The 54,939-nt window shown below is 66.8% G+C and carries 56 protein-coding genes (2 of these 56 only partly in view); 26 read left to right on the forward strand and 30 right to left on the reverse strand.

The genetic code is table 11. The features are described from left to right. The 4 genes from LZD57_RS04060 to LZD57_RS04075 all read right to left on the reverse strand — a co-directional run. Nucleotides 1-895, reverse strand: the 5' portion of a protein-coding gene (locus LZD57_RS04060; protein ID WP_233717830.1) for an isocitrate/isopropylmalate dehydrogenase family protein. 218 nt of this gene lie to the left of the window's left edge; the window shows 895 of its 1,113 coding nt (coding positions 1-895); its start codon is at nucleotides 893-895; the stop codon falls past the left edge of the window. Nucleotides 896-941: 46 nt separating this feature from the next. Next, complete coding sequence (locus LZD57_RS04065; RefSeq protein WP_233717831.1) at nucleotides 942-2,216, reverse strand: TRAP transporter large permease; 1,275 nt, start codon at nucleotides 2,214-2,216, stop codon at nucleotides 942-944. Next, the gene (locus LZD57_RS04070; RefSeq protein WP_233717832.1) at nucleotides 2,213-2,725 is read right to left on the reverse strand and encodes a TRAP transporter small permease; all 513 of its coding nucleotides are present in this window, start codon (nucleotides 2,723-2,725) and stop codon (nucleotides 2,213-2,215) included. The genes LZD57_RS04065 and LZD57_RS04070 overlap by 4 nt, the downstream gene beginning before the upstream one ends. 176 nt (nucleotides 2,726-2,901) lie before the next feature. Beyond that, nucleotides 2,902-3,879, reverse strand: a complete 978-nt coding sequence (locus LZD57_RS04075; protein ID WP_233717833.1) for a TRAP transporter substrate-binding protein — start codon at nucleotides 3,877-3,879, stop codon at nucleotides 2,902-2,904. A 147-nt stretch (nucleotides 3,880-4,026) separates the two neighbouring features. On the opposite strand from LZD57_RS04075, the gene LZD57_RS04080 reads away from it, so the two are divergent. Beyond that, complete coding sequence (locus LZD57_RS04080; protein ID WP_233717834.1) at nucleotides 4,027-4,746, forward strand: GntR family transcriptional regulator; 720 nt, start codon at nucleotides 4,027-4,029, stop codon at nucleotides 4,744-4,746. Nucleotides 4,747-4,870: 124 nt separating this feature from the next. Next, nucleotides 4,871-6,331, forward strand: a complete 1,461-nt coding sequence (locus tag LZD57_RS04085; protein ID WP_233717835.1) for an aldehyde dehydrogenase family protein — start codon at nucleotides 4,871-4,873, stop codon at nucleotides 6,329-6,331. Between the two features lie 83 nt (nucleotides 6,332-6,414). On the opposite strand, the gene LZD57_RS04090 is transcribed toward LZD57_RS04085, so the two are convergent. Continuing rightward, on the reverse strand, nucleotides 6,415-7,242 hold the full coding sequence (locus LZD57_RS04090) for a phosphogluconate dehydrogenase C-terminal domain-containing protein (protein WP_233717836.1): 828 nt from the start codon (nucleotides 7,240-7,242) through the stop codon (nucleotides 6,415-6,417). A gap of 168 nt (nucleotides 7,243-7,410) precedes the next feature. Between LZD57_RS04090 and LZD57_RS04095 the strand changes: the two genes are divergently transcribed. Next, nucleotides 7,411-7,641, forward strand: a complete 231-nt coding sequence (locus LZD57_RS04095) for a DUF4160 domain-containing protein (RefSeq protein WP_233717919.1) — start codon at nucleotides 7,411-7,413, stop codon at nucleotides 7,639-7,641. After that, nucleotides 7,634-8,047: a DUF2442 domain-containing protein gene (locus LZD57_RS04100; RefSeq protein ID WP_233717837.1), complete on the forward strand. Its 414-nt coding sequence runs from the start codon at nucleotides 7,634-7,636 to the stop codon at nucleotides 8,045-8,047. Before LZD57_RS04095 ends, LZD57_RS04100 begins: the two co-directional genes overlap by 8 nt. A 35-nt stretch (nucleotides 8,048-8,082) precedes the next feature. Here LZD57_RS04100 and nanR read toward each other — a convergent pair whose 3' ends face one another. The 10 genes from nanR to LZD57_RS04150 all read right to left on the reverse strand — a co-directional run bounded on the left by nanR (nucleotide 8,083) and on the right by LZD57_RS04150 (nucleotide 19,703). Further along, nucleotides 8,083-8,835: a transcriptional regulator NanR gene (gene nanR / locus LZD57_RS04105; RefSeq protein ID WP_233717838.1), complete on the reverse strand. Its 753-nt coding sequence runs from the start codon at nucleotides 8,833-8,835 to the stop codon at nucleotides 8,083-8,085. Between the two features lie 173 nt (nucleotides 8,836-9,008). Continuing rightward, nucleotides 9,009-10,028, reverse strand: a complete 1,020-nt coding sequence (locus LZD57_RS04110; protein WP_233717839.1) for a Gfo/Idh/MocA family protein — start codon at nucleotides 10,026-10,028, stop codon at nucleotides 9,009-9,011. A gap of 336 nt (nucleotides 10,029-10,364) precedes the next feature. Beyond that, nucleotides 10,365-11,243, reverse strand: coding sequence for an SMP-30/gluconolactonase/LRE family protein (locus LZD57_RS04115; protein WP_233717840.1), 879 nt, complete (start codon nucleotides 11,241-11,243; stop codon nucleotides 10,365-10,367). 11 nt (nucleotides 11,244-11,254) lie between these two features. Continuing rightward, nucleotides 11,255-12,127 carry an SMP-30/gluconolactonase/LRE family protein gene (locus LZD57_RS04120; protein WP_233717841.1) on the reverse strand — a complete coding sequence of 291 codons (873 nt, stop codon included), beginning with the start codon at nucleotides 12,125-12,127 and terminating at the stop codon, nucleotides 11,255-11,257. 16 nt (nucleotides 12,128-12,143) lie between these two features. Further along, entirely contained in the window at nucleotides 12,144-13,076 is a 933-nt protein-coding gene (gene kce / locus LZD57_RS04125) for a 3,5-dioxohexanoate:acetyl-CoA acetone transferase (protein WP_233717842.1), read from the reverse strand. A gap of 17 nt (nucleotides 13,077-13,093) precedes the next feature. After that, nucleotides 13,094-14,053: a 3-hydroxyacyl-CoA dehydrogenase gene (locus tag LZD57_RS04130; RefSeq protein WP_233717843.1), complete on the reverse strand. Its 960-nt coding sequence runs from the start codon at nucleotides 14,051-14,053 to the stop codon at nucleotides 13,094-13,096. Beyond that, on the reverse strand, nucleotides 14,053-14,847 hold the full coding sequence (locus LZD57_RS04135; RefSeq protein ID WP_233717844.1) for an SDR family oxidoreductase: 795 nt from the start codon (nucleotides 14,845-14,847) through the stop codon (nucleotides 14,053-14,055). The genes LZD57_RS04130 and LZD57_RS04135 overlap by 1 nt, the downstream gene beginning before the upstream one ends. A 1-nt stretch (nucleotide 14,848) precedes the next feature. Then, on the reverse strand, nucleotides 14,849-16,885 hold the full coding sequence (locus tag LZD57_RS04140; RefSeq protein ID WP_233717920.1) for an ABC transporter permease: 2,037 nt from the start codon (nucleotides 16,883-16,885) through the stop codon (nucleotides 14,849-14,851). A 71-nt stretch (nucleotides 16,886-16,956) separates the two neighbouring features. After that, on the reverse strand, nucleotides 16,957-18,510 hold the full coding sequence (locus LZD57_RS04145) for a sugar ABC transporter ATP-binding protein (protein ID WP_233717845.1): 1,554 nt from the start codon (nucleotides 18,508-18,510) through the stop codon (nucleotides 16,957-16,959). 77 nt (nucleotides 18,511-18,587) lie between these two features. Next, nucleotides 18,588-19,703, reverse strand: coding sequence for a sugar ABC transporter substrate-binding protein (locus tag LZD57_RS04150; RefSeq protein ID WP_233717846.1), 1,116 nt, complete (start codon nucleotides 19,701-19,703; stop codon nucleotides 18,588-18,590). 166 nt (nucleotides 19,704-19,869) lie between these two features. Between LZD57_RS04150 and LZD57_RS04155 the strand changes: the two genes are divergently transcribed. The 16 genes from LZD57_RS04155 (at nucleotide 19,870) to LZD57_RS04230 (ending at nucleotide 37,521) form a co-directional block, all read left to right on the forward strand. After that, entirely contained in the window at nucleotides 19,870-20,532 is a 663-nt protein-coding gene (locus LZD57_RS04155; RefSeq protein ID WP_233717847.1) for a GntR family transcriptional regulator, read from the forward strand. A 150-nt stretch (nucleotides 20,533-20,682) separates the two neighbouring features. Continuing rightward, nucleotides 20,683-22,314 carry an ABC transporter ATP-binding protein gene (locus tag LZD57_RS04160; protein ID WP_233717848.1) on the forward strand — a complete coding sequence of 544 codons (1,632 nt, stop codon included), beginning with the start codon at nucleotides 20,683-20,685 and terminating at the stop codon, nucleotides 22,312-22,314. 248 nt (nucleotides 22,315-22,562) lie between these two features. Further along, on the forward strand, nucleotides 22,563-23,078 hold the full coding sequence (locus tag LZD57_RS04165; protein WP_233717849.1) for a MarR family winged helix-turn-helix transcriptional regulator: 516 nt from the start codon (nucleotides 22,563-22,565) through the stop codon (nucleotides 23,076-23,078). Next, nucleotides 23,075-23,770, forward strand: a complete 696-nt coding sequence (locus LZD57_RS04170; RefSeq protein ID WP_233717850.1) for an SDR family NAD(P)-dependent oxidoreductase — start codon at nucleotides 23,075-23,077, stop codon at nucleotides 23,768-23,770. The genes LZD57_RS04165 and LZD57_RS04170 overlap by 4 nt, the downstream gene beginning before the upstream one ends. Nucleotides 23,771-23,772: 2 nt before the next feature. After that, nucleotides 23,773-25,104 carry an NAD(P)/FAD-dependent oxidoreductase gene (locus LZD57_RS04175; protein ID WP_233717851.1) on the forward strand — a complete coding sequence of 444 codons (1,332 nt, stop codon included), beginning with the start codon at nucleotides 23,773-23,775 and terminating at the stop codon, nucleotides 25,102-25,104. Between the two features lie 38 nt (nucleotides 25,105-25,142). Further along, a complete protein-coding gene (locus LZD57_RS04180) occupies nucleotides 25,143-26,813 on the forward strand; it encodes a peptide ABC transporter substrate-binding protein (RefSeq protein ID WP_233717852.1) in 1,671 nt (556 codons plus the stop codon). 113 nt (nucleotides 26,814-26,926) lie between these two features. Continuing rightward, nucleotides 26,927-27,877, forward strand: a complete 951-nt coding sequence (locus tag LZD57_RS04185; protein ID WP_233717853.1) for an ABC transporter permease — start codon at nucleotides 26,927-26,929, stop codon at nucleotides 27,875-27,877. An 11-nt stretch (nucleotides 27,878-27,888) separates the two neighbouring features. Then, nucleotides 27,889-28,776 carry an ABC transporter permease gene (locus tag LZD57_RS04190; RefSeq protein WP_233717854.1) on the forward strand — a complete coding sequence of 296 codons (888 nt, stop codon included), beginning with the start codon at nucleotides 27,889-27,891 and terminating at the stop codon, nucleotides 28,774-28,776. A 32-nt stretch (nucleotides 28,777-28,808) separates the two neighbouring features. Further along, entirely contained in the window at nucleotides 28,809-30,131 is a 1,323-nt protein-coding gene (locus tag LZD57_RS04195; protein WP_233717855.1) for an NAD(P)/FAD-dependent oxidoreductase, read from the forward strand. A 96-nt stretch (nucleotides 30,132-30,227) separates the two neighbouring features. Continuing rightward, a complete protein-coding gene (msrA, locus tag LZD57_RS04200) occupies nucleotides 30,228-30,743 on the forward strand; it encodes a peptide-methionine (S)-S-oxide reductase MsrA (protein WP_233717856.1) in 516 nt (171 codons plus the stop codon). A 256-nt stretch (nucleotides 30,744-30,999) separates the two neighbouring features. Beyond that, nucleotides 31,000-32,628: an ABC transporter substrate-binding protein gene (locus tag LZD57_RS04205; RefSeq protein ID WP_233717857.1), complete on the forward strand. Its 1,629-nt coding sequence runs from the start codon at nucleotides 31,000-31,002 to the stop codon at nucleotides 32,626-32,628. 43 nt (nucleotides 32,629-32,671) lie between these two features. Then, a complete protein-coding gene (locus tag LZD57_RS04210; protein ID WP_233717858.1) occupies nucleotides 32,672-33,769 on the forward strand; it encodes an ABC transporter permease in 1,098 nt (365 codons plus the stop codon). Continuing rightward, on the forward strand, nucleotides 33,766-34,695 hold the full coding sequence (locus tag LZD57_RS04215; protein ID WP_233717859.1) for an ABC transporter permease: 930 nt from the start codon (nucleotides 33,766-33,768) through the stop codon (nucleotides 34,693-34,695). Before LZD57_RS04210 ends, LZD57_RS04215 begins: the two co-directional genes overlap by 4 nt. After that, nucleotides 34,692-35,540 (forward strand): ABC transporter ATP-binding protein, encoded by an 849-nt coding sequence (locus LZD57_RS04220; protein WP_233717860.1) that lies wholly within the window; start codon nucleotides 34,692-34,694, stop codon nucleotides 35,538-35,540. Before LZD57_RS04215 ends, LZD57_RS04220 begins: the two co-directional genes overlap by 4 nt. Further along, nucleotides 35,537-36,313, forward strand: coding sequence for an ABC transporter ATP-binding protein (locus LZD57_RS04225; protein WP_233717861.1), 777 nt, complete (start codon nucleotides 35,537-35,539; stop codon nucleotides 36,311-36,313). Before LZD57_RS04220 ends, LZD57_RS04225 begins: the two co-directional genes overlap by 4 nt. Nucleotides 36,314-36,447: 134 nt before the next feature. Further along, nucleotides 36,448-37,521 (forward strand): dipeptidase, encoded by a 1,074-nt coding sequence (locus LZD57_RS04230; RefSeq protein ID WP_233717862.1) that lies wholly within the window; start codon nucleotides 36,448-36,450, stop codon nucleotides 37,519-37,521. Nucleotides 37,522-37,590: 69 nt separating this feature from the next. On the opposite strand, the gene LZD57_RS04235 is transcribed toward LZD57_RS04230, so the two are convergent. Further along, on the reverse strand, nucleotides 37,591-38,568 hold the full coding sequence (locus tag LZD57_RS04235) for a WD40 repeat domain-containing protein (RefSeq protein WP_233717863.1): 978 nt from the start codon (nucleotides 38,566-38,568) through the stop codon (nucleotides 37,591-37,593). Continuing rightward, nucleotides 38,568-39,677, reverse strand: a complete 1,110-nt coding sequence (locus tag LZD57_RS04240; RefSeq protein WP_233717864.1) for a CobW family GTP-binding protein — start codon at nucleotides 39,675-39,677, stop codon at nucleotides 38,568-38,570. The genes LZD57_RS04235 and LZD57_RS04240 overlap by 1 nt, the downstream gene beginning before the upstream one ends. Nucleotides 39,678-39,905: 228 nt before the next feature. Between LZD57_RS04240 and LZD57_RS04245 the strand changes: the two genes are divergently transcribed. The 4 genes from LZD57_RS04245 (at nucleotide 39,906) to LZD57_RS04260 (ending at nucleotide 41,857) form a co-directional block, all read left to right on the forward strand. Further along, nucleotides 39,906-40,304 (forward strand): acyl-CoA thioesterase, encoded by a 399-nt coding sequence (locus LZD57_RS04245; protein ID WP_233717865.1) that lies wholly within the window; start codon nucleotides 39,906-39,908, stop codon nucleotides 40,302-40,304. Between the two features lie 9 nt (nucleotides 40,305-40,313). Beyond that, entirely contained in the window at nucleotides 40,314-40,553 is a 240-nt protein-coding gene (locus LZD57_RS04250) for a hypothetical protein (RefSeq protein ID WP_233717866.1), read from the forward strand. Continuing rightward, nucleotides 40,553-41,530, forward strand: coding sequence for an MFS transporter (locus tag LZD57_RS04255; RefSeq protein WP_233717867.1), 978 nt, complete (start codon nucleotides 40,553-40,555; stop codon nucleotides 41,528-41,530). Before LZD57_RS04250 ends, LZD57_RS04255 begins: the two co-directional genes overlap by 1 nt. A gap of 84 nt (nucleotides 41,531-41,614) precedes the next feature. Further along, complete coding sequence (locus LZD57_RS04260; protein WP_233717868.1) at nucleotides 41,615-41,857, forward strand: YrhK family protein; 243 nt, start codon at nucleotides 41,615-41,617, stop codon at nucleotides 41,855-41,857. 130 nt (nucleotides 41,858-41,987) lie between these two features. Here the strand turns inward: LZD57_RS04260 and LZD57_RS04265 are convergent, their stop codons facing one another. Continuing rightward, nucleotides 41,988-42,431, reverse strand: coding sequence for a cupin domain-containing protein (locus tag LZD57_RS04265; RefSeq protein WP_233717869.1), 444 nt, complete (start codon nucleotides 42,429-42,431; stop codon nucleotides 41,988-41,990). After that, entirely contained in the window at nucleotides 42,431-43,201 is a 771-nt protein-coding gene (gene gloB / locus LZD57_RS04270) for a hydroxyacylglutathione hydrolase (RefSeq protein WP_233717870.1), read from the reverse strand. The genes LZD57_RS04265 and gloB overlap by 1 nt, the downstream gene beginning before the upstream one ends. A gap of 160 nt (nucleotides 43,202-43,361) precedes the next feature. Between gloB and LZD57_RS04275 the strand changes: the two genes are divergently transcribed. Both LZD57_RS04275 and LZD57_RS04280 read left to right on the forward strand, forming a co-directional pair. Beyond that, nucleotides 43,362-44,171, forward strand: a complete 810-nt coding sequence (locus LZD57_RS04275; protein WP_233717871.1) for a class I SAM-dependent methyltransferase — start codon at nucleotides 43,362-43,364, stop codon at nucleotides 44,169-44,171. A 128-nt stretch (nucleotides 44,172-44,299) separates the two neighbouring features. Further along, nucleotides 44,300-45,292, forward strand: coding sequence for a sensor histidine kinase (locus LZD57_RS04280; RefSeq protein ID WP_233717872.1), 993 nt, complete (start codon nucleotides 44,300-44,302; stop codon nucleotides 45,290-45,292). Between the two features lie 101 nt (nucleotides 45,293-45,393). Here the strand turns inward: LZD57_RS04280 and LZD57_RS04285 are convergent, their stop codons facing one another. From LZD57_RS04285 to rpsH, 11 genes are all read right to left on the reverse strand, one after another. Further along, complete coding sequence (locus tag LZD57_RS04285; RefSeq protein ID WP_233717873.1) at nucleotides 45,394-47,253, reverse strand: autotransporter family protein; 1,860 nt, start codon at nucleotides 47,251-47,253, stop codon at nucleotides 45,394-45,396. A 525-nt stretch (nucleotides 47,254-47,778) separates the two neighbouring features. Further along, the gene (metW, locus tag LZD57_RS04290; RefSeq protein ID WP_233717874.1) at nucleotides 47,779-48,396 is read right to left on the reverse strand and encodes a methionine biosynthesis protein MetW; all 618 of its coding nucleotides are present in this window, start codon (nucleotides 48,394-48,396) and stop codon (nucleotides 47,779-47,781) included. Nucleotides 48,397-48,446: 50 nt separating this feature from the next. Next, nucleotides 48,447-49,622 (reverse strand): homoserine O-acetyltransferase MetX, encoded by a 1,176-nt coding sequence (gene metX / locus LZD57_RS04295; RefSeq protein ID WP_233717921.1) that lies wholly within the window; start codon nucleotides 49,620-49,622, stop codon nucleotides 48,447-48,449. Nucleotides 49,623-49,854: 232 nt separating this feature from the next. Next, on the reverse strand, nucleotides 49,855-50,502 hold the full coding sequence (locus tag LZD57_RS04300) for an adenylate kinase (RefSeq protein WP_233717875.1): 648 nt from the start codon (nucleotides 50,500-50,502) through the stop codon (nucleotides 49,855-49,857). Beyond that, entirely contained in the window at nucleotides 50,499-51,842 is a 1,344-nt protein-coding gene (secY, locus tag LZD57_RS04305; protein ID WP_233717876.1) for a preprotein translocase subunit SecY, read from the reverse strand. The genes LZD57_RS04300 and secY overlap by 4 nt, the downstream gene beginning before the upstream one ends. 222 nt (nucleotides 51,843-52,064) lie before the next feature. Next, the gene (rplO, locus tag LZD57_RS04310; RefSeq protein ID WP_233717877.1) at nucleotides 52,065-52,553 is read right to left on the reverse strand and encodes a 50S ribosomal protein L15; all 489 of its coding nucleotides are present in this window, start codon (nucleotides 52,551-52,553) and stop codon (nucleotides 52,065-52,067) included. A gap of 109 nt (nucleotides 52,554-52,662) precedes the next feature. Further along, entirely contained in the window at nucleotides 52,663-52,866 is a 204-nt protein-coding gene (rpmD, locus tag LZD57_RS04315; protein WP_233717878.1) for a 50S ribosomal protein L30, read from the reverse strand. Nucleotides 52,867-52,906: 40 nt separating this feature from the next. Then, nucleotides 52,907-53,491 carry a 30S ribosomal protein S5 gene (rpsE, locus tag LZD57_RS04320; protein WP_233717879.1) on the reverse strand — a complete coding sequence of 195 codons (585 nt, stop codon included), beginning with the start codon at nucleotides 53,489-53,491 and terminating at the stop codon, nucleotides 52,907-52,909. A 108-nt stretch (nucleotides 53,492-53,599) separates the two neighbouring features. Continuing rightward, nucleotides 53,600-53,962, reverse strand: a complete 363-nt coding sequence (gene rplR, locus LZD57_RS04325; protein WP_233717880.1) for a 50S ribosomal protein L18 — start codon at nucleotides 53,960-53,962, stop codon at nucleotides 53,600-53,602. Nucleotides 53,963-53,971: 9 nt separating this feature from the next. After that, complete coding sequence (gene rplF / locus LZD57_RS04330) at nucleotides 53,972-54,505, reverse strand: 50S ribosomal protein L6 (RefSeq protein WP_233717881.1); 534 nt, start codon at nucleotides 54,503-54,505, stop codon at nucleotides 53,972-53,974. A gap of 139 nt (nucleotides 54,506-54,644) precedes the next feature. Further along, nucleotides 54,645-54,939 carry the 3' portion of a 30S ribosomal protein S8 gene (gene rpsH, locus LZD57_RS04335; protein ID WP_233717882.1) on the reverse strand. 104 nt of this gene lie beyond the right edge of the window, so 295 of the gene's 399 nt are visible here — the last part of the coding sequence; the start codon falls outside the window, past its right edge; its stop codon occupies nucleotides 54,645-54,647.

A 54,939-nucleotide genomic window follows, 5' to 3' on the forward strand; every position in this document is an offset into this window, starting at 1 on the left:
GGCCCGCAATGTCCGGCGCCGAGCCGTGGGCGCCCTGGAAGAGCGCATGGTCGTCGCCGATCTCGCCGGAGGGCGAGATGCCCATGCCGCCGACGGTCGCCGCGCCGAGGTCGGAGATGATGTCGCCGAACATGTTCTCCGCGACGATGACGTCGTAGAAATCGGGCTTCTTCAGCAGGTGGACGGTGATCGCATCGGCATAGGCATAGTCGATGTCGATGCCGGGAAACTCCCGGTGGACCTCGTCGCAGACCGAGCGGAAGAAGGCGTAGCTGCGCAGGATGTTGGCCTTGTCGCAGACGGTCACGCGGCGCTTGCCGTCGCGCAGCGCGCCGCCCCGCTTGCCAGAGAGTTCGAAGGCGAAGCGCGCGACCCGTTCCGTGCCCTTGCGGGTGACGACGAGGCTGTCGGAGGCGAACTCGCCGCGCAGCAGGACCCCCGCGCCGCGGCTGGCATAAAGGCCCTCGGTGTTTTCGCGCACGATGACGTAGTCGATGCCCCCGCCCGCCATCGTCGCGTCGTGGTCACGCAGCGGCGAGCGGACGCCCTTCAGGAGCTTGATAGGCCGGACGTTGGCGTAGAGGTCGAGCTGGAAGCGGAGCTGCAGATGCAGTTCGTTGCCGACTTCCGTCCCGTCTGGATAGGTCACGCCCGGCAGGCCGGCGGCGCCATGCAGGGCCGCGTCGAGGTCGCGGCAGGCGGCGAGCGTCTCGGCGGGCAGCACCTTGCCCGTCGCCTGGTAGTGACCGACACCGCCCGGCACCATCACGAAGTCGAGGCGGTTACCGCCGCAGGCCTCCTTGAGCACGGCCATCGCCGAGCGCGTCACCTCCGGGCCGATGCCGTCGCCCTCGATGGTCGCAATGCGGTAGCTTGGCTTCGCGGTGTCGTTCATGGTTTCCAGCCTCGTTGCGGGATTTGGCCGAAGGCGCCCGACGGCCTCAGGTGAAGAGGTCGCGCAGGAACAGGGAAATCTCTGGCACGTAGGTGATGAGGAGCAGTGTCCCGAGGACGACGGTGACCGGGATCACCAGCGAGCCGAACATCCGCTGCACCGGGATCTTGGCCACCTGGGCGGCGGCGAAGAGATTGACGCCGAGCGGCGGCGTGATCATGCCGAGCGCCAGGTTGACGATGACGACGATCCCGAAATGCACCGGATCGACGCCGAAGCCGACGGCGATCGGCGTCAGGATCGGTGCCAGCACGAGGATGGCCGCCGAGGTCTCGACGAACATGCCGACGACGAGGAGGAGAGCGTTGACGAACAGCAGGAAGCCGACGGCGCCGTCGAAATTCGCCTTGGCCCAGCCGCCGATCAGGTTCGGCAGGCCCGACAGGCTGATCAGGAAGGAGAACAGCCCGGCGGTGGCGATGATCAGCATGATCGCCCCGGTCGACACCGCGGCCGAGCGGAAGATCTGCGGCAGGTCGGCGATGGTCATCTCACGGTAGACGAAGAGGCCGACGACGAGCGCATAGACCACCGAGACCGCCGCCGCCTCGGTCGGCGTGAAGACGCCGCCATAGATGCCGCCGAGGATGATGACCGGCAGCATCAGCGCCCAGAAGGCCTCGACGAAGCTCGTGAGGATCGGCGCGCTCTCGTCACCGTCCTGCCGGCCGATGCCCTTCACCCGGCACCAGACCTGCGTCATCGCGACGAGCGCCGCCGCAACGAGGAGACCGGGGCCGATGCCGGCCATGAACAGCTGGGTGACCGAGGTCTCCGTCGCGACGCCGAAGATGATCATCGGCACCGAGGGCGGGATGATGACGCCGAGTTCGGCGGAGGTCGCCTGTATCGTCGCGGCCATGGGCAACGGATAGCCGTGCCGCGCCATCGCCGGGACGAGGATCGCGCCGATGGCGAAGGTCGTCGCCACGGACGAGCCGGAGATCGCCGCGAAGATCATGCAGGTGACGACGCAGGTCGAGGCGAGCCCGCCCTGGACGCCGCCGACCAGCGACTTGGCGAAGCCGACCAGCCGGCGCGAGACGCCGCCATGGGTCATCAGATTGCCGGCGAGGATGAAGAAGGGCACGGCGAGCAGCGGGAAGCTGTCGAGCGAGGTGAAGATCTTCTGCGGAACGACGAGCAGCGGCAGCGGCGAGAAGAAGCCGACACCGACGATCGCGGCGAGGCCGATCGCCACCCCGACGGGCACCGACAGGACGAAGAAGACGATCAGCGCCGAAACGAGGGCGGCGTTCATTCGAACACCTCGTCGCGCGCCGCCGCCTCGTCGCGCACGCCGTCGATCGGCCTGAAGAATTCGAGTAGGACGCCGGGAACGGCCAGCGCCGCGCCGATGGGGATCGCCGCATAAAACCAGGAGATCGGCACGCCGAGCATCGCCACTTGCTGGGTCGAAACGCGGATCGTCATCGCCGTGCCGAACCAGACGAGGACGCCGAGAAAGACGAGGATCAGGGCCATCACGACGAAGCCGACGACGCGTTGGAATTTAGCCGGCAGCGCGCTCCGTACGAATTCCAGCGGGATCATCGCGCTCAAGCGAAAACCCGCGCCGGCGACGAGAAAGACCATCCAGATGACGACGCCGCGGGCCAGAACCTCCGACCAGGCCGCCGCGTCGCCGAGGAGGAAACGGGTGACGACCTGCCAGAACACCAGCAGCGTCGCCAGAGCGAGCAGCAGCGCCGCGAGATTGTGGGTGAGCGAGATCACCCGCTCGGCGGCGTTGAGAGCGGTCTTGCGCATCGGCGGCACCTTCGATGATCAGCTTCGACGGCGGACGGGCGGACACCGCACCGTCGAGGCGCGAGATCGGCGGGCCCGGCGTTTCCGGCAGATCGCGACGACGCCGAACGGGTCCGACGCGCCGAGCACACGGCCCCGTCCCGCTTGCAGAAAGACGGGGCCGGGCGGCGCGACATTCACTTCTGGGCGTCGCGGATCCGCTGGATCATCTGCTCGCCGTATTCCTTGCCGTAGCGCTCGTAGGTCGGCTCGACGGCGGACTGGAAAGCCGCCTTGTCGACGTCCTCGACGACTTCCATCCCATGCTCGCGCATGGTCTTCACGCCATCCGCCTCGGTCTGGTCGACGACCTTGCGCGTCGCTTCGACGGCGGCCTCGGAGGCCTCCCTGATCCAGCCCTTCTCCTCGTCGGAAAGCTGGTCCCAGTGGATCTTCGACATGGTGATCACCGCCGGCGAATAGACGTGGCCGGTGAGCGTCACGTATTTCTGCATGTCCCACATGTTGTTGGAGACGATGATCGGGATCGGGTTCTCCTGCCCGTCGATCGTGCCCTGCTGGAGCGAGGTCAAAACCTCCGTCCAGCTCATCGGCGTCGGCGAGGCGCCGAGTTCCTTGAAGGCGTCGATATGGACCTGGTTCTCCATGGTCCTGAGCTTCAGCCCGGCGAGATCCTCCGGCGTCTTGACGGGATGGACCGAATTGGTGACGTGGCGAAAGCCGTTCTCGGACCAGGCGAGGCCGATCATGCCCTTGTCCTCGAACTTCGACAGGAGTTCGTCGCCGATCTCGCCGTCGAGGATCCTGCGGGCGCTGGCGTAGTCCTCGAACAGGAAGGGGAAGTCGAGGGCGTAGATCTCCGGCACGAAGGAGCCGACCGGCCCGGTCGAGGTCATGGCGAGTTCGATCGTGCCAATCTGCTCACCCTCCAGAAGCTCGCGCTCGCCGCCGAGCGAGCCGCCGGCCTTGACGTTGACGACGAAGTCGCCGCCCGAGAGCTCCTTCATCTTTTCGGCGAACGCCTTGGCGCCCTGGCCGTAGTGGCCGTCGGGCGGCGTGACGATGGCGAAGTTCACCTCCTTGGCGTCCGCCATCGTCGTGGCAAGCGCGCTCGTCGCCAGCAGCAGCCCGGCGAGCATCGACCTGCAAGTCATGGATCTCTCCTCCCTTTGACAGGGCCTCATGAATGCGCCGCGCGTCTCCCTCGCGCCGGGCGCCGGCCCGATCGGCCCAGTGTTTACACCAGATATCCGATACGATATTCGTATGAAAACTGAAGCCATCGGTCAAGGACGCGCTTTTTGGTCGCGAAGGACGCAACATCCGGCCCGGCCGCGGACTGGCGGCCCGAGGCGAAAGACCAGATTCCGCTGCGCCCGTCGCTGGGGGACGAGATCTATCAGCGCCTCGTCGACGATCTGATCTCGCTGCGCATTCCGCCGGGCGAGCGGCTTTCCATCGACGGGCTGGCCCGGCGCTTCGGCGTGTCGCAGACGCCGACCAGGGCCGCCCTCATCCGCCTCGAAGCCGAGGGGCTCGTCGTCAAGAAGCAATATTCCGGCTGGAGCGTCGGGCCGCTCCCAACCCTCGACCAGTTCGAAAAGATCTTCGAACTGCGCAGCCTGATCGAACCGGCGAGCGCCGCGCGGGCGGCACGGCACGCCTCGCCGGAGGCACTTTCGGACCTCGGCACGATCGCCGAGGAAATGCGGACGCTCGCCGCCGAGAACATCGGCGGCCATCGCGCCAGGCTCGTCGTCCTCGACAGCCGCTTCCACACCGCGATCGCGCGGGCCTGCGGCAACGAGCTGATCGAGGACACGCTCGGCCGCCTGTTCACGCAGATGCACATCTTTCGCCTGCGCTATCACTCCGACGTCGCCCACGCGGTGATCGAGGAGCATCTCGACATTCTCGCCGCGATCGCCGCGCGCGATCCGTCCCGGGCCGAGACGGCGATGCGCGGCCACATCGACGCCGGGCGCGAGAGAATCGAGACGCACGTGCGCCGGAGCGACTGAGCGGCGCAGGCCCGACGCCGCGCGCTGAAGCGCCGGGATCGGCGCGCTTCTGATTTCAAGAGCCGCCAAGGAAGAGCGCGTTTCGCGCCGGGTGGCTCGACACGTCAGGGAAGGACACGAGACGATGACGATCCAGACGGGCCTGTGGTTCGACCCATCGAAGCTCCTCGTCGGCGGCCGATGGCGTCCGGCCGCATCCGGCGCCCTGATCCCGGTGGAAAACCCGTCCAACGGCGAGACGATGGCCAGCATCGCGGCCGGCACGGCCGAGGATGTCGAGGCCGCCGTCTCGGCCGCGGAGGCGGCCCTCGACGGCGAATGGGGCGCGATGACCGCGACCGAGCGCGGACGCATCCTGATGCGCCTCGCCCGCCTCGTCGAGGACCGCGCCGAGACGCTCGCCCATCTGGAATCGGCCGACGTCGGCAAGCCGATCGCCCAGGCCCGCAACGATGCGAAGGCCCTCGCCCGCTACTTCGAGTTCTACGGCGGCGCGGCCGACAAGGTGATGGGCGAGACCATCCCCTATCAGGCCGGCACCACCGTCCTCACTTTGCGCGAGCCGCACGGCGTCACCGCCCACATCATTCCCTGGAACTACCCGATGCAGATCCTCGGCCGCTCGGTCGGGGCGGCGCTCGCCATGGGCAATGCCTGCGTCCTGAAGCCGGCCGAAGACGCCTCGCTGAGCGCCCTCGCCGTCGCCGCGCTCGCCGAAGAGGCCGGGCTGCCGGCCGGCGCGCTCAACGTCGTCACCGGCTGGGGCCACGAGGTGGGCGCCGCGCTCTCGGCCCATCCGCGCGTCCATCACGTCTCCTTCACCGGCTCGGTCGGCACCGGCCGGCGCATCCAAAGCGCGGCGGCCGAGAACGTCGTGCCGGTGACGCTGGAACTCGGCGGCAAGAGCCCGCACATCGTCTTCGACGACTGCGATCTCGAAGCGGCGCTGCCGACCCTCGTCGGCGCCTGCATTCAGGCCGCCGGCCAGACCTGCTCGGCCGCCTCGCGGGTCCTCGTCCAGCGCGGCATCTATGAGACGGTCAAGGAACGGATGGCCGCGGCCTATCGCGCCCTCGTCGCCGGCCCGGCCTCGGAAGTCTTCGACCTCGGCCCGCTCGTCTCGGCCAAACAGAAGGACGTCGTCGCCCGCTACATCGCCAAGGGCCGCGCCGAACTGACGGTCGCCGCCGAAGGGCGGATCGACGCGAGCGCGCCGGCGGCGGGCCACTACGTCGCGCCGGTGCTCTTCGCAGACGTGCCGGCGGATCACGCGCTCGCCCGGGAGGAGATCTTCGGTCCGGTGCAGGTGATGATCCCCTTCGACGACGAAGCCGACGCGATCCGCATCGCCAACGGCACGGATTACGGCCTCGTCGCCGGCGTCTGGACGCAGAATGGCGGCCGGCAGATGCGGATCGCCCGCAAACTCCATTGCGGCCAGGTCTTCGTCAACAATTACGGGGCCGGCGGCGGCGTCGAACTGCCCTTCGGCGGCGTCGGCAAGTCCGGCCACGGGCGCGAAAAGGGCTTCGAGGCGCTCTACGGCTTCTCGCGGCTGAAGACCGTCTCCATCGCCCACGGCTGAACCAAGCGGGACGAGAGAAAGGGCCGGCGCGATCGTCTCGCCCCGGCCCGTTCCGTTTCTCGATCACCGCGAGACGGCGGCGATCAGGTGATCCGCTCGATGCTCGCCGCGATCTCGCCCGGCTCGAAGACCTTCTTCCAGTCGTCGCGCATCAGCATCGGCTTGCCGAATTCGATCGCCTTGTTGCAGGCATCGGAAAACACGCCGTCGACCTCCTCGAAGATCACCGCGCCGAGGATGTTCATGTGGCCGAGCAGGAAGTCGCGGGCGCATTCGCGCGGCACGCCGGTCTTGATCACCTCCTCCATCGCCTCGCGCATGACGACGAGGAGCGAGGCACAGACCGTCTCCGACAGGCCCGGCTCGAGATAGGCCATCTGCTCGACGGTGACCCGGTGCGTGCGGCAGACCGGCGCATAGATCGCCCGCGCCACCTCGTCGCCGATCGCATAGTGCTCGTCCGGCCCCTGCATCAGGGCGTTGACCACCGCCTGCTCGGCGGCGATGCCGCCGAAATGGTCGTTGCGGCCTTCCTCCGTCGTCTCCTTGGTGAAGATCGTCGGATGGCAGGGATGGGTGACGAAATAGGTGATGTCGGCGCGCTCCGGCAGATGGCCGGCGAAGGGCGCGGCGGCGTCGAGAATGACGACGATCGTGCCGGGGGCGACCTTCGGAACGACCATCCCGGCCACCTTGCCGATCGCCGTGTCGGGCACCGCGAGCACGACCACCTCCGCCCCGTCGAGCGCCGCGTCCGGTTCGACGCAGTCGACGCCGACGGCCTCTTTCAACCGCGCCTGCCCGGCCGGCATGACCTCGACGTGCCGCACGTCGAAATCGGTCTTGGCCAGGTTCTTCGACAGCCGAACCCCCATCTTTCCGCCGGCACCGAACAGCGCAATGCTCGTCATCGCAATCTCTCCCCTCGCCACCCGAAGGGGCGGCATCAACTGGTATGATGAGATAACGATTGAAGAGACGATGTCAATTCGGCTTCCGTGCTGGCTCAGACCTGGAACAGACGACCGTACCCACTCACGCAGCGTTGAAAAACCCAACAAGCTGGGTAAACTGTGACGATGATTACGGTGCTCCGTTCCGGCGCCCTGCGCGTCGTCATTTTCACGGACGATCATCTGCCGGCACACGTGCATGTGTTCGGCGATGCAGAAGCGAAAATCGATATCTCCGGCTCGGAGCCCCGACTGATTTCGAACTCGATGCGGCATGGCGAACTGCGCAGGGCGAGCGCGCTGGTCGCGGATCGACAAGCGTTTCTTCTCGAAAAATGGAGAGAGCTCCATGGCTGAATTCGAGTTTCCGGAGGCGGACGTGGAAACGGCCATCCGTCGTGCCGAAGATGACAAATCCTCACGGCCGGAACCGCTGGACGTCCGCTATGATTCTGCTTCTGGCCGGGTCATCGTGGAATTCACCAATGGTTCGGCGTTCATGGTGCCGGCACGATCACTGCAGGGCTTGCAGCACGCCTCGGACGAAGAGTTGGCGGATGTCGAACTCGTGGGCAGCTACGGCCTTCATTGGGAAAAGCTCGATACGGACTTCACCATCCCCGGCCTGATGGCGGGTCTATTCGGAACGGCTCGTTACATGGCGGAGATCCAGTCCAAAGGGGGAATGTCCCGCTCGCCTGCCAAGACCGCGGCCGCCCGCCGAAATGGCAGGAAAGGCGGCCGACCCCAGAAGACGGCGTGACCCGACGAATGAGGAACTCGGACCCTCCGACGATCTTACGTCCCCGCCTCTGTCGGCCCCTCGCTCCGGGCGTAAAGCTCGAGCGAGCGGTCGAGATGGTCGCGCATCGTCGCCACCGCCCCTTCGGCGTCGTGGGCGGCGATGCGGTCGACGATGCGCGCGTGCTCGGCCAGGGTGATCTCCTCCTTGCCGGACCAGTGCAGCAGCGCGGTGTGGTACTCGAACAGCCAGCGCAGCATCGCCACCGAGACGGCGGCGATGATCGGATTGTCGGCGATTTCGGCGATGCGGGCGTGGAACGCCATGTCGGTCTGGATGAAGGGCACGGGATCGGTGCCGAGCAGCGCGCGCTGGCGGGCGACGAGGTCCCGCAGCTCCGCGACGTCGCCCTCCGTTGCCTTCTCGGCCGCGAGCCGAACGATGCCGAGTTCGAACATCCGCCGCGCCTGCTTGAGGTGCTCGAGATTGGACGGCACGGCGTCGAGCAGCAGCCGGGCGATCTCGTCCGAGCGGTCGAGGACGGTGCCGGCGGTGATTTCGTTCACCCGGCTGCGCTCGCCGTGGCTGATGGAGATCAGGCCGGAATTGTGCAGCGACTGCAGCGCCTCGCGCACCGCCGGGCGGCCGACGCCGAAGCGCTCCATCAGCGCCCGTTCCGACGGCATCGCATCGCCGGGCTTCAACGCACCGGTCCGAATCATCTGGCGCAGCCGCGCGAGCACCTGGTCCGACAGTTTCCGGCGAACGATCTTGTCCCCCTCGGGGCCTGGGGAGAGTTGCGACGCCACGGGCTTTCCTCGAATGCGCTTCGGCCGGCCGACGGTTTCTCGGACCAGTCATGGGGTTTCATCCACGAAGCGGCGCGGCGGTCAAGTTTGACGATGCGGCACCCGCCCGGCGTCAGTTGCGCGACGCCTCCCCCGAGCGTTGCTCCATCGGCGTGAAGGGACCAGCCGCCCGCTCACAGATCCGCGGGCCGGACCGTCTGCCCGGTCGCGGCCGAGCGATAGGCCGCCTCGACCAGGGCGAGGGTCTTCAGATTGTCCCGGCCCGAAGTCTCGGGCTCCCGGCCGGCGGCGATGCAGTCGACGAAATGCCGCTGGATGATCGATACGCTCTCCTGGATGTTGTGCCACGGTTTCTCGGCCCACGGGAGGAGCGGCGGTTCGACGTCGGCAATGCTCTCGCCGCCCTTCGTCTGCACCGTGAGCCGATAGCCGGCATCGAGGCGGAGCGTCCCCTCGCTGCCGTCGATCTCGAGAAGCGTCTGGGGAAATGTCTCCGGCTGGCGCCGCGTCGCGTAGGAACAGTCGACGACGCTGCTAGCCCCTTGCGAATGCTGCAGCAGCATCGTCGCGACGTCCTCGCCGCGGATCTGCGGGTTGACGCGTTTCGTCGCGGCCGACAGCCGCTCGACGTCGCCGAAGAAGGCGCGGGCGATGTCGAGGATGTGGATGCCGAGATCCTCGATGATGAAGCGCTCGCCCTCGGCGAGATAGGGCTGGCCGGAAAAGACGTCGTAGCCCGAGCGGAACGAGATGCGCCCGAAGAAGGGCGCGCCGATCGCCCCTTCGCGCACCGTCTCGATCGCCCGGCGCACGGCCGACTGCCAACGGAAGTTCTCGTGCACCATCAGGACGCGCCCGGCGCTCTCCACCGCCTCGACCATGGCTCGGGCATCCGCCATCGTCGCCGCGAAGGGCTTCTGGCAAATCACGTCGAGGCCCGCCGCGGCCGCCATCTCCACAAGCGGCCGATGGCTCGGCACGGTGGTCGCGATGTCGACGAAATCGAGCTGCTCGGCCTCCAGCATCGCTGCGGCATCGCGATAGGTGCGCGCGATCGCGAACCGCTCGGCGGTGTCTGACAGTCTCGTCCCGTCCTGGTCGCACAGGGCGACGATGTCGGCACCCTCGATCCCGGACCACGCGTGAAGCTGGTTCTGGGCGAAAAAGCCGCAGCCGATCAGCGCGCCTTTCATTCAGGAGATCTCCTCGTTTGCCGAGCACCGCTTCCGCCCGCAGCGCCGACCAAGCTCCGCGGCGACGCCAACCCTGATCGATGAAGACGGCGGCAGGTGTAGCGTCGGCGCTGCGCCCCCAGGACCCTGCCTCCGGCACGGGTACGGCCATCGGCGCCAGCATCGCAGGTCGGCGGCTCTTTTGTCAGGCAGATGACTCGATGTTTCTCGATCCCATGTCAACAGGTGTGACGAGTATGCTGCATGGCGGCTCCTGGCCCGCCGATTGGCACGGCGGGACCCATGGGCAGTTCGCTCCAGGCCGGACCGCCCCCTCCCGCCACGCGGCCGCTTCGCTCACGCGCCGAAGCGCGGCTCCGGCACGCCGCGGATGCCGAGATCGTGGATGGCGAAGAGGCTGCCGCGCATCACGCCGTCGCCGGGAAAGCGGGGCAGAGGCGGCTTCGCCATCGAGGTGACGTAGAGAATGTCGAGGTCGGGGCCGCCGAACATCACGCTGGTGACCTTCTTGACCGGCATGTCGATGATCCTCTCCACGGCGCCGTCGGGCGTGTAGCGGACCAGCTTGCCGGCATAGACGAGCGCGCTCCATAGGCAGCCCTCGGCATCGACCGTCGCGCCGTCGGCCGCGCCGCCGCCCGTCGTGTCGACCCTGGCGAAGGTGCGCCGGTTGGAGATCGTGCCGGTCCCGGCGTCGAAGTCGTAGGCCCAGATCTCGCCGGTCCACGTATCGGTGAAGTAGAAGGTCCCGTCGTCCGGGGCGAAGCACGGACCGTTCGAGCAGATGATGTCGGTGTCGACTTTGGTGACGGAAAAATCCGGATCGAGCCGGTAGAGCGCGCCGAAAGGCCCCTCCTCCATCGTGTCCATGGAGCCGGCGAAGAACCGGCCCTTGCGGTCGACCTTGCCGTCGTTGATGCGGTTGGCCGGCCGGTCCGGCTCCGGATCGTGGATGAGATCGACGTCGCCGGTCCTGAAATCGAGGGTGTGGAAGCCGCCCTGCAGCGAGACGATCGCGCCCTCCCCGTCCTTTCTCAGAGCCATCGAGCCGATCTTTTCCGGCACGTCCCAGGCGCGCAGCTCGCGGCCGTCCGCCGTCGTGCGGAACACCCGGCCGTCGAAGCTGTCGATGAAGTACAGCCGCTCTTGGCCGACGTCCCAGAGCGGGCCCTCGCCCAGCGTCGTCTTCACGTCGAGAAGAACTTCGATGCGCATCGCATTTGCTCCTATCCGAGAAAGCGTGGTTCCGGCAGGCCCCGCACGCCGAGGCCGATGACCGCGAACAGCCCGCCCGCCTCGCGGTGGCGGTGGTAGCTGCCCTGGTATGGCCGAGCCATGGAGGTGACGAAGACGACGTCGAGATCGGGACCGCCGAAGGTGAGACTGGTGGTGGATTCGACCGGCAGGTTGACGATCCGGTCGATCACACCGTTCGGATCGAAGCGCACGAGCCGGCCCGAATAGACCTCGACGCTCCAGACGAAGCCCTCGGCGTCGACCGTCGCGCCGTCCGGCAGGCCGCGCATTCCCTCGAAGCTCGCGAAGACGCGCCGCGAGCGGACCGCGCCGGTCGCCGTGTCGTAGTCATAGGCGTAGATGACGCGCCGGCCGGTGTCAGCGAAGTAGAGCGTCTTGCCGTCGGGGCTGAAGCAGGGGCCGTTGGAACAGACGATGCCGCGGTCGAGCTCGTGCACCGAAAGGTCCGGATCGAGCCGGAACAGCGCGCCGACCGGATCGCTCTCCTCGAAATCCATCGACCCGGCGAGAAAGCGGCCCTGACGGTCGACCTTGCCGTCGTTGAGCCGTGGGCGCAGCTCGCCCGGTTGGGTTTCGCAGATCCGCTCGACGGCGCCGGTGGCAAAGTCGAGGGTGAAGAAGCCCGAGCGCAGGGCGACGATCGCGCCGCCCTTTTCTCGGAGCGCCAGCGAACCGATCGGCTCCGGCACCGGCCAGCTCTTGCGCTCGCCCCCGCGCGCGTCGCAGGAATGGACCGCGGGCCCGTAGGAATCGATCCAGTAGAGCCTCTGTTCGTCGACGTCCCAGAGCGGGCCTTCGCCGAGGCTGTCCCGCTGGTCAGTGAGGAGTTCGATCCGCAGCATCGGCCATCTCCCCGCCTCAGAAGCCGACCTGATCGCCGCCCTTCAGCGACAGGATCCGGCGTGCCTCGTCGGGGGTCGCGACTTCGAGACCGAGCCCCTCGATGATCTTGCGCACCATCGTGACCTGCTCGGCATTCGAGGTCGCGAGCTTGCCCTTGCCCGCCCACAGGCTGTCCTCCAGCCCGACGCGGACGTTGCCGCCGAGGGCAGCCGACTGTGCAGCGATCCTGAGCTGGCTCGCCCCGGCGCCGAGCACCGACCAGCGGAAGTCCGCCCCGAACAGTCGGTCGGCGGTGCGCTTCATGTGCTGGACGTCTTCGGGATGTGTGCCGATGCCGCCGAGAAGGCCGAACACCGACTGGACGAAGAACGGCGCCTTGACGAGCCCGCGGTCGGCGAAATGCGCCAGATTGTAGAGATGGGCGATGTCGTAGCACTCGAACTCGAAGCGCGTGCCGTTGTCGTAGCAGGTCTCGAGAATGTACTCGATGTCCTTGAACGAGTTGCGGAAGACGAGGTCTTTGGTGGCTTCCAGATGCGGCTTTTCCCAGTCGAACTTGAAGCTGTCGTACTTCTGGACGAGGTGATAGAGGCCGAAATTGATCGAGCCCATGTTGAGCGAGGCGACTTCCGGTTTGAACTGCGCCGCCGGGCGGACCCGCTCCTCGACCTTCATGTAGGGGCTGCCGCCGGTGGTGATGTTGATCGCCGCATCGGTCCCCTGTTTGATGCGCGGCAGGAAGCGGGCGAAGGCCTCCGGCGTCTGGTCCGGCTTGCCGGTCTCGGGATCGCGGGCATGCAGATGCAGGATGGCCGCGCCCGCCTCGGCGGCACCGATCGCCGCCTCGGTGATCTCGTCCGGTGTGATCGGCAGATGCGGCGACATGGTCGGCGTATGGATCGCGCCGGTCACCGCGCAGGTGATGATGACTTTGCCTTGGGTGCTCATGGGAGTCTCGTCCTGTTTCAGCGGCCGGCGTCGTCGTCGGCGCGTTTCTTGTGGGCGGACAGCGCCATCAGGCGCCGGTCCCGCCAGAGCTGGCGCTCGGCCAGCCGATCCTCGGGCAGCCGGTCGCGCCGCGACTTGAGAACCGTGTCGAGCACCGGCCCCGACCAGTCGACGCGCTCCTTCATCCCCTCGAACAGGCCGCGATAGAGGCCTTGATAGCGGGCGACGTAATCCTTCACGCCGCCGGGAGCGTTGAGATCGATCGTCTCGAACGGCCCCATGAACGACCAGCGCAGCGCCAGCCCCTCGGCGATGCCGGCATCGACGTCCTCCGGCGAGGCGTAGCCGCCGGCGACCAGCCGGAACGCCTCCTCCAGGAGCGCGCCCTGCAGGCGGTTCATGATGAAGCCGTCGATCTCGCGCGCCATGACGAGGGGCGTCTGTCCGATGGCCCGCAGCAGGGCTTCGCCCCGCGACATCGCCTCGGCCGTCGTCCAGGGAGCGGGCACGAGCTCGACCGCCGGCACGAGATAAGGCGGATTGATCGGATGGGCGACGAGGCAGCGCGAACGGCCGGGCAGCCCCTCGGAGATCGCCGAGGGCAGAAGCGCCGAACTGGAGCTGGCGAGGATCGTTTCGGGCGCGGCGATGGCGTCGAGCCGGGCGAAGGTCTCGCGCTTCACCGCGATCACCTCCGGTCCGCATTCCTGCACCCAATCCGCGCCGTCGAGCGCGTCTTCGATCTCCGCGTGGCAGCTGAGGCGGGACAGCGTCTCGGCCGGCGTCGAACCGAGCAGCAGATCGTTCGCGGCGAGATCGTCGGCCACCGTGCTGATGAAGGTCACCGCCTGTTCCGGCACGGCGGGATCGGGATCGAACAGCCGCGCCTTGCAGCCGGCGCGCGCGAAGGTGATCGCCCAGGCGCGGCCGATGAGGCCGGAGCCGACGATCGCGACCGTGGTCTGCGAGGGCACCATCACAGCGTCTCCACGTTGCCGTCGACGCCGAGCGACTGGCCGGACAGATTGCGGCCGGCATTCGACAGGAGGAAGGCCGTCGTTGCCGCCACGTCTTCCGGCGTCACCATCCGGCGCAGCGAGATCTTCTCGAGATAGCGCGCCTCCATCTCCTCGTAGGGAACGCCAAGCTGCACGGCCCGGTCGCGGATGACGCCCTCCATCCGCGGGCCCGACACGATGCCGGGCAGGATCGCGTTGACGCGGATCCCGGCGGGTCCGAGTTCCTTGGCGAGACTCTGGGTGAAGCCGATGACGCCGAACTTTGCCGAGGCGTAGGGCGTGCGGTAGGCATAGCCGTGTCGGCCGGCCGCCGAGGACATGTTGACGATCGCCCCCCCGCCGGCCGCCTTGAGAAGCGGCACGGCCAGCCGCGTGCACAGGAACTGGCCGGTCAGGCCGATGTCGAGGCAGCGGCGCCAGTCGGCGGGCGAGATCTCCTCGACGCCCCCGGTCGGCCCGGCGATGCCGGCATTGTTGACCAGCGCGTCGAGACCGCCGAGACCGTCGGCGACGGCGGCGAAGAACCGTTCCACCCCAGCTTCGTCGGAGACGTCCGCCTCGACCGCGAGACAGCCGGGAAGCGCGGCCCGGGCCGCCTCCAGTGCCGCCGGCGAGATGTCGCAGATCGCCAGCCGGCAGCCCATCGCGTGAAGCAGCCTGGCGATGGCGAGGCCGATGCCCGAGGCTCCGGCCGTCACGACGACGCGTTGGCCGGACAGTCCGGCGAGGATGTTGGGATCTTGATCTGCCATGTCAGGAGGTCCTGCGTTCACGAAGGGCGATGACCGCGGCGAGGACGACGCAGCCGAAGAGGATGGCCCGGAAGGCGTAGGGCAAGGTGGTGCCGGCCAGCAGCGTCTGCAGCGCCGTGAGCAGCAGCGCCCCGCCGAACATGCCGAGATAGTGTCCGCGGCCGCCGGTGATCAGCGCGCCGCCGACCACCACGACGGCGATCGAGGGCAGCAGATAGTCGTCGCCCATGCCGAGGCTGGCCTGGCCCGAAAAGCCGGTGAGGAGAATGCCGACCAGCGCCGCGCAGAGCGCCGACAAGACGTAGACCGCGATGATCACCCTGCCCGTGCGGACGCCCGAAAGACGTGCCGCCTCCAGACTGTTGCCGATGGCGTAGACGCGGCGGCCGAAGCTGGTGCGTCCGAGCAGCACCGTCGCGCCGATCACGAAGGCGGCGAGGAAGACGAGCACCGGCGTCACGCCGCCGAGATAGCCGGTCATGAACCAGCGCAGGGCGGGCGAGGCGAAGCCGGAGGGCGTGCCGTTCGAATAGAGCAGCGCGGCCCCCTGAAGGATGCCGTTCATCGCGAGCGTCACGACGATCGGCGACAGGCCGAGCATCACCACCCCGATCCCGTTCGCCAGGCCGATCGCCGCCGCGACGGCGAAGACGAGCGGCAGCGCATAGACGAGCGCCGGGTCGGAGCCGCGCACCAGGCCGGCGAGGAGGATGCCCGACAGGGCGATCGTCCAGGGCAGCGACAGGTCGAGGCCGCCGGTGAGGATCACCGCCCCCTGCCCGAGTGCCAGGATCGCCAGGAACGTCGAGAGGACGAAGAGCGCGTTCCAGTAGCTGAAGTTGGTCAGCACGTTGCCGAGGACGAACTGCGTCGCGACCAGCACCAGCGCGAGTGCGACATAGGCCGGCGCGGCGTAACGGATCGTCTCGGCGTTGCGCTCAAGGAAGCCCGGGACGGGCGTTGCGGCCCCCGCTTCTGCGCCGCGCCGGGCGGCGAAGGCGAGCCGGTGGTCGACCTTCGGGCGCTGGGTCACGAGGAGGCCGGCGCTGCGTGCCCTGAGGGCGGCGAGGCCTTCGCGGATCTGTTCGGCAAGGACGGAGTCCCGCGACAGCGAGGCGAAGAGCACGGCGAGAAGCAGGACGCCGCCTTCGGCCACGGTCGAGAAATAGGCCGAGACGTTGAGGGCGAGGAGGATGTTGACGACGATCATCAGCGTGAAGGCGCCGAACACGCTGCCGACCGGGCCGCCCTTGCCGCCGCCGAGGCGCGTCCCGCCGATCACCACCGCCGCGAAGATCGACAGGAGCAGCGAATTGCCGACCAGCGGGTCGCCCGAACCGGTCTGCGCGCTGATGAAGACACCGGCCAGTCCGTAGAGTCCGCCGGCGATGACGTAGGTGGCGAAGCGCACCCAGGGCACCGAGATGCCGATCGCCGCCGCCGAGGCCGGATCGCTGCCCGATGCGTAGAGGGCGAGGCCGTAGCGCGTGCGTTTGAGCCAGGCCCAGAGCAGCAAGACGACGCCGAGGAGCAGGATCGGCGCCGGGAGGAGGTTCGGCACGGCATCGCCCATGTAGAAGGCGCCGAGGCTCGGGGCGACGAAGCCGCCCGGCTGCTCGAGGACCAGCAGCGTGCCGCCCTGGACGATGAACATCGTCGACAGCGTCACGACGATCGGCTGCAGCCGCAGAAACGCGATGAAGAGGCCGTTGAACGCGCCGACGAGCATGCCGACGGCGATCCCGACGGCGGTCCATTCGACGACCGAGGCCTCCATGTCGGTCATGCTCATATTCGCGGCGAGAACCGCGTTGACGAGCGAGATCACCGCGCCGGCGGACAGATCGAAGCCGCCGGAGAGGATGACCAGCGTCTGGCCGACCGCGGCCAGCGCCAGCGTCGTGCCGCCGCTGGCGAGAAAGGAGACGTCGAAATAGGTGATCGGACCGGGGCTGATCCAGTCGGTCACGAGGAATAAAAGCGCGAAGACGACGATCGCGACCAGCGTCGCCCGGCTGCGCGCGGCGCTGCGTCCGATCCCGGCGTACCACGCCGGGGCCGCGTTCGGTGCTCGCGTCGGGCGGTTTTCGGTGACGACGGCGGCCTGGTTCAATGGACCATCTCCGGCCTTGACGCGACGACCGGATCGGCGCCGCCGAGCGCCGCCGCCATCACCGCAATTTCGCTGATCGCGTCTCGTTCGAGCCGGGCGACGATCTCGCCTTCGTAGAGCACCGAGACGCGGTCCGAGAGATGGACCAGCTCCGGCACCTCGGTGGAGTGGAACAGCACCGCTCCGCCGGCATCGGCGAAATCGCGCATCAGCTGGTAGAGCTGATGCTTGGTCCCGACGTCGATGCCGCGCGTCGGGTCGAAGAGCAGGAGGATCCGGCTCTCGGCCAGGATCCACTTGGCGATGGCGATCTTCTGCTGGTTGCCGCCCGAAAACGAGCCGGCCGGCATGTAGATCGCCCGATCGTCCACCTCGACGGCGCGAAACGCGGCGAGCGTTGCCGCGCGCTCCGCCTCCCGATCGAGCAGTCCGTGCCGCGAAAACCTGGCGATGGTCGGCAGCGTCGCGTTCTTGCTGCCGTCGAGCTTCAGGAACAGGCCCTCGCTTTTGCGGTCTTCCGGCAGGAGGCCGATCCGCAGCGAGGGATGGAGGGCATCGGCCGGCGAGGACAGCCGCACCGCGCGCCCGTCGACCCGCAACTCGCCGTCGAGGATCGGCGTCGCGCCGAAGCAGGCGCGGAACAAAGCGACCTGCCCCATTCCCTGGAGCCCGGCGACGCCGTGGATCTCGCCGGGCCGGAGGTCGAGGTCGATGCCGCGCAGCTTGGCGCCGGCCGAAACGCCTCTCAGTTCGAGCATGGGATCGGGCACCGGCGCGCCGGACGGCGCGGGCCTGGGTGGAAATGTCTTCGAGATCGAACGGCCGATGATTTTTTCCACCACCGCCGCGTCGGTGATGTCGTCGACGTCGCAGCTGACGATGTGGCGGCCGTTGCGCAGGATCGTCAGCCGGTCGCAGAACTCGCGCACCTCCGGCATCCGATGCGAGATGAACAGGATGGTGACGCCCCGGCGTCTGGCGTCGGCGACGATCCGCCCCAGCCATGCGACGTCGCCGCCGGCGAGCGCCGAGGTCGGCTCGTCGAGGAGGAGGATCCGCGGCTCGCGGAAGAGCGCCCGGGCGATCTCGATCTTCTGGCGCTCGGCGAGATCGAGCGAGGCGGCGAGCGCCTGCGGATCGATCGACACGCCGAGCCTGTCGAAATGCTCGGCGACCGCCCGTCCCGCCGCCCGCTTGCGCATCGTCCCGGCAAGGCCGACCGGCGCATAGGGCATGATCATGTTTTCCAGGACCGTCAGATCCGGAACCAGGGTCAGCTCCTGAAAGGCGGTCTGGATGCCGGCCCGGTGGGCGTCGCGCGGCCTGCGCAGGCGCATCGGACGGCCGTCGACATGGATCGTCCCGGCATCCGGCTCGATCAGTCCCGACAACAGCTTCATCGTCGTCGACTTGCCGGCGCCGTTCTCGCCGAGCAGCGCATGGACGGTGCCGGGAGCGACCGTGAAGGATACGTCGTCGAGCGCCCTGGTGGCGCCGAACGCCTTCGACAGACCCTCGATCGCGATCGCCGCTGGCCGATCGTCGGACATGCTCAACCCTCGTCGTCTGAATGAGATGCGCCTAGCGTGGCGCCGCCGGCGGCTCGATCGTGCCGGCGGCGGCCCGCTCAGGTCTCGGGCTGGCCGACCAGCGCCGCGTTCAGGCCGAGCTGCGGCAACTGATCGGAGAAGATCGAGCCGAACCAGCCGGGATTGGCGACGATCGACGGCTTGAAGGTGTTGCACCCGCTCTTCATCTCTTCCCAGCTGCCGGTCTCGCAGAGCTGGATCGTCTCGTTGGTGACGAGCGGCAGCGGCAGGGTCGTGTGATGCGGCACGTCCTTGCCCTCGATCATGTCGACCGCGAGCTTCAGCGCGAGCGCCCCCGAATAGGGCGGCGAAGCGTAGGAGATGCGCGGTGCGCCGAGCGGCGCATAGGGGCTGCTCGCGCCCTCGACCTCGGTCCCCTTCGCCAGCGCCTGGATGCGGCCGCCATTGGAGCCCTCGCCGGCGCAGGGGAGCAGCTCGTCGTCGGTCTTGCCCGCTTCCAGCTGCATGGCATTGGCGGTGTAACAGCCGACCTGCATCCACAAGCCGTCGATGTCGTCCCACTTGCGCGTTGCAAGAAGCTTCGACAATTCGGTGCGGGCCACCGCCTGGCTCCACATGCCGACCGCCTCGCCGACGATCTTGATGTCGGGATGCTTGGCGAAGACCTCCTTCGCCGCCTTGGTCCGGGCGATGTCGACCGAGGTCCCCGGAACGCCGGTCACCAGGACGACGTCGCCCTTGCCGCCGAGCTTGTCGGCCAGCCATTCGGCCGTCTTGCGACCCGCCTCCTCCTGGTCGATCGTGACGTTGTAGGCGCAGGGCTCGGTGATCTCCGCGTCGTAGGCGACGACCTTCACGCCCTTCGAACAGGCATTCTTGACCACCTGGTTCAGGGCCGTCGGCGAAATCGGGTAGACCACGATCGCCTCCGCCCCGGCCTGCACCATTGCGTTGATCTGCTGGATCTGGCGCTGGGCGTTGGGGCCGGCGACCTGCACCTGCAGATCCACCTTGTCCGCATAGTCCTTCGAGGCGGCGAGCGCCTTGACCATGTTGGCCGCCTCGGCCTGCCAGTCATTGCCGATGTAGCTCATCGACAGAAACACCTTGTGTTTTTCGACAGCCTCTCCGCTGGCCGCAAAAGCACAGGTCAGTCCGGCGGCGAGCGCCAGCGACTTCACGATCGTCGTCATGTGGATCCTCCCGAAACCGTTCTTCGCCGAGCGGCCTCCCAGCCATGTGCCGACGAATGCGATGCAGCCTGTTTGATTTTTGATCAAAAATCAAGGCCTGTTCACCTCGATCCGGAATCCCGCTATGACAGGTGGAAATTGCGGCCTGCGGAGCGTGAAGAGCGGAATGTCGAAAATCGCGGACAAAGTCGTGCCGTTGCGTCGGGAAACGCTGCAGACGGGCGTCTATGCACGCTTGTGCGACCTCATCCTTCAGGGCGGCATCGCGCCGGGCGAATCGATCACCGTCGCCAGTCTCGCCAAGGCCTTCGGCGTCAGCCCGATGCCGGTCCGCGAGGCGCTGACGCGGCTGACGGCCGCAGGCGCCCTCACCGTCGTTTCAGGCCGGACGATCGGCGTTCCGAAACTGACGCGAGAGCGGCTGAACGACCTGCGCCGGGTGCGGATCGAGATCGAGATGATCGCCGCGGAATGGGCGGCCGCCAACACCACCGCCGCATTCACGGCCGACCTCGAGCGGCTCTACGGCCGTCTGGTCGAGAGCGAGGCGGCCGACGACGCCAAGATGTATCTCGAAGCGAACTACGAGTTTCACTTCGCCGTCTACCGGCAATCCGGCTCGCCGACCCTGCTTTCGATCATCGAGAGCCTGTGGCTGCAGGTGAGCCCGTACTTCCACCTCCTGCGCGAATCGGGCAACTTCAGGATCTCCAACGACCACCATGCCCGGATCTTCCGGGCGATGGTCGATCGGGACGGCGCATCGGCCCGGGCGGCGATCGCGAGCGACCTCGACGACGCCTATGCGGTCCTGGTGAGACTGGTCTAGGCGCTCGCCCCACCCCGCCTCGACGGGTGGCGATGACGGCTAGGGCAATCGGCGGCAGGACCGGCCCGCCATTTCGATGGTGGTCCGGGAATTGCATCGACGGCGGCGTACCGACAGGATCGACGAACGAGAAACCCGAGGAAATCCGCGATGCCCCAATCCCGAGCCGCCGTAGCGCCGCTGTTGACGGTGGACGCGCTGACCGTCTCGCTCCCCGGCGGGATGGATCGCGATTTTGCCGTCGAGGCAGTCACCTTCGAACTCGCGGCCGGTGAAACCTTGTGCATCGTCGGGGAATCCGGCTCCGGCAAATCCGTCACCGCCAATGCCATCATGGGCCTCCTGCCCGATGCGCTCGAGATCAAGGCCGGCCGGATCGTCCTGCGCGGCGAGGATCTTCTCGGCGCCTCGCCCTCCGAGTTGCGGGACATGCGCGGGCGGATCGTCTCGATCGTCTTTCAGGACCCGCTGTCGGCCCTCAACCCGCTGATGACCATCGGCGACCAGATCGCCGAGGTCATCGACGCCCATCGCGGCCACGAGAGCATCGACAAGCGAGCCCGCGTCGTCGAGCTTCTCGACGAGGTCGGCCTGCCCGATCCCGAGGTCATCAAGGGGCAGTATCCGTTTCGGCTGTCGGGCGGACAGCGCCAGCGCGTGATGATCGCCATGGCGCTGGCGCTGGAGCCCGCCGTCTTGATCGCCGACGAGCCGACGACCGCCCTCGACGTGACCACCCAGGCGCAGATCCTCGAACTGATCCGGACGATCCAGGCGCGCAAGGACATGGGCGTCATGTTCATCACCCATGATTTCGGCGTCGTCGCCGAGATTGCCGACCGGGTGATCGTCATGGAGCGCGGCCGCATCGTCGAGGAAGGCCGGGCGGCCGACGTCCTCGGCGCACCGGGCCACCCCTACACCCAGCGCCTCATCGCCGCCGTTCCGCGGATGAGTGAAGCCCATGCGGCGGGAGCGAGCGAGGCGCCTGTCGTGCTCGCGGCAAGCGGGCTGAAGAAGACCTTCAGCCTCCCCGGCGCCTTCTTCAAGCCGCCGCGCGTCGTCAAGGCCGTCGACGACGTCGGCCTCGTGGTGCGCAAGGGGCAGACGGTCGGCATCGTCGGCGAATCCGGCTCCGGCAAATCGACGCTCGGCCGCATGCTGATGAAGATCCTCGATGCGGACGAGGGCTCGATCACCTTCGACGGCCAGGAGGTCGCGCGCATGCCGGAATCCGAGTTCCGCCGTCGCCGGCCGCTGATCCAGATGATCTTCCAGGATCCGTTCGCCTCCCTCAATCCGCGCCAGACCGTCGGGCGCATCCTCACCGCGGGTCCGATGGCCCATGGCGTCTCCTCCGGCGAGGCGAAGATGAAGGCGCACCGGCTGTTGTCGCGGGTCGGGCTCGATCCCTCCGCCTTCGAGCGCTACCCGCACGAGTTTTCCGGCGGCCAGCGCCAGCGCGTCGGCATCGCCCGCGCGCTGATGTTCGACCCACAGCTGATCATCGCCGACGAGGCCGTCTCGGCCCTCGACGTCTCGGTGCAGGCCCAGATTCTCGACCTTCTGGCCGAGATCCAGGACGAGATGAAGCTCGCGATGATCTTCATCACCCATGATCTGCGCATCGCCAGCCGCATCTGCGACGAGGTCGTCGTCATGCAGCATGGCCGCATGGTCGAGGCCGGCCCACCGGCACAGGTGTTCAGGGCGCCGCGCGAGGACTACACGCGCACGCTCGTCGCGGCCATTCCGGGCGGACGCTGGGAAACAGCCGCCTGACCGACGTCGAATGATGCCACCGCCGGGACGAGAGCCGGCGACCACGCGAGAGCAGGCATCCGATGGACAGTCGGTGCAACGGGACGCTTCGCGCTGCACAATGGATGAGCAGTTCTTCTGCCGCCGAAATTCGCGGCAAAATTGATTGACACTATCCACCATATTTTCGATAGTCGGTCCCGCAAGCAATCTGCGGCGGGAAGATCGGCGAAGCGCCGGTTCCCACCCACGGCCTCTCGGAGCCGGGCATGGCGGCTGACGGAAAACGCGTTTCGACGCCCGCGGTGACGCGCGTCGAGGACGTCGATCTCGGGGTTCTCGACGACACTCTGAGCTTCTTCATCCGCGCGCTCAATCTCGCCGTGACCCGCGATCTCGACGCGAGGTTGGAGGGCATGGAGGTCGCGCGCGGAACCGGCAAGATCACCGCGCTCTTCCTGATCGACCGTCACCCGGGCATTCGCCCTTCCGTCATCGCCGCGGCCGCGATGAAGGACCGTTCCGCCATGGCACGGATCCTCGACGACATGGAGAGGCACGGCCTGATCCGGCGCGAGCCCGATCCCGAGGACGGCCGCGTCCAGGCCCTTCATCTGACGGAGAAGGGAAAGAAGGCGTCGCAGGAGGTCCAGGCCATCGTCCGCCAGTCCCGCGACTTCTTCCACGACATCTCCGACGAGGAATACACCCAGGTGATCGATCTCCTGCGGGGGCTCTACTGGCGCATCGTCAAGGCCCATCAGGCAAAGGGAACGAAGCTATGACCGCACGGCCCGTCGCGATGATCTCCGGCGCCAGCCGCGGCATCGGGCTCGCCGTCGCCCGGCGGCTCTCCGCCGACGGATGGGCCCTTTCCCTCGGCATGCGAAAGCCTCTCGTGCCGGAGGGCGTCGATCCGGCCCACACCCATCTTTCCGCCTACGAGGCGGCCGTCGGTGGCGAAGACGCCTGGACCGCGGCAACTCTCGAGCGCTTCGGCCGGATCGACGCGATCGTCGCCAATGCCGGGCTGATGATCCCGAAATCGGTGATCGAGGCGGAAGACGACGATCTCGACGCGATGCTGGCGGTCAACGTCAAGGCGCCGCGCCGCCTGGTGAAGGCGGCCTTCGAGCCCCTCGCCGCCAGTGGCCGCGGCCGGGTGATCATCCTCGCCTCGCTGTCCGGCAAACGGGTCAAGTCGGAAAAGTCCGGCCTCTACTCCATGACCAAGTTTGCCGCCGTGGCTCTCTCCCACGGCATTCGCCAGGCCGGCTTCGAGCACGGCATCAGGGCGACGGCCGTCTGTCCGGGCTTCGTCGCCACCGACATGGCGCGCACGGTCACCGACCGGGACACCGCGCTGATGACCGACCCGGACGAACTCGCCGGCGTCGTCGCCATGCTGATCGGCCTGTCGAACACCGCGAGCGTCGCCGAATTTGCCGTGAACTGCCAGCTCGAGGAGCAATACTGATCATGCCCGGCCCATTCGTCACCCCCGTCCACGGTGATCTCGACCTGCCCGAAAAGGTCGACGTCGTCGTCATCGGCGGCGGGATCGTCGGCGTGTCGACGGCGCTCGAACTCGCCGAGCGCGGTGTCAGCGTGGCCCTCTGCGAAAAGGGCGGCATCGGCCAGGAACAGTCGAGCCGCAACTGGGGCTGGGTGCGCATCTCGCGCCGCGATCCGCGCGAAGTGCCGCTGATGGTCGAAGCCCTGCGCGTCTGGAAGGATCTCGACCGGCGGATCGGCCGCCCCACCGGCTACACCCGGTCCGGCATCGTCTTCGCCTGCGCGACCGACCAGGACGTCCGGAACTACACCAACTGGATCCGCCATCTCGAACCCTGGCAGATCGAATCGCGGATGCTGAGCCCCGACGAGTTCAAGGCGATGTTCCCTGCGGCGCAGTTCGACGTGAAGGGCGCGCTCTACACCCCCGCCGACGGGCGCGCCGAACCGCAGATCGCCGCGCCGGCCATCGCCGAGGCCGCGCGCGACAAGGGTGCCCATATCCTCACCGAATGTGCGGTCCGCGGCATCGAGACGAGCGGCGGCAAGGTCTCCGGCGTCGTCACCGAGCGCGGGCCGATCGCCTGCTCCTCGGTGGTGCTGGCGGGCGGCGCCTGGTCGAACCTCTTCTGCGGGCTCTACGGCCTCGATCTGCCGCAGTTGACGGTGCTGGCTTCGGTGCTGAGGACGAAACCGCTCGAAGGCGGCCCGGACCAGGCGATCTGGGCGAAGGATTTCGCCTGCCGCAAGCGCAAGGACGGCGGCTACACGATCGCCTGCGGCCACGAGAACGTCGTCGACATCGTGCCGAACTCCTTCCGCTATGCCCGCCGCTTCCTGCCGGCGCTGCGCGAGGACTGGAACTCCCTCAATTTCCGGCTCTCCTCGCGCTTCTTCGAAGAGGCACGGACGCCGAAAAAGTGGTCGCTCGACGAAGCGAGCCCGTTCGAATACTGCCGCGTCCTCGATCCGAAGCCCGAAAAGCGGCTGACGGACAAGGCGCTGACGGAACTCAGCCGCGCCTTTCCGGCCTTCGCCAAGGCCGAGATCGCCCAGCACTGGGGCGGCCGCATCGACGTCACGCCCGACGCCATCCCGGTGATTTCGGCCGTCGACGAGATCCCCGGCTTCCACGTCGCCACCGGTTTTTCCGGCCACGGCTTCGGCATCGGCCCCGGCGCCGGCCGCCTGATGGCCGACATCGTGATGAGCCGCACGCCGGTCGTCGACCCGCACGAATTCCGCTTCTCCCGCTTCACCGACGGATCGAAGGTTCGTCCCATCAGCGGGTTCTAGACATCGCAGGCAGACCCTCCAACAGAAGGATCATCGGCATGGCAGATCAGCACTTCTCCTCGTGGAGCCGCCCGTCGCGGCGCCGGGTTCTTTCCCTCATCGGCGCCTCTTCCGCCGCCCTCGTCGCCCCTGGCCTGTTCGGCAAGGGTTCGGCCATGGCCGCCCCGCCGTCGGAGCCGACCGGTCAGGTCATCGTCGGCTTTTCCCAGGAGCCGACGATCTTCAACCCGCACATGCCGCATATCGAGGTGGACGAAGGCATCCACTTCTCGCTCTTCGACCCGCTGTTCATCGTCGACGACAAGGGCGAATTCCAGCCGTCCCTCGCCACGGAGGTACCGAGCGTCGAGAACGGCGGCATCTCGGAGGATGGCCTGCACTGGAAGATCAAGCTGCGCGACGACGTCAAATGGCACGACGGCAAGCCGTTCACCGCCGAGGACGTCAAGTTCACCATCGAGCTTCTGGTCGATCCGGACTTCCGGAGCTGGCGGCGCGACGGCCACGAACTGGTCGAGAACCTGACGGTGGTCTCGCCGACCGAGCTGACCTTCGACCTGAAGTCGCCATACGCGCCCTATCCGTCGATTCTGGCCGCGACCTTCATCGTGCCCAAGCACATCCTCGGCGAAGAAGCCGACAAGAACAACGCGCCCTACAACAATGCCCCCGTTGGCACCGGCCCGTTCAAATGGGTCGAGCGGATGGCGGGCGACCACATCACGCTCGAAGCCAACGAGGACTATTTCGGCGAAGGTCCCTATCTCAAACGGCTGATCTACAAGTACATCCCCGATCTCACCGTCCTCTACACCCAGTTCAAGACCGGCGACATCGACGTCGTCGGGCTGCAGTGGATCACGCCGGACAAGTACCAGGAGGCCAAGGATCTTCCCGGCAAGTCGGTCGCCGTCGTGCCCGCCGCCACGGTCGAATCCCTGTCCTTCAACATGGACCGGCCGCAGTTCAAGGATCCGAAGGTTCGCCAGGCGCTCTACCACGCGCTCGACAAGCAGACGATCATCGACGCGCTCTATTACGGCCTGCCGACGCCGACCGAAACCTTCATGCCGCAGCAATCGGCCTACTACAACGCCGACCTGCCAAAGCACGAATACGACCCGGAAAAGGCCAAGAGCCTGCTCGACGAAGCCGGTTGGATGCCGGGCGGCGATGGCATCCGTGAAAAGGACGGGGTGAAGCTCGCCTTCACCAACTCGACCACCGCCGGCAATCACATCCGCGAACAGGCCCAGCAGTTCATCCAGCAGTCGTTCAAGGAGATCGGCGTCGACATGTCGATCTCCAACCTGCCGCCGGCCGTCATGTGGGGCGATTACTGGATGATGTCGAAGTTCGATTCCGTCGTCGTCGGCATCAACTTCCTCACCGGCTCCGATCCGGACGTGTCGAACTACCTCGCCCCGACCTCGATCCCCGCCAAGGGCGGCGCCGGCCAGAACACCTGGCAGTACGACAGCGAGGAGGTCGGCAAGCTCCTGGACGAAGGCGGATCGACCTTCGTGACCGAGGAGCGCAAGGCCGCCTACATGAAGTTGCAGGAGGTCGTGCGCAGCGACCTGCCCTTCCTGCCGATGTTCCAATACGCCACGGTGCGCGGCCACAAGGAGGGCGTCGAGGGCGTCGTGCCGAACATCAACGTGCGGATCGACAGCTGGGACGTCGCCACCTGGTACTGGGACAAATAAGGCCGTCCCGCCGCGGCCGATGATCCCGTCGGCCGTGGCCTCTTCGTTCCACTTCTCACCCCGTCGTCCGGCGCCCGCGGCCCGAGGCGGATCTTGCGGAAGCGAATTCGACGATGCTGCGCTTTCTCTTCGGACGACTCTGGCAGAGCCTCGTTCTCCTCGTCATCGTCTCGGTGATCGGCTTTGCCGTGCTCAACCTCGCGCCCGGCGGCCCGCTGTCGCAATTTGCCCTGACGCCCGGCATGACGCAGGCCCAGCTCGCCCGCATCGCCCACCAGATGGGCCTCGATCGCCCGCTCCCCGTGCAGTACTGGGAGTGGTTCACCCGGCTCCTGCAGGGTGACTGGGGCCGGTCCTACCGCGACAACCAGCCGGTGCTATCGGTGATCTGGTCGCATCTTATGGCGACGCTTCTCCTGATGGGGACCTCGACCCTCATCTCGGTGCTCATCGGGACGTGGGTCGGCGTCCTCGGCGCCTTGCGGCGCTACTCGATCTTCGACTACGCCGCGACCGTCGGCGCCATGGTGGCCCTGTCGATCCCGACCTTCTGGTTCGGCCTGATCGCGATCTACCTCTTCTCGCTCCGCCTCGGCTGGCTGCCGGCCGGGAACATGTACACGATCGGCGACGGCTCGGTGCTCGACTATGCGGTCCACCTGATCATGCCGAGCCTCGTCCTCGCCCTCGTCAACGTCGCCGTCTGGAGCCGCTACATGCGCACGGCGGTGCTCGACGTGATGAACCAGGATTTCGTTCGCACCGCGCGGGCCAAGGGGCTCACCCGCTGGGCCGTCCTGACGCGTCACATCCTGCGCAATGCGCTGGTGCCGATGATCACCCTGCTCGGCCTGCAACTGCCGACGATCCTCGGCGGCGCCCTCGTCACCGAGACCGTGTTCACCTGGCCGGGCATGGGCCGGCTGTTCCTCGATAGCCTCGGCTACAGCGACTATCCGGTGGTGATGGGGCTCTTGATGCTCTCGGCGATCCTCGTCCTCGTCGGCAATCTCATGGCGGACATCGCCGTCGCCGTCATCGATCCACGCATCAGGCTCGGCTGAGGGGGCGCAAGATGACCGACATGGCATTCAAGGCCGATCCCGCCCCGACGCAGCGCTGGTGGCAGCGGCGCGCGGTCAGGCGCTTCCTGCGGCATCGCCTCGCCTTGTTCGGGCTCGCGATCATCGTCCTCCTGGTGCTCGCCTGCGTCGTCGGGCCCTATCTCCTGCCCTTCGACGACCTCTACATCGACCTTCGCGCACGCTTCGCGCCGCCCCTCACCGGCTCGCACATCTTCGGCACCGATCCTCTGGGGCGCGATCTCGCCGCCCGGCTCTTCATGGCCGGCCGGATCTCGCTCCTCGTCGGCTTCGCCGCGATGTTGATCTCCACCGTCTTCGGCAGCCTGATCGGCATTCTCGCCGGCTATTACGGCGGCAAGGTCGGCGCGGTCCTGATGCGCTTCGTCGACGCGATGCTGTCCTTCCCGAGCATCTTCCTCCTGCTCGCGCTCGCGGCCTTCATCAAGCCGAGCCCGATCATGATCACGGTCATCATCGCGGCGACGAGCTGGATGGAGATCACCCGCATCGTCGAGGCGGAGATCAAGTCGCTTCGCGAACGCGACTTCATCATGGCGGCACGGACCCTGGGCCTGTCCAACGGCCAGATCATGTTCCGCGAGCTCCTGCCGAACGCCATGGGGCCGATCATCGTCGCGGCGACGCTCACCGTCGCGCGGGCGATCCTGCTCGAAGCCTATGTCAGCTTCCTCGGCTACGGCATCCAGCCGCCGCTGCCGAGCTGGGGCAACATGCTGAACGGCGCCCAGCAATATCTCGATTCGGCGCCCTGGCTGGCGATCGTCCCCGGCGTCGCGATCACGCTGGCCGTCACCGGCTTCAACTTCGTCGGCGACGGCCTGCGCGACGCGCTCGACGCGCGCAGCGACATCGCCTGAGCCGCAGCCCTCATCCGGGCGGAGACACTTCCATGAACCGCTTCTCGCCCTTCGAGGCCTCCCTCTGGTTTGCGACGGCCGAGCCGGCCCCGGCGACGCGGGCGCTGGCGGAAAGCCTCGACGCGGACGTCTGCATCGTCGGGGCGGGCTACACCGGCCTGACGACGGCACTGGAGCTGGCCAAGAAGAACGTCTCCGTCGTCGTTCTCGAAGCCCAGGAGGCCGGCTTCGGCGGGTCGGGCCGCAACGCCGGCCACTGCACGCCGACCTTCACCCACTATTCGCTCGGCGAGTTGCGCCGCATGCTGGGCGAGCCCTGGGCCGAGCGGCTGATCCAGCGCCAGACCCGCGCCAACGACCGGGTCGGGGCGATGATCCGCGACTATCAGATCGCCTGCGAGTGGCAGCAGAACGGCTATGTGATGGGGGCGCTGCAGCCGGCCAACATCCCCGCGCTGGAGCAGAAGGTCGAGGAATACAACGCCGTCGGCGCGAGGACCCGGCTGCTGAATGACGGGGCGGCCCGGGAGATCACCGGTTCGCCGCGCCTCATCGGCGGCTGGCAACATGAGGAAGGCGGCCATCTCAACCCGCTCGGCTATGCCCGCGGCCTTGCCCGTGCGGTGATGCAGGAGGGCGGCCGCCTGTTCACCCACTCGCCGGTCCGATCCGTCGAGCGACAGGCGGGACGATGGCGGGTCGAGACCCCGAAAGGCGCCGTTCTGGCCGACAAGGTCATCTTCGCCACGGGAGCCTACACGGTGGGCGGCTGGCCGAAGCTCGAGCAAACATTCAAGATCATGCGCGTCTTCGTCGCCGCGACCCAGCCGCTTTCGGAAGAGACGCGGCGCCACGTCCTGCCGCAGAACACGACGATGCACGACGGGCGCGGCGACATCTACGTCTACAAATACGACCGCGACGGGCGAATCGTCGCCTCGATGTTCCCGATGGGCCGGCGCGGCGTCGACCTCGCCTACACGCGGCAGGTGATGACCGACCGGCTGAAATGGCTGCATCCGGACATTCGCGAAGAGATCCGCTGGGAGTATCTCTGGTTCGGCGAACTCGACATGCAGTACCGCACCGTGCCGCGGCTCTACGATCTCGCCCCCGGCATCGTCGGCCTCACGGGTCTGTCCGGACGCGGCGTTCCGACCGGCTCGATGCTCGGCGGCATCCTGTCGGAATGGGCCATGGACGTGCCGGAGAAGGATCTTTCCCTGCGGCTGGAGCCGCTGCGCGCCGCGCCCTTCTACATGGCCTTCGGGCCGCAGCTCTCGCTGCGCTATCACCGCGCGAAGGAGTGGCTGAGCGCCAGACGCAGCGGATCGCCCCTGCCGCCGCATGCCTGACGGCGGGCCGGGATTTCATGATGCGGCGAATGCGCCGCGTTGAAGATCGCGGGTTGCGACGACACATAAGCTGTCTTCCAACCATGAGGTTCAGCCATGACGTCCAAGACCGAACGCGCCATTCTCGCCGGCGGCTGCTTCTGGGGCATGCAGCAACTCATCCGGCGGATGCCCGGCGTCGTCTCGACCCGGGTGGGCTATTCCGGCGGCAACGTCGAGAACGCCACCTACCGCGACCACGGCACCCATGCCGAGGCGATCGAGATCACCTTCGATCCCGACCGGACGAGCTTTCGCGATCTCCTCGAATTCTTCTTCCAGATCCACGATCCGTCGACCCCGAACCGCCAGGGCAACGATCGCGGCATGAGCTATCGCTCGGCGATCTTCTACACCAGCGACGAGCAGAAGCGCGTCGCCGAGGAGACGATCGCCGACGTCGACGCCTCCGGGATCTGGCCGGGCAAGGTCGTCACCGAAGTGGCGGAGGCCGGTGCGTTCTGGGAAGCCGAGCCGGAGCACCAGGACTATCTGGAACGGATTCCGAACGGCTACACCTGCCACTTCGTCCGGCCGAACTGGAAGCTGCCCCGCCGTCAGTCGGCGGCGTGACGCCGTCCAGGCCGCGACCATCCGACAGGATCGCTCTCGCCGGCCGCGCGCCGGCGAAGCCGGCGCGGTGAGGCGAGACGGAGGAGAACCGGCGCGCCGTCGTGGAGCTTCACCGGACGGCACGGCGGCGACGATCTGCGAGATCGGTGGACATGCGCTGAAAATGGGCTTGCCTCCCGAATGGGCGATGGCCTAGCTTCCTCAACGAGTTGAAACGAGATCCCGGCAACGGACCGGGTGAGACGAAAGGCTGTTCATGGGTTTCCTCCTGCCGTTCCCGTCCTCTCGCGCCATCCGTCGCACGGCGGCTGCGACGCTGCTGTCCGCCGCAGGCCTTTTCGCGGCGCCGGCCGCTTTCGCCGAAACGCCGGCGGACACGCTGGTCATCGCCAACACCATCGACGACCTGAAGAGCCTCGATCCCGCCGAGAGCTTCGAATTCTCCGGCGGCGACGTCATCAACAACCTCTACGACAAGCTGATCGAGCTCGATCCCCAGACGTTGAAGATGGGCCCCGGTCTCGCCACGAGCTGGGAAGTCTCGGAAGACGGCAAGACCTTCACCTTCAAGCTCGACACCAGCCGCAAGTTCGCTTCGGGCAATCCGGTGCGCGCCGAGGACGTCGTCTGGTCGCTCCGGCGCGTCGTCAAGCTCGACAAGACCCCCTCCTTCATCATCACCCAGTTCGGCCTGACCAAGGACAATGTCGACGAGACCATCAAGCAGGTCGACGACGAAACCGTCAGCATCACGGTCGACAGGCCCTATGCGCCGTCCTTCCTCTACAACGCGCTGACCGCCGACGTCGGCGGCATCGTCGACGAGAAGTTGGCGATGGAGAACGCCTCGGGCGACGACATGGGCAACGAGTGGCTGAAGACCCATTCCGCCGGTGCCGGTCCCTACACGCTGCGCGGCTGGAAGCCGAACGAATCGGTGATCATGGAGGCCAACGAGAACTATCCGAGCGCGCCCGCGATGAAGCGCGTCTTCGTCCGGCACGTGCCCGAACCGGCGACCCAGCGGCTGCTGCTGGAGCGTGGCGACATCGACATCGCCCGCAACCTCACGCCGGAGGACATCGCGGCCGTCGAGGGCAACGACAAGCTCAAGGTCTTCGAGCAGCCGCGCGGCCGAATCTACTACATTTCCGGCAATCAGAAGATGAAGGAACTCGCGACGCCCGGCGTCATGCAGGCGATCAAGTACCTCGTCGACTACGACGGCATCGCCAACTCGTTCCTGAAGGGTCAGGTCGTCGTCAATCAGCAGTTCCTGCCGATCGGCTTCCTCGGCGCGATCGACGACAAGCCGTTCAAGCTCGACGTCGAGAAGGCCAAGAAGATGCTCGCCGATGCCGGCTATCCCGACGGCTTCACGGTCGAACTCCTCGTGCGAAACGCCCAGGATCGCCTCGCCATCGCCCAGGCGGTGCAGAATACGCTCGGACAGGCCGGCATCAAGGTGAACATCAAGCCGGCGACCGGCTCGGAGGTTCTGTCCATCTATCGCGCCCGCAAGGCCGAGCTGACCCTTGAGGTCTGGGGGCCGGACTATCCGGATCCGAACACCAATGCCTCGGTCTTCGCCGAGAACCCGGACAATTCCGACGAAGCCCAGTTGACCGGCAATCTCTCCTGGCGCAACGCCTACGCCGCCGAGGCGACGACCAAGATGGCCGAGGACGCGGTGGTCGAGAAGGATACCGACAAGCGCGCCGCGATGTACGAGGAGATGCAGCGGATCGGCAACGAGAAGTCCCCCTTCGTCCTGATGTTCCAGCAGCAGGAGCAGGACGGCATGCAGAAGAACGTCGAGGGTTTCTCGACTGGCGGCGCCGTCTCCTCGGCCTTCTACAAGGCGGTGACGAAGTCGTCCGAGTGACCGCACCCGCAGCCCTGCGCCGGCGCGTCCGAGGGCGCCGGCGATGAGCCAGACACACGGCGCCCACGATCCGGCGACGGCGGAAGAGGAATCCGCCATCGCCGGCACGTCGCTCCTGCCACGCATCGCGGGGCGTTTCGGCAAGACGCTGTTCAGCCTCGTCGTCACTTTGTTCGGGTTGCTGGTCGTGACCTTCGCGATCGCCCGCCTGGTGCCGATCGATCCGGCGCTCGCGGTCGTCGGTCCGCGAGCCACGCAGGCGCAATACGAGGCGGTGCGTACCGAGATGGGGCTCGACCAGCCGATCCCGGTGCAGTTCGCGACCTATCTCGGCGATGTCGTCCGGGGCGATTTCGGCCGCTCCAACCTGACCTCTCGCCCGGTGATCGAGGACGTTCGCTCGGCTTTCCCCGCGACGCTGGAACTCGCGACGCTCGCGACCCTTCTCGGCGTGCTTCTCGGCGTTCCGGCCGGGGTGGTTTCGGCGGTCAATCAGGGGCGATGGCCGGACCACGTCCTGCGCGTCGTCGGACTGCTCGGCTATTCCATGCCGGTCTTCTGGCTCGGCCTGATCGCGCTTCTGATTTTCTACGGCCAGCTCGGCTGGGTCGGCGGCCCCGGCCGGCTCGACGTCTCCTACGAACTCTCCTACGAGCTCGACGTGACAGCCTACACGGGATCGATCCTGATCGACTCCGCTCTTTCGGGGGCCTGGGACGTCTTCTTCAACGCTCTCACCCACATCGCCCTGCCGGTCTTCGTTCTCGGCTATTTCTCGCTCGCCTACATCTCGCGGATGACCCGGTCCTTCATGCTGGAGCAGCTCGGCCAGGAATACGTCACCGCCGCCCGGGTGAAGGGCGTGCCGGAGCGGCGCGTCGTCTGGGTGCACGCGCTCGGCAACGCCATGGTGCCGCTGATCACGGTGATCGCGCTCTCCTATGCGGCGCTGCTGGAAGGCTCGGTTTTGACCGAAACCGTCTTCGCCTGGCCGGGGCTCGGCCTTTACATCACCCAGGCGCTGTTCGCCGCCGATCTCAACGCCGTCCTCGGCGGCACGGTGGTGATCGGCGTCGCCTTCATCGTGCTCAACCTTCTGTCCGACCTCCTCTACACCGTCGTCGATCCGAGGGCGCGATGAGCGACACCGTCTCCAAACCCGCCGGCGGTCTGAAGGCCTGGCTGACCAGCGACACCCCCGCCTCGCGCCTGCAGGCGCGGGCGATCGGCCTGTGGTTCGCCTGGAGCGATCTCGTCCGCAATCCGCTGGCCGTCGCCGGGCTCGTCATCGTCGTCCTTTTGATCCTGATGGCGATCTTCGCCCCGCTGATCGCCACCGATCCGCCGAACCAGCAGAATCTGGCCGACCGGCTGATGGCGCCCGGCGTCGGCGGCCACATCCTCGGCACCGACGAACTCGGCCGGGACATCTGGAGCCGCATCGTCTACGGCTCGCGGGTGACGTTGCAGGTCGTCGCCCTCGTCGCGCTGACGGCGCCCGTCTTCGGCCTCGTCGTCGGCACCGTCGCGGGCACGATCGGCGGCTGGACCGACCGAGTGCTGATGCGCATCACCGACATCTTCCTCGCTTTTCCCCGGCTGATCCTCGCGCTGGCCTTCGTCGCCGCGCTCGGGCCCGGCATCGTCAACGCCATCTTCGCCATCGCCCTGACGGCATGGCCGCCCTATGCCCGCGTCGCGCGGGCCGAGACGCTCTCCGTGCGCCGCGCCGACTACATCGCCGCCGCGAGGCTGCAGGGCGCGGGAACCTTGAGGATAATCACCGGCCACATCATGCCGATGTGTCTGTCCTCGGTGATCATCCGTGTCACCCTCGACATGGCCGGCATCATCCTCACCGCCGCCGGCCTCGGCTTTCTCGGCCTCGGGGCCCAGCCGCCGCTCGCCGAATGGGGCGCGATGATCTCGACCGGCCGGCAATATCTCCTCAGCCACTGGTGGGTCGCGACCATGCCGGGCCTTGCCATCCTGACCGTCTCGCTCGGCTTCAACCTGCTCGGCGATTCGCTGCGCGACGTCCTCGATCCCCGCGGAGCACAGCGATGAGCCGGGCACCGACCGAGGCGCCGCTTCTCGACGTCAAGAACCTTCGCGTCCGCTTCGAGACCCATCGCGGCGTCACCGAGGCGGTGCGCGGCGTCTCCTTCACGGTCGGGCGCGAACGCGTCGGCATCGTCGGCGAATCCGGCTCGGGCAAGTCGATGACCGGCCGCGCCATCCTGCGGCTGGTCCGCCCGCCGGGCATCGCCACCGCCGACCGCCTCGCCTTCGAGGGAACCGATCTCACGGCGCTGTCCGAACGGCGGATGCGGGCGATGCGCGGACGCCGCATGTCGATGGTCATGCAGGACCCGAAATATTCGCTCAATCCGGTGATGCGCGTCGGACGGCAGCTGATCGAGGCCCTGAAGGTGCACGAGCGGATCTCCTCGAAAGAGGCCCGCCGCCGTGCGCTCGACATGCTGGCCGACGTCCAGATCCGCGACCCCGAGCGGGTGCTCGCCGCCTATCCGCACGAGCTTTCCGGCGGCATGGGACAACGGGTGATGATCGCGATGATGCTGATCCCGCGGCCCGACCTCCTGATCGCCGACGAGCCGACCTCGGCGCTCGACGTGACGGTGCAGCTCGAAGTGCTGCGCATTCTCGACGATCTCGTGAAGGATCGCGGCATGGGGCTGATCTTCATCAGCCATGATCTCAGGCTCGTCTCGACCTTCTGCGACCGGGTGCTGGTGATGTATCTCGGCAAGATCGTCGAGGAGATCGAGGCGTCGCGTCTGAGCGAGGCGAAACATCCCTATACGCGCGGTCTGCTGGAATGCCTGCCGGAGATCGGCGCTCCGCGGACGCCGCTGAAGGTGCTGAAACGGGACGCGGCCTGGGCATGAGCGAAACCAAGCACATGCCGGGGGCCAAGATCGCCGTTTCCGATCTGTCGGTCACCTTCGTCCAGGGCCGGCGCCCCGTCCGGGCGGTCAGGGACGTGAGCTTTTCGGTCAGGCCGCTGGAGTCTTTCGGCCTCGTCGGCGAGTCCGGCTCCGGCAAGTCGACGGTGCTGCGGGCGATCTGCGGCCTCGCCCCGGTCTCGGGCGGCGACATCCGGATCGATGGCGGCGCCATCCCGCAGCCCCGCGACAAGGCCTTCGCCCGCAAGGTGCAGATGGTCTTTCAGGATCCCTACGGCTCGCTGCATCCGCGCCATACGATCGACCGGGTCCTCTCCGAGCCGCTTTCGATCCACCGCTTCGCCGACCGCGAGGATCGCATCGTCCAGGCGCTGAAGGACGTCGGCCTCGACGCCCGCTTCCGCTTCCGCCTGCCCCACCAGCTGTCCGGCGGCCAGCGCCAGCGGGTCGCGATCGCGAGGGCGCTGATCGTCGAGCCGGAGATCCTCCTCCTCGACGAGCCGACCTCGGCCCTCGACGCCTCCATCCAGGCGGAGGTCCTGAATCTCCTCACGCGGCTGCGCGAGGAACGCAGCCTCACCGTCATCATGGTCAGCCACGACCTCGCCGTGATCGACCACATGTGCGAGCGCCTCCTCGTCATGCGCGGCGGCGAGGCGGTGGAGGCGCTCGACCGGTCTGCGCTGGCCGACCGCAAGGTCGCGTCTGACTATACGCGCTCCCTTCTGACGGCGAGCGAGGGGTACGTGCGCTGAATTCTATTCCATTCGCGGCCCGATCGACCAAGCCGACGATCAGTCATGCGAGGCTCGGGCGGAAAGGGTTGCCGACGGAACGGTCGCCCATGTCCAGATTCGCCTGACCTCCAGCATTTCGAGGACCCTACTCCATGAATGCTCCAGTCGTCTTCGACGGGCACAATGACAGCCTGCTTCGCCTCCACGTCGACGGATCGCAGCAGGCGATCGACGCCTTCCTTGCCGGCACGGGACCAGGTCACATCGACCTCGCCAAAGCCGAATCCGGCAACCTGCGCGGCGGGCTGTTCGCGATCTTTCCACCCTCACCGCAGGGCTCCATCGATTTTTCCCGCATGCCGCCGGGCGGCTACGAGATGCCGCTGCCGGCGCCGCTGGAGACGGCCATCGCCGAAGCGGCGACGATCGGCATGGCGTCGATCCTGTTCCGGCTGGAGCGCGGCTCGAACGGGCGACTGCGCATCTGCCGCTCGGTCGCCGACGTCCGTGCGGCCTGGGCGGCGGATGCGATGGCCGCGGTGCTGCACATCGAGGGCGCCGAGGCGATCGATCCCGATCTCGCAATGCTCGACGTCCTTCACGCCGCGGGCCTGCGCTCGATCGGCATGGTGTGGAGCCGCGACAACGTCTTTGCGCATGGCGTGCCGATGCGCTTTCCCTCGTCGCCCGACATCGGCGACGGTCTGACCGAAGCGGGCGAGCGGCTGGTGAAACGCTGCAACGACCTCGGCATCCTGCTCGACCTGTCGCATCTCAACGAAAAGGGCTTCTGGGACGTCGCGCGCTTCACCGACGCACCGCTGGTCGCCACTCATTCCAACGTCCACGCGCTCTGCCCGGTCAGCCGCAACCTCACCGACCGGCAACTGGCGGCGATCGCCGAATCGAAAGGCGTCGTCGGGCTGAACTTCGCCACCGCCTTCCTGCGCGAGGACGGGGCGATGGATGCAGACACCCCGATCGAAACCATGGTCCGGCACCTCGACGCCCTGGTCAATGCACTCGGCGAGGACGGCGTGGCGCTCGGCTCGGATTTCGACGGCGCCGTCATCCCGGCGCCCATCGGCGACGCGGCCGGCCTGCCCGCCCTCTTCGAGGCGCTGGATCGCCACGGCTACGGCAGTGCGCTCATCGAAAAGATCGCCCACGGCAACTGGCTGAACGTCCTCGAGCGCACGTGGAAGGCGCCCGGCGACCCTCGCTGAGGGACGAGCCATCAACGGGGCGAAGCTGTTTCCGTTCGCATTGCCCGAAACGGTGCAAGCCGCAGCGCGTCATCCCGCAATGTCGACGACGCCCGCCTCGCCGTTTTCCGCGCCGAAGGCGAGAAGGCCACCTTTCGCGTCCCAGGCCATCGTCCGCAGCGGCGAGCAGCCGCCCCGGCGCAGCAAGGCTTCCTTGGAATCGGCAAAGCGCACCGCAAGGATCATCCCGTCCTGATAGCCGATCGCCAGCATGTCTTCGGCGGGATGGCAGGCGACGGCAGTGACCATCGAGTCGCCCCTGGTGCCGAGTTCCAGCGGCGCCTTTCCCATCGGCCCGTCCTTGCCCGAGAACGGCCAGAGGATCGCCGCCGGCGCTCCGGAGGTGGCGAGGAACTTGCCTTTCGCCGACCAGGACCAGTCTTTCACCTTGGCCGGGTAGCCGGTCATGCGCATGTGCTTGCCGTCGTCGACCCGCCAGCCATGCAGGGCGTTTTCCTGCATGACGGTGACCAAAAAGCGCCCGTCCGGCGAAAAGGACAAGCCGAGATGGGCCCCTTTCCAGTCGAGCGACACCGGCGCGGCGTCGGTCGCCGGGAAGAACAGCGAGGCGCCGTCGTAGCGGGCGGTGGCGAGGCGCGTCCCTTTCGGCGCGAAGGCCACGCCCTCCACGGTGCGATCGTGCTTGAGCTCCTTGAGATCGCCCTTCGCCGGCTTGAACCAGGCGCTGCGGCCCGATGCGAAGGCGATCGCGCCATTCGGCCCGCCGGCGACGGCGCCGACCCATTTGCGGCCGATGCTCGCGAGTTCGACCACGCTTTCGCCGTCGCTCGTCGCGACGACGCGGCCGTCCTCGCCACCCGACAGAAGCCGCCGGCCGAACTCGTCGTAGACGGCGGCAAGCAGCCCGCCCTCGTGGAGGGTCAGGGTCTTGTCGCCACCGGCCGGCAGGCGCAACGAACCATCGGCCAGCGCAAAGGCCGGCCGATGGCCGAGGAAGCAGGCTGTTTCGACGAAGTCGGCGAATTCATACGCGGCGATCGATGGCATCAGGCGGGGGCCTTCGCCTTCGCCGCGCAGGCGGCGAAGCCGGCTTCCAGTTCTTCGGCGTCGAGCTTTCGGCCGATGAAGACGAGGCGGCTGAGCTTGGCCTCGTCGTCGCGCCAGGGCCGCTGGTGGTCGCCCTCGATGATCATGTGGACCCCTTGCACGACGTAGCGGTCCGGATCGCCGTCGAAGGCGATGATCCCCTTGAGGCGCAGGATGTTCGGCCCCTGCTCCTGGGTGAGCGCCTGGATCCACGGAAAGAACTTCTTCGGATCGAGCGGCCCGCCCCGCAGCGAGATCGAGGTGACCGTGACGTCGTGGATCGGCGAGACGGCGTGATGATCGTGCGAATGGCCGTGATCATGATGGTGATGATCGTGCCCATGATGATCGTGATGATGATGATCGTGATCGCAGTCCGGACCGCAGACGTGATCGTCATGGGCGTGTTCGGCTTCCTCAAGAAACGCCGGATCGTCGTCGAGGACGCGCTTCAGGTCGAAGGCGCTCTGACCGAGCACCTTGGCAAGGTCGATGCCGGCCCGCTCGGTACGATGGATCACGGCATGAGGATTGATCGCCCGCACCGTCGCCTCCACCTGGGCGAGATCTTCGGCCGACACGAGATCGGTCTTGTTGAGAAGCACGACGTCGGCGAAGGCGATCTGGTCCTCGGCCTCGCGCGAATCCTTCAGCCGCATCGGCAGGTGCTTGGCGTCGACCAGCGCGACGACGGCGTCGAGCTGGGTCTTGGCGCGCACGTCCTCGTCCATGAAGAAGGTCTGGGCGACGGGCACCGGATCGGCAAGGCCGGTCGTCTCGACGAGGATCGCGTCGAAGCGGCCCTTGCGGCGGGTGAGACCCTCGACGACGCGCACGAGATCGCCGCGCACCGTGCAGCAGACGCAGCCGTTGTTCATCTCGTAGATCTCTTCGTCAGATTCGACGATGAGGTCGTTGTCGATGCCGATCTCGCCGAACTCGTTGACGATGACGGCGTATTTCTTCCCGTGATCCTCGGACAGGATGCGGTTGAGCAGCGTCGTCTTGCCGGAGCCGAGATAGCCGGTCAGTACGGTGACGGGAATGGGGGCGGCAGCGGTCTCGGACATCGTGTATTCCTCGTTGAGCCGGTATTTCGTGGCGTCGTGGGGCCGATATAATCCCGCAAAACCGAGATTGCACGGGGGATGTGCATCCCGAAACCTCCCTGCGGCGCCGTTGCCGGCCGATGCAGGCGCGGCGACGGCTTGCCATCGAAGCGGCAGCACCTTCCTATGGCGGGGGGGCGAGCCGGACCTTTCGCCCGATTCTGCCGATCTTCAGACGGGGACGATGCGATGGACGAGACCGACGAAATGCCGAAAGGCGAACTCACCGTTCGCATTCCGGCGATGCCGGCCGACGCCAACGCCAACGGCGACATCTTCGGCGGCTGGGTGGTCTCGCAGATGGATCTCGCCGCCGGCATCCGGGCCGCCGAGCGCTCGCGAGGCCGCGTCGCGACGGTGGCGATCAACGCCCTCGTCTTCAAGAAGCCGGTGAAGATCGGCGATACGCTCTGCGTCTACACCGCCATCGAGAAGGTCGGCCGGACGTCGATCACGCTGGCCATCGAAGCCTGGACCCAGCGGCGCACCTCGCGCGTCGAGGCGAAAGTCACGGAAGGCACCTTCGTCATGGTGGCGATCGACGACGAGGGCCGCCCGAGTGCCATTCCCGCGGAAACCCTCGACTAGCCCGCCTCCGTGTCGCCGACGCCCCGTGCGGCCCATCCGTCCGCCGGCATTGCCGCACTCGCCGTCGGCGAGACCATCGTCTGGGCGGCGTTCTATTACACCTTTCCGGCGCTTCTGACCCGGTGGAAAGGCGCCGAAGGGTGGAGCAAGACCATCCTCACCGCCGCCTTCGCCGGCACGATCATGCTGTCGGCACTGCTGGCGCCGCTCGCCGGACGGCTGATCGACCGGGGACACGGCCGGCGCTGATGACGGGAGCGACCTGTGTCGGTGCGGCACTTCTCGCTTTGTCCTCCGTCACCACAAGCCTCGCAGTCTTCGTCCCCATCTGGCTCTGCCTCGGCGTCGTCATGGCGGGTGCGCTCTACGAGCCCTGCTTTGCCGTCGTCACCCGCGCCCTCGGCCCGTCCTCCCGGCGGGCGATCACCGCCATCACCCTTCTTGCCGGCTTTGCCGGGACGCTGGCCTTTCCGATGAACCACTGGATCGCCGAGGCGGGCGGATGGCGGCTGGCCTCGCAGGCGATGGCCGGCCTCGCCCTCTTCGTCGCCGCGCCGCTGCTGTGGCTCTCGACTACGCGCCTGGAAGCCTGCGCTCTCGCCCGAGCCCCGGTCGAAGACCCGGCACACCGGCCCTCTCAACCGACGCAGGCCCCGGCCTTGCGGGGCCGGCTGTTCTTCCTGCTGACGCTCGGCTTTGCGACCGTCGGCGCGTCCCACAGCCTCGTCCTCAACCATCTTCTGCCGATCCTCGAAAGCCACCGGATGAGCGACGACCTCGCCGTCCTCATCGCGGCCGGCGTCGGACCGATGCAGGTGGTCGGGCGCCTCGCCATTCTCGGCTTGGAACGCCACCTGTCGAACCAGGCCGTGGCGCTGGCGAGCTGCGTCGCCGTCGGCCTCGCCGCCTGCTGCCTCCTCGGCTCGCAGTTCCTGCCGCTCCTGGCGGTTCCCTTCGTCGTCCTGCACGGCAGCGGCTACGGGACGGTCAGCATCATGCGCCCGGTGATGCTGCGCGAGACCCTCGGCGAGGCGAATTTCGGCGCGACCAGCGGCCGGATGGCGCGCTATTCGACCGCCGCCGCCGCCCTCGCTCCCTTTGCCGGCTCGCTCCTGTGGCTGATCGGCGGCTACGATCTGGCGCTGGTGATCGTCGCGCTCGCCTGCGTCCTCGCCTTCGCGGCCTTCGCCTCGCTCGCCGCCCAACGAGGCCGCCCATCGACATAGGTCCGACCCGGCCCATCTCGGAGGTATGGCGCCAGCCATTCTCATCCGCCAGCGGACGTCCAACGGGAAAGAGTGCTTCGAACCATGCTGCAACGACTCGTCCGAGATTATTCCTGGATCCATCTCGGCATCGGGCTTTTCGGCAATTTCTGCTTCGTCGTCGGCTCGGTGCTGTTCTTCAAGACTTTCGAAAGCTTCTACACCCTCGGCGTCTGGCTGTTCGTCGTCGGTTCCACGGGGATGTTCCTCGGCTCGCTCGGCGAACTCGCCAAGTCGCTCTACGAGCGGCGGGAGAAGCGGGAGGAGCAGCCCGCGCGGGCGACATGAGGGGTCGGCCGGGCAGAGGATGCCGGCCAGGAAGGATGCCTCGAAAGGAACCGACCGCCTTCGGCGGACCCGTAAGCCGCAAAAGGCGGGCGTCATGGCGGCGCAGGGGTGAGCGTCGCCGCGACGAGCGTCAGCTCTTGCGCGGGGTCGGCCGCCAGTCCTTCGGCGCCATTTCGAAGCTCGCGAAGTCGAAGGCCGGCGCGACCGTGCAGCCGACGAGCGTATACTCGCCGAGCGAGGTGGCGGTCTGCCAGCAGCCCGCCGGCACGACAAATTGCGGCCGCTCGCCCGCCTCGATGTTCGGACCCAGCCGATGGGCGGCCGCGTCTTGGCCGTTCTCGGAAACGGTGATCACCAGCGGCGCCCCGGCGTACCAGTGCCAGACCTCGGCCGCATCGTTCACCCGGTGCCATTCGGACGTTTCGCCGGCTTCGAGCAGATAGTAGATCGCGGTGGAGCGCGACCGGCCGCCCTCGTCCGTGCGCTCGTCGCGGAAAGTCTCGCGGTACCAGCCGCCCTCGGGATGCGGCTTCATGTCGAGGCTTCTGACGATCTTGAGCGCGGCTGAACTCATCAGTACTGATCCCTTTTCTTTCTGATCGCGGCGAACACGTCCACCGGGTCGGCGCCGTCCATCCCCATGGCGGCCATGAGGCCCTCGTCGTCGGCCCGAAGGAACGGATTGGTCTTCTTCTCCCGTTCGAGCAGAACAGGCAAGGTCGGTCGGCCCTCCCGGCGCAATTCCTCGACCTCCCCCGCCCGCTCGCGAAGCGCCACGTTGCCCGGATCGACGGACAGCGCGCATTTGGCGTTGGTGGCCGTATATTCATGCCCGCAATAAAGCATCGTTTCGCCCGGCAGCTTTCGCAGCCGCTGCAACGATTCCCACATCATCGCCGGATCACCCTCGAAAAGCCGCCCGCAGCCCAGGGAAAACAGGGTGTCGGCTGCAAACAGGGCCTTCGCCTGCGGCATGTAGTAGGAGACGTGGCCGAGCGTATGGCCCGGCGTATCGATGACCTCGACTGCGATCCCGCCGACGTCGATCGTCTGCCCGCCGGACACCGCACGGTCGAGGCCGGGGATCTTCAGCCGCTCCTTCTCCGGCCCGATCACCTCGACGTGAAACCGCGCCTTCAGGGCTTCGTTGGCCTCGACGTGATCGCCGTGATGATGGGTCGTCAGGATGTGGGTGAGCGTCCAGCCGGCCTCTTCCAGCGCCGAAAGGATCGGCTTTTCCTCCGGCGCGTCGATGGCGATCGTCGTGCCGCTTTCGGTTTCGTGGACGAGGACGCCGAAATTGTCGCTGCGGCAGACGAACTGCCGGATTTCGAAGGATGCCATGATGCTCTCCTGATAGCGTTGCGAGCGATCGCTTGGCCCGGAACGAAGACGGGGTCAGAATACGTCCGCTGGCACGGCGGCGGTTTTCCACCCGGCCGCCGGGGCGGCGGCCGTCGAATCTCGACCAGGACGGTTTCGAGCCGGCCGGCCATGGTTCTATATGGGAACGAGCCGCTGCGCTGGAACCTCGGGAGATTGCGCTCTGTCGACCAATGCCGACATCATCGATCTGTGCAACTTCTACGCCACGCCGCTCGGGACGGTGGCCGCCCGCTCGATCACCCTGTCGCTCTCGCCGCTCTGGCGGCCGATCTCGGAGGAGCGGCTGCTCGGGCTCGGCTATGCGACGCCCTACCTTTCCCGCTTCGGCACCGATTGCGAGCGCTCGCTGGCATTCATGCCCGCCGGACAAGGTGCCGAGCGCTGGCCGGCGGGAGCTCCGCTCAGAACCGCTCTCGTCGGGATCGAGGATCTGCCGCTCGGCGACGCCTCGATCGACCGCATTCTGATGGTCCACGCGCTGGAATTTGCCGAGAGCCCGGAAGCGCTCCTCGCCGAGGCCTGGCGCGTGCTGGCGCCGGGCGGCAGCCTGGTCATCGTCGTGCCGCATCGCCGCGGCGTCTGGGCGCGGTTCGAGCACACGCCCTTCGGCTCGGGCCGCCCCTGGTCGCGCGGCCAGCTGACGCGGCTCCTGCGGTCGGTGACCTTCACCCCCCACGCCTGGGGCGAAGCGCTGTTCTTCCCGCCCTTCGAGCGCCGGTCGCTCGTCGGCTTCGCCCCGGCGATGGAGCGGATCGGGCGGAAATTCTGGCCGATGTTCGCCGGCGTCGTCATCATCGAGGCGGTGAAGCAGCTGCATCGAGGCATCCCTGTCGCCTCGGCCGCGAAGGAGCGCCGGGTGGCAAAGCCGGTGCTGGTCCCGGCGGGCGCCGGCGCCGGCGCGCGGGTCTGGCGCCGTCAGGTCCGTTGAGATATGGCCATGAGCCGCGAGTCCGACTTTTTTGCCAGCGACTTGCGCCCGATGTCGTCGAGCGGGCGGCCATCGGCCAGGCCCGTGCCGATCGCCCGGCAGGTCGGGGCGTGTGGGAGGATGCCGGCTTGAATCTCGCTTTCAGGCGATTGACGCATATCGACCTGCCCCAGAAGGCGGAGAACTATCTTCCGGTCGTCGCGACACAGTTCCTGTTCGCCATCCTTTGCAGCGCCGTATCGATCGGCTTGCGGTTCGTCGCCGATCTCTTCATGCCGGGCGCCGGCCCATTCGCCCTGACGATCCCGGCGGTTCTCGTCGCGACCCTGTTCGGGCGCTGGCTCTGCGGCGCGATCACCGAGACCATCTCCTCGCTCTACGCCTGGTATTTCGTCCTCCCGGTCGCCGGCAGCTTCGAATTCGCCACGTCTGCGGACGGGCCGCGGGTGTTCGTCAACATGCTCTCGGGCTATTTCGTCGTCGCCCTCGCCGAGTTGTTCCGCCGGGCCGTCCGCCAGGCGCTCGCCGATCGCGACGCCTTGCTTCTGGAACTGCAACATCGGGTCAAGAACAACTTCGCCTCGATCGCCTCGGTCCTTCGTCTGCAGATATCGGCGACCGCGAGCGGCGAAGCCAAGGAGGAGCTGAAGGCAGCGCTCGGCCGGGTGGAGAGCTTCGCCCAGGCCTACGAATTTCTCTATCACGACTCCGACCATACCGGCGCGGTCGACATGCGGAGCTATCTCGAAGGCCTGTGCCGGGCTCTGGCGACGTCCTTCGGCTCGGCTCGCAACGTCGACATCCTCTGCGACGCCGAGGCGGCCGACATGCCGCGTGACCGGGCGATCCTGATCGGACTTCTGGTCAACGAAGTGGCCAACAACAGCGTCAAGCACGCCTTCGGAGCCAACGGGGGTGGGCAAATCCGGGTGCATTTCAGGCGGGACGACGAAACCTATCGTGTCGAGGTACGCGACGACGGGACGGGGATGAGCGGCGAAGGCCGGCCCGGTTCTCTCGGTATGCGGCTGATTCGGGCTTTGACCGCCCAAGCGAACGGGACGGTGAATATCGACAGCGACGAAGACGGCACACGGCACGAATTCGTCTTCGAACCGTGACGTCCTGAGGTCCCGAAAGCGGAGCCTTGCGCCCGGTCGAGCGAAGGCGCGCCTGCGGCCCGTGACCGCAGACGCGCACCCGAGAAGCCCGACGGCAGAGGTCAGAACGCGAAACGCACCTTGCCGGAGAAGGAATGTGCATCGTGGTCGGATGCGAAGGACCCGGTGTAGTCGAGCCGCGCGCTCACGGTGCTGTCGTTCTTGTTGAAGGCAATGCCGACCTGGGCAATGCCCGTCACCTCGTCGAGACTCGGGAGATGGAAGTCGGGCAAGGCGTTGCCGTTGACGTTGAGCTTGACGTCGACTTCGTTGTCGAGATCTCCGGCCGCAAACCGCACCCCGGCCATGACGATCGGAGCAACGGTGTAGACGTCGCCGACGAACGCCTTGGTGAGCGTCAACTTCGGTGTGACGTTGAAAACGTCGTTCGACTGGTCGCCGTAGGTCGCGCCGTTCGCCTGTTTTTCGGTGAACCCGTCGACGTCGATGTGGGTATATCCCAATTCCACCGCGGGAATGACGTCGACCATCGAGGCGGCATCGAACTTCCAGCCCGCCTCGACTTTGGCGCCATAGGCGTCACCATCGGTCTCGGACGTCGCACCGCCGGTCGAATTCTCCCGGAACATGTCGAAGGTCGCGTGGGTGTAGGACGCGATTGCGTCGACATAACCGTCGGACAGGATCGGCATCGTGCCGTAAAGTGCCACGGAAATCGCTTCACCGTCGACGGAACTGGTCGTTCCATCCTCCTGCGAGCCGGAAACCGAGTAGCCGACGGCCACGCCGACGAGGGACCTCTCGGACATCGCATAATCCAGTCCCGCCAGGGTCGTGAAACTGCCGAGGCTGAAATCCTCTCCGAAGTCGCCGTAGTCGGTGGAGCCCTGCGTCCCGGCCGCGCCGATGTAGAGCCGCCAGCCCTCCCCCTGATAGGCATTCTGCGACAGGGTGGGATTTCCCAGCGAGAGCGCGGAATTGGCGATCCCGCTGAAGGGGTTGCTCGATTCCTCGGCAAAGGCCAGCGGCCCGGCGCCGCCGGTCAGGAGATCGGGGCCGCGGGTCAGGCCCGACAGTCGTAGCGCGATCTGATCGTTGAAGTCGTTGTGGAAGCGATACATCGTGTCGCGCGTCGCGAGGAGGATGTACTTGTTGGCGCCGTCGAGCGTCCCGCCACCGGGATTGACGACGGCCTGAACGAGACAGCTCGCCAGCGCCGCCGCGAACGCATCGGCAGCCGCACCGCCCTGGTTGATGAGGGCCAGCGTTCCGAGACACCCGCCGCTCGACAGCATCAGCGAGGTGTAATCCTCGAAGGTCGTGCCGAAAGCCGTCGTGAAAATCGGTGCCGACGACGGCTCCGGCACGCCGTCGCCATCGACGTCCGTGAAGGTCTGCGTCGGGCTCGCGCCAACCGCCTGCTGCCCCGCCTGATCGGTGATCTCCTGACCCACGATGCCCGTCAGGATGATGTTCCCGCTGAGCAATTCCTGCTCGATGAGGATCGACGTCAGCGAACCGTCGATGATGTCGCGATCCTCGTCGGTCACGAGGACGAACACGCGTTTCACGTTGGGGTCGCTCGACAGCATGTAGTTGTTCAGCGCGAAGTCGATGGCGGCATAGCCATCTTCGGTTCCGCCGCTCGTCGACAAGGTTCCCGCGGCTGTCGCGAAATCGGCGGCCGTTCCGAGGGGAACGCCGCCGACGAGAACTTGGCGCGGAACTTCGTTCGTGTCGCCGTAACCGACCAGGCCGAAAGAATTGTTGGCCGATCCACCACTGACCAACTGCGCATTCAGCTGCGGCACGAACGTCGTCAGGAAATTCTGCGCACCCGCCATCGATCCGGACTCGTCGACGAGAAAGACGAATTGCGAGTCCGCCAACGCCGTCGTCGTCGTCAACGCCGTCAACATCGTCGCAGTGACGGCTACTCTTCCAATTTTCTTGAACTGCATGACATTCCCCTCTGCCTCGGTCATCTCCAGGACAAAGGAACGCTATTCATCGTTTGATGACGATACAATATTATTATGTGACTCTGAGTCACTAAACCCCTGCGTGTCACCTCTGAGCCACGTTGCTATCGATATCGTTGCGTAATGGAACTCCTTTCCCAACGGCAACCGCGACGGACCGCACGAAAAGGATCCCGAGAAAAGAATGGTCGCGATTTCCGGAGGCCGCCACCGTAGATTGATCCGGTGCCGCAGGGCGCAAGCTCTCCCATCGGCGCCGATCACCCTGGATCGCGCCGCCGCGAACCCGCCGCCATGACGAACGACGGGTCACCGACTTCCGCGGCTGAGAACGGTCCGGTTCGCTCTCGCGCCCCGAGGGATTCGATGAACTCTGGAAAGGCACCTGCCATCGCGGGCAACGGCCTTTTGACCCGCCGGCCAGCGAGCCGGCTCGCAGCGACAGATCTCGCGCCCCGCTCAACGCCGAAAGCGCGAAGCCGGCGGTCGCGAGCGGGCCGCTTCCTACCGCCGCAGGACGAAGACCGCCTGCTCGCCGAACAGGTTCCAGAACCACCAGGGCATCTTCATGCCCATCTTCTGGCCGGTGGAATTGATCGCGATGGCCGTCTCGACCGTGGCGCCGAGCTCGCCCGCGAGCGCGACGAAGTCGCGGATGGTGCAGAAATGGATGTTCGGCGTCTCGTACCAGGCGTGGGTGAGATTCCGGGTCACCGGCATCGAGCCCCTGAGGCCGAGCGAATAGCGGATCGTCCAGTGGCCGAAATTCGGGAAGGACACGATCGCCCGGCGGCCGATCCGCAAGAGTTCGGTCAAAACGATCTTGGGATTGCGCGTCGCCTGGATGGTCTGGGAGAGGATGACGTAGTCGAAAGCGTCGTCGGGATAATGGACGAGGTCGCGGTCGGCGTCCCCCTGGATCACCGAGAGCCCCCGCGCCACGCATTCGTTGACGCCGGCCTGGCTGATCTCGATGCCCCGCCCGTCCACGTGACGGCGAGATTGCAGCAGCGCCAAGAGAGCGCCGTCGCCCGAGCCGACGTCGAGCACCCGGGAATTCGGTTCGACGAGCCCGGCGATCACCTCGAGATCGACGCGGATCCCGGCAGGGGTCCCCGCCACCGTTTCGCTCGTCGCCGTCGGACCTGGCGCTCTCGTATCGCCGGACAACGTCACCGGGAAAGCCCCCTCGCCCGCGCTGCCGACGAGACGAATCCGTCGATCGCCGCAAAGAACTCCGGTTCGTCCAAGAGGAACGCGTCATGACCACGGTCGGTGTCGATCTCGACGAAGGAGACCGACGCGGCAGCCGCGTTGAGCGCGTGGACGACGGCGCGGTTCTCCTCGGTCGGAAACAACCAGTCGGAGGAGAAGGAGATGAGGCAGAACCGCGTCTGCGATCCCTGAAACGCCTTGGCGAGCGAGCCGTCGAAATCCCCGGCGATGTCGAAATAATCCATCGCCCGGGTCAGATAGAGATAGGAGTTGGCGTCGAAGCGGTCGACGAAGGTCATGCCCTGGTGGCGCAGGTAGCTCTCGATCTGGAAGTCCGCATCGAAACCGAAGCCCAGGACGTCGCGATCCTGCAGATTGCGTCCGAACTTGCGATGCAGCGCCATTTCCGAAAGATAGGTGACGTGCGCCGTCATGCGGGCGACCGCCAGCCCCTTCACGGGCCGCTTGCCATGGGCGAAATAGCGGCCGCTCTCCCAATCCGGATCGGCGATGACGGCCTGGCGGCCGATCTCGTGAAAGGCGATGTTCTGGGCCGAGTGCCGCGCACCCGTGGCGATCGGCAAGGCCGCGAACACCTTGTCCGGATAGCTCACCGTCCACTGCAGCACCTGCATGCCGCCCATGGAACCGCCGATCACGGCGAACAGCGTGTCGATGCCGAGACGCTCCACCAGCATCTTCTGGGCCCGCACCATGTCGCGGATCGTGATCACCGGAAGCGTCAGGCCGTAGGGCTCTCCCGTCGCGGGATCGATCGATGCCGGACCGGTCGAGCCCATGCAACCGCCGATGACGTTCGAGCAGATGACGAAATACCGGTCGGTGTCGACCGGCTTTCCCGGTCCTATCAGCGGCAGCCACCAGCCCGGCTTGCCGGTCACCGGCGAGCGGCTGGCGGGGAAGTGATCCATCGTCAGCGCGTGGCAGATCAGGATCGCGTTGCTGCGATCGGCGTTCAGCTCACCATAGGTGTTGTAGGCGATTTGAAGCGGCGAAAGATCGATGCCCGCATCGAGATGAAGCGGCTCGTCATCGCCGAAATAGGCGACCGGACTCGACGGCTCGATCGCCTCCCGGTTGCCCGACGACGTCGTCGCACTCGTCCTGTCGATGTCGGCACTCGGCGTCACGCTGGAAATTCGCCCTTCATCCTGTCACGCCGCCCGGACCGCCGCCTTCCTCGGCGCCGCGGTCCGGACGAGCAGAGAGCACCGCAATAGACCGATCTCGAACGCATGGCTACCGCAGGGGCGGGTTGGCGATGCTTCCCGGACCGCCCGCCGGCGATCGGCCCCGGCGTTCCCGCAAGCGCCCACCCCCACCGCTGCCGACGAAATTGCCGGGTCAGCTCTTCAGGATTTCTTCGATGGTCCGGGTCACGTCGTCGATCGGCGCCATACCGTCGATCGATCGCAGCGTCCCCTTGCAATGGTAATAGCCGACCAGAGGCGACGTTTCCCTGTAGTAGGTCCGCAGGCGCGATCGCATCGTCTCGGCGTTGTCGTCCGGCCGACGCTTGAACTCCTTCGAGCCGCAATTGTCGCAGACGCCTTCGCTCTTCGGCCGGTGATCCTCGTCGTGATAGACCGTGCCGCAATTCGCGCAGGAGAACCGACCGGAGACGCGCTTGACGAGGATGTCGTCGTCGACCTTCAACTCGATGACGTGATCGAGATGCTGGCCGCGCCCCTTGAGCAGCGCCTCCAGAGCGTCGGCCTGCTTGAGCGTCCGAGGATAGCCGTCGAGAATGAAGCCGTCGGAGCAGTCGTCCGCCGCCAGCCGATCGGCGACGATGGCATTCACCACCTCGTCGGGGACGAGATTGCCGGCGTCCATGATCGCCTTGGCCTTCACACCCACCGGCGTTTCGGCGGCGACCGCGGCCCGAAGCATGTCTCCCGTCGAAAGCTGCGGAATGCCGTGGCGATCGATCAGACGCTGCGCCTGCGTTCCCTTTCCCGCACCCGGCGGTCCAAGCAAAATCAGCTTCATCGTGCTCCGCGTCTCCCCCCTCTGAGCTTCGCTTTCTTCACGAGGCCTTCGTACTGATGGGCCAAAAGGTGACCTTGAATCTGCGCCACCGTGTCCATCGTCACGGAGACGACGATGAGCAGCGACGTCCCTCCGAGATAGAACGGAACGCCTGCCGCGGAAATCAGAAACTCGGGCAAAAGGCAGATCAGCACAAGATAGATCGCGCCGATCACGGTGATGCGCGTCAGGACGTAGTCGATGTATTCCGCCGTCCGTTCGCCCGGGCGGATGCCCGGAATGAAGCCGCCATGCTTCTTCAGATTGTCGGCCGTGTCCTTCGGATTGAACACGACGGCCGTGTAGAAGAAGGCGAAGAACGCGATCAGCCCGGCATAGAAGAGCATGTAGAGCGGCTGGCCGTGGCCGAGCGAGGCGACGATCGCCGTGCCCCAGTCCGGCAGCTGCGACGTATCGGTGAAGTTCGCCACCGTGACCGGCAGAAGCAGGAGCGAAGAGGCGAAGATCGGCGGAATGACGCCGGCGGTGTTGAGCTTGAGCGGCAGATGCGAGGTGTCGCCCTGGAACATCCGGTTGCCGACCTGGCGTTTCGGATACTGGATCAGCAACCGCCGCTGCGCCCGCTCGACGAAGACGATGAAGGCGATGCAGGCGACGGCGACGACGATGACGAGCAGGATGATCGTCGTCGACAGGGCGCCGGTGCGACCGAGTTCGAGCAGGTTGGCGATGGCCGCCGGCAGATGCGCGACGATGCCCGCGAAGATGATCAGCGAGATGCCGTTGCCGATGCCGCGGGAGGTGATCTGCTCACCCAGCCACATCAGGAACATCGTGCCGCCGACGAGCGTGATCACGGCCGAGATGCGGAAGAACCAACCCGGATCGACGACGAGACCTGCCTGCGTCTCGAGCCCGGCGGCGATACCGTAGGCCTGGAAGGTCGCGAGCAGCACGGTGCCGTAGCGGGTGTACTGGTTGATCACCTTGCGGCCCTGCTCGCCCTCCTTCTTCAGCTGTTCGAGCGAAGGGACGACGGAAGTCATCAGCTGGATGATGATCGAGGCCGAGATGTAGGGCATGATTCCGAGGGCGAAGATCGCCATGCGGCCGACGGCGCCGCCGGAAAACATGTTGAACAGGCCGAGAATGCCGGTCGACTGCTGCTGGAACGCCTGGGCGAGCGCAGCCGGATCGATACCCGGCATCGGAATGTAGGTCCCGAGGCGATAGACGAGGAGCGCGCCGAGGGTGAACCAGATGCGCTTCTTCAGGTCTTCGGCCTTGCCGAAGGCCGAAAAATTCAAATTGGCGGCAAGTTGTTCCGCTGCCGATGCCATGTCGAGGGGCTCCCCGGGGTTGTCCCGCAGACGGCCGAGCAGCGCATCAGGCGCCCGACCGGACTCGGGCTCAAAGACGGACCTTTTGCCGAGACCCGTCAGATAAGCGGGAGTGCTCTGCCACGCAAGCGCCCAATTCGTTTCAGCGAACAGCGCATGAGCGAGGGGCCCTCTCCCTCCGTGACGTCGGCCGGCAAGCGGCCGACGCTAGTGGCCGCGGCTTCAGGCCTCGGCGGACGCTGCGGACTTGCGCACGGCCGTCGCGGTGACGGAACCGCCGGCCTTCTCCACCTTCCCGACGGCCGACTTGGAGGCACCGGCGACGGTGATCGTCAGCTTGGCCGAAAGCTCGCCGTCGCCGAGGAGCCGCACACCGTCCTTCGGACGGCGAATCACGCCCGCCGCGACGAGCGTCGCGAGATCGATCGGCTGCGAGGCGTCGAGCTTCTTGGCGTCGACGGCCTGCTGCAGGCGGCCGACCGAGACGACGTTGTAGTCCTTGGCGAAGATGTTGACGAAGCCGCGCTTCGGCAGCCGCCGGTAGAGCGGCATCTGACCGCCCTCGAAGGCGTTGATAGCGACGCCCGAACGGGACTTCTGGCCCTTGACGCCACGCCCGCCGGTCTTGCCCTTGCCCGAACCGATGCCGCGCCCCACCCGCTTGCGCGAGTGGGTGGCGCCGTCCATGTCGGAAAGCTCGTTGAGTTTCATGTCTCTTCTCCTTGGCCGCCGCGAGCCGCATCAGCGCTCAGAGGCCGCCTGGTAAAAAGGGGTCTAACGCCCGAACCGCAAAGGGCGCGGGCCGGCGTCGGCGAAGCGCTCAGACTTCGTCGACGATCCGCACCATGTGCTTCACCTTGGCGATCATCCCGCGAACGGCGGGCGTGTCTTCCAGAGTCCGGCGGCGGTTCATCTTGTTCAGTCCGAGGCCGACCAGCGTCTGGCGCTGGTCCTTCGGGCGGCGGATGGGGCTGCCGTACTGCTCGACGGTCACCGTCTTGCCGGCGGTCTTGTCATTGGCCATGCTCAGGCTCCTTCAATCGATGGCACGAAGGCCGTCCGTGTCATTCCGCCGCGACGGCGTCCTCGGCGGCGGCCGGAGCCGCGCCGCGATGATCCTGGCGACGGGCCTGAAGCGTCGAATACTTGATGCCGCGACGAGCAGCGACGTCCTTCGGATGGGTCGCGTTCTTCAGGGCGTCGAAGGTGGCGCGAACCATGTTGTAGGGGTTCGACGAACCGAGCGACTTGGCAACGACGTCGTGCATGCCGACCGCTTCGAAGACGGCGCGCATCGGGCCACCGGCGATGATGCCGGTACCGGCCTCGGCGGCGCGCAGGATCACCTTGCCGGCGCCGTGGCGACCGGAAGCGTCGTGATGCAGCGTGCGGCCATCGCGCAGCGGCACGAAGATCAGGTCGCGCTTGGCGGCTTCCGTCGCCTTGCGGATCGCTTCGGGCACTTCGCGGGCCTTGCCGTGGCCGAAGCCGACGCGGCCCTTCAGGTCGCCGACGACGACGAGCGCGGCGAAGCCGAAGCGGCGACCGCCCTTGACGACTTTTGCGACACGATTGATGTGGACGAGCTTGTCGACGAAACCGTCGTCGTGATCGTCACGGCGATCATTGCGATCGTTACGAGGCGCCATATCCTAGTCCTTGTTCTTTTCCGGTGGCGTCCATGGGAACGGCCGCCCATCGGCGGCCGAGCGAAACGCCGGCGCGAAGGCGCCGACGCCGAAGAGTGGAAGGCCCGATCAGAAGTTCAGGCCGGCCTCTCTGGCCGAATCGGCCAGCGCCTTGACGCGGCCGTGATAGATGAACGCGCCGCGATCGAAAACCACGTCGGTGACGCCGGCTTCCCTGGCGCGCTCGGCGACGAGCTTGCCGACGGCGGTGGCCGCGGCGACGTCGGCGCCGGTTTTCAGGTCCTTACGCAGCGTCGGCTCAAGCGTCGAGGCGGCAGCGAGCGTGCGCCCGGCCTCGTCGTCGATGACCTGAGCGTAGATGTTCTTCGACGAGCGGTGAACCGAAAGACGGGGGCGACCATTCGCCACCTTCTTCAGCGAACGGCGAATCCGCGAAGCACGGCGCCGCAGCGATTCCTTAGGAGTAGCCATGACCGGACCTTACTTCTTCTTGCCTTCCTTACGGACGATCTTCTCGCCCGCGTACTTCACACCCTTGCCCTTGTAGGGCTCGGGACCGCGATATTCGCGGATTTCCGCGGCGACCTGGCCGACGCGCTGCTTGTCGATGCCGGTGACGACGATCTCGGTCGGCTTCGGCACGGCGATCGAAATGCCCTCGGGCGTCTGATAGACGACCTCGTGGGAAAAGCCGAGAGACAGCTGCAGGTTCTTGCCCTGCATGGCGGCGCGATAGCCGACGCCGTTGATCTCGAGCTTCTTCTCGAAACCGGTCTTCACGCCGGCGAAGATGTTCTCGATCATGGTGCGCGACATGCCCCACTTGGAGCGTGCGACCTTCGACTGATCGCGCGGGTCGACCTTGACCGCTCCGTCTTCCATCTTGACCAGCACTTCGTCGTTGACGACGAAGGCGAGTTCGCCCTTCGGGCCCTTGGCCTTGACGGTCTGTCCGTCGACCGAGGCGGTGACGCCCTCGGGAACGGTGACCGGCTTCTTTCCAATGCGGGACATTTCGAAACCCTGTCCGTTTCGTGCACGGCTGCCATCTGCCCTTTCGAGGCGACATACCATGCGTTTTCAAATGCTGACGGGTGGCGCGCGACTGGTAAAGTCGATGCGACACCCGCCCTATGGCATGAAACTGCGCGCGTCAGAAGACCCGGCAGAGAACCTCGCCGCCGACATTCTGTTCGCGGGCGCTGTGGTCCGCCATGACGCCCTTCGGCGTCGAGAGGACCGAAATGCCGAGGCCGTTGGCGACCTGCGGGATCGTCTTCGCCGAAACGTAGACGCGGCGGCCGGGCTTGGAGACGCGGGCGATCTCGCGGATCACCGCCTGGCCTTCGTAGTACTTCAGCTCGATCTCGTATTCGGACTTGCCGTTGCCGAATTCCGTGAGCGTGTAGCCGCGGATGTAACCCTCGTCCTTGAGGACGTCGAGAACG

The sequence above is a fragment of the Jiella avicenniae genome (genome assembly GCF_021390325.1).
Lineage (GTDB): Bacteria > Pseudomonadota > Alphaproteobacteria > Rhizobiales > Rhizobiaceae > Jiella > Jiella avicenniae.

Excerpts from the sequence above, each read along its gene's own strand:
- LZD57_RS04065 (WP_233717831.1), bottom strand. The coding sequence starts at position 2,216 with ATGAACGCCGCCCTCGTTTCGGCGCTGATCGTCTTCTTCGTCCTGTCG.
- LZD57_RS04070 (WP_233717832.1), bottom strand. The coding sequence starts at position 2,725 with ATGCGCAAGACCGCTCTCAACGCCGCCGAGCGGGTGATCTCGCTCACC.
- LZD57_RS04075 (WP_233717833.1), bottom strand. The coding sequence starts at position 3,879 with ATGACTTGCAGGTCGATGCTCGCCGGGCTGCTGCTGGCGACGAGCGCG.
- LZD57_RS04085 (WP_233717835.1), top strand. The coding sequence starts at position 4,871 with ATGACGATCCAGACGGGCCTGTGGTTCGACCCATCGAAGCTCCTCGTC.
- LZD57_RS04090 (WP_233717836.1), bottom strand. The coding sequence starts at position 7,242 with ATGACGAGCATTGCGCTGTTCGGTGCCGGCGGAAAGATGGGGGTTCGG.
- LZD57_RS04095 (WP_233717919.1), top strand. The coding sequence starts at position 7,411 with ATGATTACGGTGCTCCGTTCCGGCGCCCTGCGCGTCGTCATTTTCACG.
- LZD57_RS04100 (WP_233717837.1), top strand. The coding sequence starts at position 7,634 with ATGGCTGAATTCGAGTTTCCGGAGGCGGACGTGGAAACGGCCATCCGT.
- LZD57_RS04110 (WP_233717839.1), bottom strand. The coding sequence starts at position 10,028 with ATGAAAGGCGCGCTGATCGGCTGCGGCTTTTTCGCCCAGAACCAGCTT.
- LZD57_RS04115 (WP_233717840.1), bottom strand. The coding sequence starts at position 11,243 with ATGCGCATCGAAGTTCTTCTCGACGTGAAGACGACGCTGGGCGAGGGC.
- LZD57_RS04120 (WP_233717841.1), bottom strand. The coding sequence starts at position 12,127 with ATGCTGCGGATCGAACTCCTCACTGACCAGCGGGACAGCCTCGGCGAA.
- kce (WP_233717842.1), bottom strand. The coding sequence starts at position 13,076 with ATGAGCACCCAAGGCAAAGTCATCATCACCTGCGCGGTGACCGGCGCG.
- LZD57_RS04130 (WP_233717843.1), bottom strand. The coding sequence starts at position 14,053 with ATGGTGCCCTCGCAGACCACGGTCGCGATCGTCGGCTCCGGCCTCATC.
- LZD57_RS04135 (WP_233717844.1), bottom strand. The coding sequence starts at position 14,847 with ATGGCAGATCAAGATCCCAACATCCTCGCCGGACTGTCCGGCCAACGC.
- LZD57_RS04145 (WP_233717845.1), bottom strand. The coding sequence starts at position 18,510 with ATGTCCGACGATCGGCCAGCGGCGATCGCGATCGAGGGTCTGTCGAAG.
- LZD57_RS04150 (WP_233717846.1), bottom strand. The coding sequence starts at position 19,703 with ATGACGACGATCGTGAAGTCGCTGGCGCTCGCCGCCGGACTGACCTGT.
- LZD57_RS04155 (WP_233717847.1), top strand. The coding sequence starts at position 19,870 with ATGTCGAAAATCGCGGACAAAGTCGTGCCGTTGCGTCGGGAAACGCTG.
- LZD57_RS04160 (WP_233717848.1), top strand. The coding sequence starts at position 20,683 with ATGCCCCAATCCCGAGCCGCCGTAGCGCCGCTGTTGACGGTGGACGCG.
- LZD57_RS04165 (WP_233717849.1), top strand. The coding sequence starts at position 22,563 with ATGGCGGCTGACGGAAAACGCGTTTCGACGCCCGCGGTGACGCGCGTC.
- LZD57_RS04170 (WP_233717850.1), top strand. The coding sequence starts at position 23,075 with ATGACCGCACGGCCCGTCGCGATGATCTCCGGCGCCAGCCGCGGCATC.
- LZD57_RS04175 (WP_233717851.1), top strand. The coding sequence starts at position 23,773 with ATGCCCGGCCCATTCGTCACCCCCGTCCACGGTGATCTCGACCTGCCC.
- LZD57_RS04180 (WP_233717852.1), top strand. The coding sequence starts at position 25,143 with ATGGCAGATCAGCACTTCTCCTCGTGGAGCCGCCCGTCGCGGCGCCGG.
- LZD57_RS04185 (WP_233717853.1), top strand. The coding sequence starts at position 26,927 with ATGCTGCGCTTTCTCTTCGGACGACTCTGGCAGAGCCTCGTTCTCCTC.
- LZD57_RS04190 (WP_233717854.1), top strand. The coding sequence starts at position 27,889 with ATGACCGACATGGCATTCAAGGCCGATCCCGCCCCGACGCAGCGCTGG.
- LZD57_RS04195 (WP_233717855.1), top strand. The coding sequence starts at position 28,809 with ATGAACCGCTTCTCGCCCTTCGAGGCCTCCCTCTGGTTTGCGACGGCC.
- msrA (WP_233717856.1), top strand. The coding sequence starts at position 30,228 with ATGACGTCCAAGACCGAACGCGCCATTCTCGCCGGCGGCTGCTTCTGG.
- LZD57_RS04205 (WP_233717857.1), top strand. The coding sequence starts at position 31,000 with ATGGGTTTCCTCCTGCCGTTCCCGTCCTCTCGCGCCATCCGTCGCACG.
- LZD57_RS04210 (WP_233717858.1), top strand. The coding sequence starts at position 32,672 with ATGAGCCAGACACACGGCGCCCACGATCCGGCGACGGCGGAAGAGGAA.
- LZD57_RS04215 (WP_233717859.1), top strand. The coding sequence starts at position 33,766 with ATGAGCGACACCGTCTCCAAACCCGCCGGCGGTCTGAAGGCCTGGCTG.
- LZD57_RS04220 (WP_233717860.1), top strand. The coding sequence starts at position 34,692 with ATGAGCCGGGCACCGACCGAGGCGCCGCTTCTCGACGTCAAGAACCTT.
- LZD57_RS04225 (WP_233717861.1), top strand. The coding sequence starts at position 35,537 with ATGAGCGAAACCAAGCACATGCCGGGGGCCAAGATCGCCGTTTCCGAT.
- LZD57_RS04230 (WP_233717862.1), top strand. The coding sequence starts at position 36,448 with ATGAATGCTCCAGTCGTCTTCGACGGGCACAATGACAGCCTGCTTCGC.
- LZD57_RS04235 (WP_233717863.1), bottom strand. The coding sequence starts at position 38,568 with ATGCCATCGATCGCCGCGTATGAATTCGCCGACTTCGTCGAAACAGCC.
- LZD57_RS04240 (WP_233717864.1), bottom strand. The coding sequence starts at position 39,677 with ATGTCCGAGACCGCTGCCGCCCCCATTCCCGTCACCGTACTGACCGGC.
- LZD57_RS04245 (WP_233717865.1), top strand. The coding sequence starts at position 39,906 with ATGGACGAGACCGACGAAATGCCGAAAGGCGAACTCACCGTTCGCATT.
- LZD57_RS04255 (WP_233717867.1), top strand. The coding sequence starts at position 40,553 with ATGACGGGAGCGACCTGTGTCGGTGCGGCACTTCTCGCTTTGTCCTCC.
- LZD57_RS04260 (WP_233717868.1), top strand. The coding sequence starts at position 41,615 with ATGCTGCAACGACTCGTCCGAGATTATTCCTGGATCCATCTCGGCATC.
- LZD57_RS04265 (WP_233717869.1), bottom strand. The coding sequence starts at position 42,431 with ATGAGTTCAGCCGCGCTCAAGATCGTCAGAAGCCTCGACATGAAGCCG.
- gloB (WP_233717870.1), bottom strand. The coding sequence starts at position 43,201 with ATGGCATCCTTCGAAATCCGGCAGTTCGTCTGCCGCAGCGACAATTTC.
- LZD57_RS04275 (WP_233717871.1), top strand. The coding sequence starts at position 43,362 with ATGGGAACGAGCCGCTGCGCTGGAACCTCGGGAGATTGCGCTCTGTCG.
- LZD57_RS04285 (WP_233717873.1), bottom strand. The coding sequence starts at position 47,253 with ATGCAGTTCAAGAAAATTGGAAGAGTAGCCGTCACTGCGACGATGTTG.
- LZD57_RS04300 (WP_233717875.1), bottom strand. The coding sequence starts at position 50,502 with ATGAAGCTGATTTTGCTTGGACCGCCGGGTGCGGGAAAGGGAACGCAG.
- secY (WP_233717876.1), bottom strand. The coding sequence starts at position 51,842 with ATGGCATCGGCAGCGGAACAACTTGCCGCCAATTTGAATTTTTCGGCC.
- rplO (WP_233717877.1), bottom strand. The coding sequence starts at position 52,553 with ATGAAACTCAACGAGCTTTCCGACATGGACGGCGCCACCCACTCGCGC.
- rpmD (WP_233717878.1), bottom strand. The coding sequence starts at position 52,866 with ATGGCCAATGACAAGACCGCCGGCAAGACGGTGACCGTCGAGCAGTAC.
- rpsE (WP_233717879.1), bottom strand. The coding sequence starts at position 53,491 with ATGGCGCCTCGTAACGATCGCAATGATCGCCGTGACGATCACGACGAC.
- rplR (WP_233717880.1), bottom strand. The coding sequence starts at position 53,962 with ATGGCTACTCCTAAGGAATCGCTGCGGCGCCGTGCTTCGCGGATTCGC.
- rplF (WP_233717881.1), bottom strand. The coding sequence starts at position 54,505 with ATGTCCCGCATTGGAAAGAAGCCGGTCACCGTTCCCGAGGGCGTCACC.